Here is a 57527-nt window from a genome sequence, read left to right as displayed (position 1 = left end):
GCACAATGTGCCGGGCATTTCCTTCCTCGGCGGCGAAGGCGGAACGCAAGGCGACAACATCAATATCCGCGGCTATTCAGCCCGCAACGATTTCTATCGCGACGGCATTCGCGATCCGGGCTGGTACACCCGCGACACCTTCTCTGTCGAAAGCGTCGAAGTCCTCAAAGGTCCGTCGTCGTTTCTGTTCGGCCGCGGCTCGACCGGCGGCGTCGTCAATATGACGAGCAAACTGGCGGAGTTTCGCGATTTCACGACCATTGAAACCTCAGGCTATACGTCGCCCGGCGTCCGTTCGACGGTGGACGTCAACCACACCTGGGGCGACGTCGCCGGCCGTGTCGTCTTCCTCGGCAATGCCACCGATGTTGCCGGCCGCGACTTCATCAGCACCAAGCGCGAGGGCGTCGCGCCGTCGTTGAAGATCAACATGTCACCCGACACGCGCGTGACGACAAGCTATATTTACCAGCATGATTACAATGTGCCTGACTATGGCATCCCGCTGCTGCCGGGCTCCTATTTCGGGACACCCTGGGGACAGCCTACTCCGGTTCCGCGCAACACATATTACGGGCAGCAGCATCCTGGCTTTGCCGATTATGAGGAGGTCAGTGTCCACATCGGCACGGTGAAATTCGAGCACGACTTCAACAAGGATTGGCAGATCACCAACGAAACCCGCTATTCCGACGTCGATCGTCACGTGCGCGTGCGCGGCACGCAGATCAACTATACGACAGGGACGTCAATCGCGACCAATATCTATAATGCGCCGACCGGCGGAGCACTCGTGCCCACGCCCCTCCCTGGCTCAAATCTCTATGGTCTCTACGTCAACAACGCCAACTTCTTCCAGAACCACACTCAGAATTCGCTGATCACCAACCAAAGCGACCTCGTCGGCCACTTCAATACGCTCGGGTTCCAGCATACGGCCAATGCCGGCCTCGAACTCGACCAGGAAACGCGCGATCAGTTCAGGACGACCATCGGCGCCACATCCGACCGCGTCAATGTCGGCGATCCGAATCCCTATACGATCTTGCCTGGGACGATTCCGGGCACCAGTTCCGATCAATATGATCTCGGAAGAACAGTCGGTATCTATGCCGGCGACCAAGTAAAGTTCAATAAATACTTCGAGATCATGGCCGGCCTGCGCTACGACGATTTGCGGGTCTGGCAGAACTATGGAAACGTGAACACCTGGACAGGCGGCTTTACAGGCCTCATCAATGCAGGAACGCCTTATAACGTCGTTAATAAGGTGCATTACGTGAGCTGGCGCACCGGCGCTATTTTCCACCCGGTGGAAAACAGCAGCATTTACTTCATGTATGGAACTTCGTTCGACCCAACGAGCGAATTCCTCACCATCAGCGGCGGCACGCAAAACAACGCGCCGACCACCAACGAAACCTATGAGGTCGGCGGCAAATATGACCTGAACGACGGCAGGCTCAGCCTCACCGGCGCTTTGTTCAAGATCACCCAGCAGAACGCGGTCGAAGCGATCGACCAGGCCAACGGCATTTACGCGCAGGTTGGAACGACCCGTGTCCAGGGCGGCGAATTGGGCATCGCCGGCAAAGTCACCGAGCAATGGAGCCTTTTCGGCGGCTATACTTATATGGACGGTCGCGTCATCGGCAGTGCAATCAACCCGGCGACCGGCGTCGCTGTTAGCCATCCGGGTAATAAGTTGCAGGACGTGCCGCGCGATACGATCACCATGTCGACGACCTATGCCATCTGGCCCAATTTCACGGTTGGGAGCAGCGTCTATTACACAAGCGATCGCTATACGAATACGACCAATAACGGGCGCGTGCCGGGCTATTGGCGCTGGGACACGATGGCGAGCTACAAGTTCACGCAGAATTTCTCGATGCAACTCAACATCCAGAACATGCTGGATACGAAGAACTTCGAGACACTGTCTGGATTTGGCGCGGCGCAGCCCGGAACCGGCCGGGCCGCGATCATCACGGCCAAATATACGTTCTGATCCGAGCAGTCGATCAGTGCGGCGGATGAAGGCAAGCCCTCGCCTTCATCCGCCGCTTTTTTTGAAAGCTCATCGCATCAATGCGCCATGAGGACCGGCAGATCGGCCTCGGCCAGGATCTCGCTCGTCACGCTGCCGAAGATCAGCTCCCGCAACCGGCTCTGCGTATAGCCGCCCTTGATGAGAAGATCGGCGCCGAGCATTTTCGCTTTTTCGAGGAGCGCGGCGCCGGGCGCTTTCGCCGTATCGCCCATCATCACGGTCCGCGCCGGTACGCCGTGACGCCGCAGGCTCCGCGTGAGATCGTCGGCAGTCGGACCTAACAGGCGCGAATGCGGGACATTGAAAACCGGCACGTCCCGCGCGCGAGTGAGAAGCGGCATGGCAAAGGCGACGCTGCGCGCCGTCTCGGAACTGCCGTTCCAGGCGATTGCGATGCAATCGCCGAGTGTCTGCGGCACAAGCGGCGGCACGATCAGGACCGGCCGGCCGCTTTCGAAAAGCGCCGATTCGAAGGTCTGCCGCCGCGGCGCATTCACGCTATTGTCCGGCTTTCCGACCGCGATCAGGTCGAAGACGCGGCCATATTCGCCGAGGCCCTTATCGGTTACGAGCACCGGCCCCATCCAGCCGAAGCTGCAGACGGCTCCCGGCTCGCCCTGCCGCCCCACGCCTTGCGCCTCCATGAAGGTTTCGAATTTCCGCCGCGCGTCGTCGAGAAGCTCACGGCGCGTCTTTTCATCGAAAATCATGCCGCTAAAGGAGAAATCCGACGCGGCGAGCTCGGTGAAATCCGGTCCCAGCGCGGCGCCTTCCATATAGGAGCCGAATTTACGCGCGAGCATCAAGGCGCAGCTCATGACCGCATCCATCGAGCTATGGTCTTCAACCGGGATCAGGATTGCTTTCATGCAGCACCTCGGCTGAAGCCATCATGCCTTAATTCGGTTCTTTGCAAAGGCCCTTTGGACGCGGCAGGGCCGTAACGCCCATTCGAATCTCGAAAACCCCGGGAAATATGATAGAGAGCGGCATGGACCTCATAGCCGCCCCCGCCCTTTCGACACTCGCTCCGCCGCTTCAGGCGGCGGGCGGACCGTCGCTCGTGGGCGCAACGCGGGCGGACCTCGCCGAGGCGCTGACCGGCATTGGCGTACCGGCGCGCGAAATCCGCATGCGCACCGCGCAGCTTTGGCATTGGATCTATTTCCGCGGCGCCACCTCGTTCGACGAGATGGCAAACGTCAGCAAGTATTTGCGGGCCAAGCTTGCCGAGCATTTCAGCCTGGCGCGGCCGGAAGTCGCCGCCGAGCAGATATCGGCCGACGGCACGCGCAAATGGCTCATTCGCTTTGCCCCGCGCGACGGCGAAGCCAAAGGCGCGGAAGTCGAATGCGTCTATATTCCGGAGAGCGACCGCGGCACGCTTTGCGTCTCGAGCCAGGTCGGCTGCACCTTGACCTGCAGCTTTTGCCATACAGGCACGCAACATCTCGTCCGAAACCTCACGACGCAGGAAATCGTCGCGCAAGCCGTCGTCGCACGCGACCGGATCGGCGATTTTCCCGGGCTTAAGGCACCCGAGAACGGGCTTTTGCCCGCCGAGGGTTCGCGCTTCGTGTCGAACATCGTTTTCATGGGCATGGGCGAGCCGCTTTATAATTTCGATCATGTGCGCGACGCGGTTTCAGTGCTTGCCGACGGCGAGGGTCTTTCTCTCTCCAAGCGCCGTATCACCGTCTCGACGGCGGGCGTCGTGCCGCAGATCGGACCACTTGGCAGCGAGGCAGGCGCGATGCTTGCCATCTCGCTGCATGCCGTGCGCGACGAGTTGCGCGACACGCTCGTTCCGCTCAACCGGAAATATCCGCTGAAAGTGCTGCTCGACGCCTGCAAAAACTATCCCGGCGCCTCGAACGCGCGGCGCATCACATTCGAATATGTGATGCTGAAAGGCATCAACGATTCGCCCGCCGAGGCGCGCGAATTGGTGCGGCTCTTGAAGGGCATTCCGGCCAAGATCAATCTGATCCCATTCAATCCCTGGCCCGGCGCGCCTTACGAATGTTCGGATTGGGAACGCATAGAGAAATTTTCCGACATCGTCTTCAACGCCGGCTATGCGAGCCCTGTGCGCACGCCGCGCGGCCGCGATATTCTGGCCGCTTGCGGCCAATTGAAGAGCGAGACGGAAAAGCTGCGCGCGCGGGCAAGATTGGCGTCGGATTAGGACGGACACTAACCCTCTCCCTGTGGGAGAGGGTGCCGCCGGAGGCGGCGGGTGAGGGGTTACGATCGCGCATTGAGGGAGTGTAACCCCTCATCCGGTCGGCTGCGCCAACCACCTTCTCCCTCAGGGAGAAGGAGCGTGCACCACCCTTAAACCTCTTCTCGCGCGCGCAGACCCATGATCGCCAGCGCCGTGAGCGCCGCCGAGATCACCGCGTTCCATCCCGCCAGCGACAGACCCAGGATGCGGATCGCGACCGCATCGCAGCGCACGACTTTGACCGTCTGCAATTGTTTCAAGAAATCGTCGACAGAGCCCGCTTGCGTCAGCGAGCCGGTGCAATCCGACGGCCCCTGCCAGAAGCCCCATTCGACGCCGGAATGATAGGCGCCGAAGAGAGCCGAGAATCCGAAGATCAGAGCGAGCCCGATGAAATCCGGCAAAAGCAGCGTCTCTTGCTTTCGGAACGCCGCGTAACTCGTGATCGCCGCGAGCGGGATGCCGATATAATAGGGAATGCGCTGCTTGAGACAGAGTTCGCACGGCGCATAACCGAATGCCTGAAAGATCCAGGCGCCCCCCAAGGTCGCGGCGGCGACGACGAGGATCAGAAGCGCGATCTGCAATTGGGTCAGGCGGAAAGAAGCAGGCATAGGCCGCTTTTTAAAGCATCTAGACTGAAGCCGTCGAACACTTTTTTGGGATCGGCCACAGGCGCACTCGTGACCGCGTCAGATGAAATGCGCCGCAAGGAAAAAGCCTGCGATGACGATGACGATAAAGCCGATCATCAAAAGCGCGAAATATTTCTCGAGCAGGCCTCTGATGTTATCGCCGAAACGGTTGAGCACCACCGCGGCGATGAAAAACCGCGTGCCGCGCGTGACAAGCGACAAGAAGATGAAAAGCGGCAGGCTATAGGCCAGAAGTCCGCTCGTGATTGTCACGATTTTATAGGGAATCGGCGTCAGGCCCTTAAACAGGATGAAGGCCCAGCCCCAATGCGCGTAAACCGCGCGCAGCTCCTCGACCCTTGCGCCATAGCCATAGAGATTGATCAGCCATTTCCCGACCGTCTCGAAGAGCAGCGCACCGATCGCATAGCCTAAAATACCGCCCGCTACCGAGGCGAGCGTACAGATCGAAGCATAGACCCACGCCTGCTTCGGCTTCGCGATCGTCATCATCGCAAGCAAAGGATCGGGCGGAATCGGGAAAAACGAGCTTTCGGCGAAAGCCACCGCGCCCAGCGCCCAAGGCGCATGCCGGCTTTCAGCGAGCGACAAGGTCCATTGATACAGCGATTTGAACATATCGTCCTTCAGGACTGCGCCAAAAAACGAATCACGCCAATGTGTTGCGAGACATGACCCTTATTCAATATGTCCGCAAGTTTTTGGACAAAGATGCTTTTCCTTTGAAAGGCGGGGCCTATCTGGCATAGGAGGGGGGCGGGACGATGAAGTTTTATGCGGTTTTTGCGATGGGATTTCTGTTTTCAGGCGCCGCGGCAGGCGAAAACGCACTATGGCACGACACTTTTTTGGCCAGGATCGAGGCGCTCGCGCTCATCGAGACCTTGAATGCCGATCTGCTCGCCGCGCGCAGCGCCACTTTGACGCTGGATCAATGGTGCGCCACGCATCACATGGCGAATGACGCGAAAATTCACGCCCAACGGGTGGAGGGGCCTGAAAAGCCGCTATCGCGCGAGCAGCGCGCGAGGCTGCGCCTCGGCGACGACGAGCCGGTCAAATATAGGCGCGTTGCTTTGGCCTGCGGCGATCATATTTTGTCGGAGGCCGACAATTGGTATGTGCCGGCACGCCTCACGCCGGAGATGAATCGTCTCTTGGAGACGACCGACACACCATTCGGCCGCGTCGTGCAGCCGCTCCAGCCGACGCGCGAAAACTTCTCATCCATCCTGTTGTGGCATCCGTTGGAACAGGGCTGGGAAACCGCGAGCCACAAGCCCGACCATCCGAATAAGCCCCTCGAGATTCCCGAACATTTATTCGAGCACCGCGCATTGCTCTACAATGTCGACCACGAGCCTTTCTCGGAAGTCGACGAGACTTATACGCGCGCGATCTTGGATTTCGTGGTGAAGGAGTGAAGCAGTCCAACGCTCCAAAATGATCGTCCCGAGAACTGCGTAACCTTCATACTCAATGGTTGGGTGCGACTCCTTCTCCCTCAGGGAGAAGGTGGCCCGCGAAGCGGGTCGGATGAGGGGCTACAATCTTGAGAACCTACAGAGATCGTAACCCCTCACCCGGTTTGCTCCGCAAACCACCCTCTCCCCCTGGGAGAGGGTTTAACGCGCTTTATTGTCCGGCCCTATTCCTTGCCGACAGCAATGGGCCTCGGCAGATCGTGCAAGCTCGCGACATCGACGTAGCCTCGCCCGATCCGCGCGCCGGATATGAATCGATAGGGCGCATCGGGCTCGCCGAGATCGCTCAAAACGGTCGTCGCCGCGCTGAAATCGTCATGGCTCGCATAAAAGCTCGGCGTCGCGATAACGGCGAGCCCCGCGCCGCGGGCCGACAATACGCCGTTTTCGGAATCCTCGACGGCAACGCAAACCGAAGGCGGAAGCCCGAGACGCTCGCAGGCATGACGATAAATATCGGGCGCGGGCTTTTTGCGCGGCACGACATCGCCGGCTGCGACGACCGAAAACAAGTGCCGCGCGTCGCTGCCGAAGAAAGCTTTGAGCAGAGCTTCGACATTGCAAAGTGTCGTTGTCGTCGCGACACCCAGGCGCAAACCTTTTTCATGCGCCTGCCGCACGAGCCTTTTGACGCCGGGCCTCGCCGAGACTTCGCCCTTCACGACGGATTTTGCGTAACGCTCCGTCTTATCGGCATGGAGCGCTGAAAGTTTTGCGAGCGCGGTCGCGCCGCCCGGCGGCGCATAGGCTTCGACATAGTGACGGATGCGCTCCTTGCCGCCAGCCACTTTCAGCAATATCCGGTAGAGATCCGCGTTCCAGTTCCAGTCGAGCGCGAAGGCTTGAAAGGTCTCGTTGAAGGCGCGGCGATGCCATTCCTCCGTCTCGGCCAAAGTGCCGTCGACGTCGAAGATGAGCGCCTCAGGCTGCATCGCGGTGGAGCACGGCTTCGGCCGCCGACCTTATGGCCGATATATTGCCTGCATATTTTTCCGGGCCGCCCGAAAAGACCGCCGATCCCGCGACCAGCGTATCGGCGCCGGCCGCGACCACCTGCGCCGCCGTCTGCGGATTAATGCCGCCATCGACCTCGATGCGGATCGGGCGCGCGCCGATCAGGCCCTTCACCTGCGCGACCTTTTCGATGGCCTGCGGGATGAAAGCCTGCCCGCCGAAGCCAGGATTGACCGACATGACCAGCACGAGATCGACGAGATCGAGCACATTCTCGATGGCGGAGACCGGCGTTGCCGGATTGAGCACGACGCCCGCCTTCTTGCCGAGCCCGCGCACCGTCTGCAAGGAGCGATGCAAATGCGGACCGGCCTCGACCTGGACGGAAATGAGATCGGCGCCCGCCGCCGCGAAATCGGCGAGGAAGAGATCGACGGGCGCGATCATCAGATGCACATCGAAGAACGCTTTGGTGTGCGGGCGAAGCGCCTTCACGACGCCTGGGCCGATCGTGATATTCGGCACGAAATGCCCGTCCATCACGTCGATATGAATCGAATCGGCACCGGCCTCGGTGATCGCGCGGACCTCTTCGCCGAGCTTGGCGAAATCGGCCGATAGGATCGAAGGTGCGATCATCAGCGCTGCCATTTTCTCCTTCTCCCCGTCGTCTCAGTTCATTACACGATCAGAAGACTGTCATTGCGCGCCAACGGGTCCGGCCAAGGCCGGCCCGATGACAGGCTCCGCGAAGCGATCCAGAGACAACTCGCTCAAGCGGTGGCATGGATTGCTTCGTCGCTCCACTCCTCGCAATGACGACCCCATTGATTGACGCTCGACCCTAGGACGCGTTGATTTGCACGGCCTTGAACACCCGGCTCGCCAAAATATCTGGCGCATCGATTGTCATCAGATCGTCGAGCGATACCGGGCCGCCCGTTTCGAAATGCCGGTTGGCGTGCCGGAGCCTTGCGCGGTCGAGCGCATTGCGGATCGACCGCGCATTGGAAAAATGCGGCAATTGCCGGCGAAGCGCAATATAGTCGCGAAAGGCTACCGCGCCCGCCGGACTGAACTTGTAATTTTGCGCCGCGAGCATGGTCGTCGCGATCGACATCAATTCCTCATCCGAATAATCGGGGAAATCGATGTGATGCGCGATGCGCGAGCGGAAGCCCGGATTGGAGCGGAAAAACTGCTCCATGCGGTCAGCATAGCCGGCGAGAATGACGACGAGATCCTCGCGCTGATTTTCCATCACCTGCAGCAGGATCTCGATCGCTTCCTGCCCATAGTCGCGCTCGTTTTCCTGGCGGTAGAGATAATAGGCCTCGTCGATGAACAAGACGCCGCCCATGGCCTTCTTCAAGATCTCTTTCGTCTTCGGCGCTGTATGGCCGATATATTGGCCGACGAGATCGTCTCTGGTCACCGAGACGAGATGGCCTTTGCGAATGTAGCCGAGCTTATGGAGAATCTCGGCCATGCGCGTCGCGACCGTCGTCTTGCCGGTGCCCGGATTGCCGGTGAAGCTCATATGCAGCGTCGGCGTTTCCGACGAGAGGCCGAGACGCTTGCGCACGCGATCGACGAGCAGCAGCGCGGCGATCTGGCGGATGCGCGTCTTGACAGGGACGAGGCCGACGAGCTCGCGATCAAGCTGATCGAGGACTTCGCCGACTTTGGTGTCATCGAGTTCACGGCGCAGGTCGATGCCGGTCGTCTCGATCACCTCCGGTGGAGAATCATCAACCTGGGTCATTCAAGCCTCGATTTCCAAAACCTCTGTAAGCGCCTCCTTCTCCCCTTGCGGGAGAAGGTGCCGAGCGAATGCGAGGCGGATGAGGGGTTGTTGCGACTTTTAACCCCTCACCCGGCTTGCTCCGCAAGCCACCCTCTCCCGCAAGGGGAGAGGGTTACGCGTACATCACCCCGAATAGCGTTCGCCTTCCGGCCGGTCAGCCGCATAGGGCTCGGTCGTATATTGAATGTTGCGGCCGGGGCCCTCGGTGCGGATCAGGCGGAAGCCCGGTTCATCCTTTGGACGATTGACGAGGAAGGAAAGCCGCACGCTTTCCCATCCATGCGACGAATCGAACCCCGAAATGCGGATATAATGCCTGTCCCCATGCGCCTTGCGGCAGGCATTGAGTTCGAGCATCACCGCCGCGGCATCCTTGATGTCGAACATCGGAAAGCCGAACATGTCCCAGAACGTATTTCGCGGATGCGCATCATCCGTATATTCGATGTTCACGGCCCAGCCCTTATCGATGCAATATTGCACCTGGGTCCGGATCTGGTCGTCGGTCAGATCCGGCAGGAACGAGAAGCAGCCTTGAGTTACACGCATAATGGTTGCTCCTATTCCGCTGCGGTCGCCGTCGGCACATAGTCCGGCGTATCGGTCGAGGCATAGTTAAAGGACACGTCTTTCCACGTATCGAGCGCCTGTTTCAAAGGCAGGCAATGTTTGGCGGCGTCTTCGAGGATCTGCGGCCCTTCGGCCATGGTGTCGCGGCCGGCGTTGCGCGCGAAGATCATGGCCTCAAGCGCCACGCGATTGGCAGTCGCACCCGCCGCGATCCCCATCGGATGACCGATGGTACCGCCGCCGAATTGCATCACGCAGTCCTCACCCAGAAGATCGAGAAGCTGATGCATCTGGCCGGCGTGAATGCCGCCGGACGCCACCGGCATCAGCTTGTTCAGCGACGCCCAATGCTGATCGAAGAACACGCCATGTTCGAGGCAGGTCGGGTTATAGTCCTCGCGGCAGATATCATAGTAGCCGCGCGTCGTATTGGGATCGCCTTCGAGCTTGCCGACGACCGTACCCGCATGAATGTGATCGACGCCTGCGAGGCGCATCCATTTGGCGATGACGCGGAACGACACGCCATGCGTCTTCTGCCGCGTATAGGTCGAATGGCCGGCACGATGCAGATGCAGAATCATGTCGTTGCGGCGCGCCCATTTGGCCATGGACTGGATTGCCGTATAGCCGATCACGAGATCGATCATGACGATGCAGGAGCCGAGCTCTTTGGCGAATTCGGCGCGCTCATACATGTCTTCCATGGTCGCCGCGGTGATGTTGAGATAGGTGCCCTTGATCTCGCCCGTCGCCGCCTGCGCCTTGTTCACCGCCTCCATGCAATAGAGGAAGCGCTCGCGCCAATGCATGAAGGGCTGCGAGTTGATGTTCTCGTCATCCTTGGTGAAGTCGAGGCCGCCCTTCAGCGCCTCATAGACGACGCGGCCATAGTTGCGGCCTGAAAGACCGAGCTTCGGTTTCACCGTCGCGCCAAGCAGAGGCCGGCCGAATTTATCGAGCCGCTCGCGCTCGACGACAATGCCGGTCGCCGGACCCTGGAATGTTTTCACATAGGCAACCGGCAGGCGCATGTCTTCGAGCCGCAGCGCCTTCAGGGGCTTGAAGCCGAAGACATTGCCGATGATGGAGGCCGAAAGATTGGCGATCGAGCCCGGCTCGAAGAGGTCGAGATCATAGGCTATGAAAGCGAAATAGGAGCCGGGCGCATTCGGCACCGGATCGACACGAAAACATTTCGCGCGATATTTTTCGCACGCCGTCAGGCGATCGGTCCAGACGACCGTCCAGGTCGCGGTCGAAGATTCGCCCGCGACGGCGGCTGAGGCTTCGATCGGATCGACGCCGTCCTGAGGAGTGACGCGGAAGACAGCGATGAGGTCCGTGTCTTTCGGCTCGTAATCGGGCTCCCAATAGCCCATCGAGCGGTATTCCATGACGCCAGCGGAATAGCGGCTCCGCTTTCCGGCGTCGCCACTCACGTCCTTGACACTACCCATGGCATCCATCTCCTTCGGTATTTATTCCGCGGCGCTGCGCGCCTCGGTACGGCCCGTCTCGACGACGGGATCGAGCGCGCCACTCGCATAACGCTTGGCCATGGCCGACATCGGCAGGACCTTGATCTTCGAGGCATTGCCCGCCGTGCCGAACTGCTCGAAGCGCTGCTTGCAAAGCGCCCGCATGGCGTCCATCGCGGGTTTCAGGAATTTGCGCGGATCGAACTCGCTGCGGTTTTCCTTGGCGATGCGGCGGAATTCGCCGGTCATCGCGAGGCGGCAATCCGTATCGATATTGACCTTGCGCACGCCGTACTTGATGCCGCGTACGATCTCTTCCACCGGCACGCCGAAGGTCTGGCGCATATCGCCGCCCGCCGCGTTGAACGCGTCCTGCAGCTCTTGCGGCACGGACGAGGAGCCGTGCATGACGAGATGCGTATTCGGCAGCTTGGAATGGATCGCCTCGACGACCTTCATCGAGAGAATGTCGCCATCCGGCTTGCGGGTGAATTTATAGGCGCCATGCGACGTGCCCATCGCGATCGCCAGCGCATCGACTTTGGTCTTCGTGACGAAATCGACGGCCTGATCGGGATCGGTCAGCAATTGATCGAGCGAAAGCTTGCCTTCGGCGCCATGGCCGTCTTCCTGCTCGCCCGAGCCATGTTCGAGCGAACCCAGAACGCCGAGCTCGCCTTCGACAGAGGCGCCGACCATATGCGCGAATTCGGAGACGCGCCGGGTGATGTCGACATTGTATTGATAGGTCGCGGGCGTCTTGGCGTCGGCTTCAAGCGAACCGTCCATCATCACCGAGGTGAAACCATGTTGAATCGCCGTGAGGCAGGTCGCTTCGCTATTGCCGTGATCCTGATGCACGCAGATCGGGATGTCCGGATACATCTCGACCAGGGCTTCCATCATTTTCGACAGCATGATGTCGTTGGCATAGGCGCGCGCGCCGCGGCTTGCCTGGATGATGACCGGCGCATCGACGGAAGCAGCGGCTTCGACGATCGCCAAGCCCTGCTCCATATTGTTGATGTTGAACGAGGGAACGCCGTAATCATGCTCGGCCGCGTGGTCGAGAAGCTGACGCAAAGTGATGCGTGCCATGATGTTTCTCCGTCTTATTCGATGCTGGAAGGCTGATATCCGCTTTCCAACCCTATTGTTAAAACCTAGGCATGACGGCCGAGGCAGGATTTCGCGTCGGCTATGACGGCATCCACAGTAATCCCGAAATGCTTGTAGAGATCGGCCGCCGGCGCACTCGCGCCGAAAGAATGCATGCCGACAAAAGGATCTTCGGGCCGCAGGATAAGGTCCCAGCTCTGCCGGATCGCCGCCTCTATGCCGATGCGCGGCGCCGTGCCGAGGATGGTTGCGCGGTAATCGGCTGGCTGCTGCGCGAACAATTCGAAGCATGGCACGGACACGACCGCCGCCTCTATGCCTTCGCCTGCGAGCCTGTCGGCCGCCTGCATCGCAAGACCCACTTCGGAACCCGTCGCGATCAGCGTGATGTCGCGCGGCTTCGCGGTCTCGCGCAGCAGATAGCCGCCTTTGGCGGAAAGATTCTCTTTCGTATGCGTCTTGCGCGAGATCGGCAGGTTTTGCCGCGATAGCGCCAGAGCCGAAGGCCCGGTTCTGTGCTGCAAGGCCAATTCCCAGACTTCCGCCGTCTCGACCGCATCGCCCGGCCGGAACACGAGAAGATTGGGGATCGCGCGCAAGGCCGCGAGATGTTCGACCGGCTGATGCGTCGGGCCGTCCTCGCCGAGTCCGATCGAATCATGCGTCAGCACATAGACGGCGCGCACGCCCATCAAAGCCGCGAGGCGGATCGCCGGACGGGCATAATCGGCGAAAACGAGAAAGGTGCCGCCATAGGGGATGAAGCCGCCATGCAGCGCGAGACCGTTCATCGCGGCCGCCATGCCGAATTCGCGGATGCCGTAATGAATATAGGTGCCGCCGTAATCCTGCGCGGTCACGCTTACCGTGCCCGCGGCATGGGTCAAGTTCGAATGCGTGAGATCGGCCGAACCGCCGATGAGATTGGGCTGCACCTTGGCGAGCTGATCGAGAATCTTTTGCGACGACGAGCGGCTTGCCTGCGCCGCGCCGCCCTCAGACGCAGCCTTCTTGAAAGCTTCGATCGCGTCTGCGACGGCGGGCAGAAGATTGCCGGAGAGATCGGCGCTATAGCGTTCAGCGACATCTTTCGGCAGAGCCGCGTGGCGCTTGTCCCAAGCCTCGCGTGCCGCAACGTTGCGGTGCCCGGCCTCGGCCCAGGCCGCAGCGATATGCTCCGGAATTTCGAAAGCCGGCGCCGTCCAGCCGAGCGCCTTTTTGGCACCCGCCAATTCCTCAGCACCCAATGCGGCGCCATGAACGCCCGCCGTGCCGGCCTTGGTCGGCGCACCGAAACCGATCGTCGTCTTGCAGGCGATCATCACCGGCCTGTCGGATTTCTGTGCCGCCTCGATAGCCTTGGCGATGGCTTCGGGATCATGCCCGTCTATATGCGAAGCCGCCCATCCCGCCGCCTCGAAACGCTTGACCTGATCGACCGAGTCGGCGAGCTCCACCTTGCCGTCGATCGTGATCCCATTATCGTCCCAGAAGAGGATGAGCTTATTCAGCTTGAGATGGCCCGCGAGCGCGATGGCCTCTTGGCTGACGCCTTCCATCAGACAGCCGTCGCCCGCCATCACATAAGTATAGTGATCGCAGATATCGCCGAAGCGTGCGGCCAACATGCGTTCGGCGAGCGCCATGCCGACGGACGTGGCCACTCCTTGACCGAGCGGGCCCGTCGTCGTCTCGACGCCGACGGTGTGGCCATATTCGGGATGGCCCGGCGTCTTAGAGCCGAGCTGGCGGAAATTCTTAATGTCCTCGATCGTGAGCCCATAGCCGGTCAGATAGAGAACCGAATAGAGCAGCATCGAGCCGTGACCGGCCGAGAGCACGAAGCGGTCGCGGTCCGGCCATTGCGGCGCGGTCGGATCGAACTTCAAAAAGCGCGTGAAGAGCACCGTCGCGACATCGGCCATGCCCATCGGCATGCCGGGATGGCCGGAATTGGCTTTCTCAACAGCATCCATCGCCAACGCGCGAATGGCGTTCGCCATCTCGTCATGCGTCGCGGGGCTCGTGATTTTCGGCACCATATTCATGTGCGCACTCCTCAGCTTAGCCGTCGGCTCCGTTCAACCATTTGCAGGATGAACGGGGTGAGAATCAGTTGCATTGCAAGATCGAGCTTGCCGCCCGGAACGACGATCGAATTGGCGCGCGACATGAAACTGTCGTGAAGCATCGACCGGAGATACGAGAAATCGATGCCGCGCGGCGTGCGAAACCTGATGATCACCATGGATTCATCAGGCGTCGGAATCCATTTGGCCGTAAACGGATTTGACGTGTCGACAGTCGGCACACGCTGGAAGTTGATATCGGTCTCGGTGAATTGCGGGCAGATGTAATGCACATAATCCGGCATACGGCGCAGAATTGTGTCCATCACGTCTTCCGTGGAATAGCCGCGCGCATCCTTGTCGCGATGGATCTTTTGAATCCATTCGAGGTTGAGGACCGGAACGACACCGATCTTCAAATCCGGATATTGCGCGATATTGATGTTGTCGGTCACGATGGCACCATGCAGGCCCTCGTAGAAGAGGAGATCGGTCTTCTCCGGCAGCGGCTCCCAGGGCGTGAAGGTGCCGGGCGCCGCTGAGAAAAGCTCAGCTTCATCCAGGTCGTGCACATAGTGCCTGGTCTTGGCTTGGCCGCTTTCCGCATAATTGCGGAAGACGCCTTCAAGTTCCTCCAGCAGATTGGCGTTTGGGCCGAAATGGCTGAAGTGACGGTTTCCCTGCGCCTCTTCCTCCGCCATGACCTTTTTCATGGCGCCGCGGTCAAACCGGTGAAACGCGTCGCCCTCGATGAAAGCGGCGGCCACTTTCTCGCGCCGCAGAATCTGCTCGAACGTCCGCTTGACGGAGGTCGTGCCTGCGCCCGATGAACCCGTAACCGATATGATCGGATGTCTGGCTGACATTAGGACCCTTTTTCGTTCAACCGCGCATCAGGCCGCGCTGCGCAAAGAGTGGCGCGCGTTCGGGAGAAAAGTGCGGATCGGCATAGAACCGCGAAACGAGATCGACGAGCCAAACCGAGCCGAAGATCAGTGGCGAGCGAACATGGATGCTGGCCGGCAGAATATCGAGAATCCGGCGATGCCCGTCGGTTGCAGCGCCACCCGCGTTCTCGGCGACGAGTGCCATCGGATTGGCCTCATAGCAAAGGCGCAAGCGGCCGTCGGCATAGCCTTCGCGATGATCGCCCGGATAAAGGAACAGGCCGCCGCGCAAGAGGATGCGATAGGCTTCGGCCACCAGCGACGCGATCCAGCGCATATTGTAATTGCGACCGAAAGGACCATCGGCGCCCTTCACGCAATCGTCGATGAAAATCTTCACCGACGGGTCCCAATGCCGGTAATTCGAGGCATTGATCGCATATTCGGTCGCGTCCTCCTTGATCTGCACATCGGCCGAAGTGCGGATGAATGCGCCGACGCGACGGTCGAAAGTGAAGATCTGGGTTTTTCCGGCAATCGCCAGAACGAGCGAGGTTTGCGGACCGTAGACCGCGAAGCCCGCCGCAAGCTGCACGCGGCCCGGCTGAAGGAAATGCGCTGTCGGTTCGCCGGCGCCGGGCAGCACCGGCAGGATCGAAAAAATCGTCCCGATCGAGACATTCGCATCGATGTTGGACGAACCGTCGAGCGGATCGATCGCCACCACGATGGGCGCCCCCTCATTCAGAACCAAGGGCTCGTTCAATTCCTCCGACACCACGACGGCGACAGGCGCGCGGCGCAAGGCCGCGATGAATTTCTCGTCGGCGATGAGGTCCAATTGCTTTTGGACGTCGCCGTCCGTGTTCTTGTGATCCGTTGCCGCGCCTATGCTTCCATAGAGCCGGCCGAGCGCGATCAGCTCCGCCATTTCGGCCGCCGCGGCGCCAATTTCGGCAATCGCGGCGCAAGCAGCCGTAAGGCCCTTGTCCCGGTCGGTGATTTGGCTAAGAAAGGACTGTAATTCAACGGCTTGAGTTGAGGACGTCATTTCCACCCTGACCATTTGGCTTTACCGCCAAGACCATCTCGGCGTTCGTTGGGGAAAAGGAAAGTGAAATATATTGAGATATTGCTCAAGAAAATTTAGCTTCAACGGATGCGGCGGCTGACACTCAAACAATTAATGACCATCCGAGCGGTGGCCCAGGCGGGCACCATCGCCATGGCAGCAGAAACGCTGAATGTCACCGCGGCTGCCTTGACCTCGCGCATAAAGCATCTCGAAGAGGATGCCCAGACCCTCCTGTTCGACCGGATCGGCGGCCGATTGCGCCTGACCGATGCCGGCCAGGAAGTGGTCAATGCCGCGACGCGCATCAATCTCGTCCTGAACGACCTCGATAATACGCTCACCGCGATCCGCGACAAGAAGGCCGGACGGGTGACGGTCGGCGTCGTCTCCACGGCGAAATATTTCGCGCCGCGCCTGATCGCCGCGTTTTCAAAGCAGAATCCCCGCATCGAAGTCTCGATCTCGGTCGGCAATAGAGCGGAAATCATCGAATCGCTCCGCGATTATTCGATCGACCTTGCCATGATGGGTCGGCCGCTGCTCGATTTCGAGGTGTCGTCCGAATATTTCGGCCAGCATCCGCAAGTGGTGATCGCGGCGCCCGACCATCCACTGGCGGCGCGGAAAGCGATCGACAAGGCGGAACTCTCAAGCGAAAGCTTCATCGTGCGGGAGCCCGGCTCGGGCACGCGCGGCATCTTCGATTATTTTTTGGGCGGAATCGTCGTGCGTCAGCCGCGCATCGGCATCGAAATCGGCTCGAACGAGACGATCAAACAGGCCGTCATGGCGGGTCTGGGTCTGGCGCTGATCTCCGCCCATACGATCGAGGCGGAAGTGGCGGCGGGGCGGCTCGTGGTCTTGGACGTGGTCGGCCTGCCCATCATGCGCGAATGGTTCGTCGTCCATCGCGCCGATCACATTCTGAGCCCGATCGGCCAGGCGATGTGGGATTTCATCGTGCAGGAAGGCAAGAGCTTCCTGCCGAAGGTGGTGTGACGGGAATGCCCGGCGCTAGGCCGGGCATGATGCGTCGTAGGGCGTCTATTACGTCCGCCAGGGATGCGCGGGGATGTCGCTGACGCCGACGACGGCAAGACCGGCGGATGCGACCGCATGGTCGTTTTCGACCGTCGAACCGCTGACGCCGATGGCGCCTTCCATCACGCCGTCCTTATCGACGATCGGCAGACCGCCCGGAAAGGTGATGAGCCCTTCGTTCGAATGTTCAATGCCGAAGAGCGGCTTGCCGGGCTGGGACAATTTGCCGATCTCACCCGTCGGCATGCCGAAGAAGAGCGCCGTCTTCGCCTTCTTGATCGAGACGTCGATCGAGCCGACCCAGGCATCGTCCATGCGGTAGAAGGCTTTCAGATTACCGCCGGAATCGACGACCGCGATACACATCTGGGTGCCAAGTTCGATGGCCTTCTTGCGCGCCGCTTCGATCGCCCGTTCCGCGTTTTCAATTGTGACATGCATGTTTGCGTTCTTTCATGTGAAGACACTGCAATTAAGAGACCTTCCGAAGAAGCTTCTCCTTGACGATTATGTAGGGAGTAAAACGGCTAGGACCAGGGGTGGGGCAGCGGCGCGACATCGCGTCGGGCCGCTCTCAATGCGCCGTGGCATAAAGGTCGAGCCGGTCGCGCAAGACCTTCTTTTCGGCGTCATCGATGAAGCTGGCATCGATGCCGTTTCGGGCCAGCGTGACGAGATGGTGCGGTTCGAGCCCAAGCGCCGCCGTCACCGCCTTGTAATTCTCGTTCACATAGCCGCCGAAATAGGCCGGGTCGTCGGAATTGACCCCGGCCTTGAGGCCAAGATCGAGCATTCTCCTTAAAGGGTGCTCGCGCATGTCCTTGACCCCGCAGAGCTTCAAATTGCTCAGCGGGCAAACCGTGAGGCCCATGCCCGAGGCCACCAGTCTCTCGACCAGCTTCGGGTCCTCCAGAGACCGGTTGCCGTGATCGAGGCGCTCGATCTTCAAGAGATCGAGCGCCTCCCAGACATAGTCCGGCGGCCCTTCTTCCCCAGCATGAGCGACAACCCTGAACTCTGCATCCCGCGCGGCGGCGAAGACCCTCTCGAATTTCGAGGGCGGATGGCCGAGTTCGCTGCTGTCGAGCCCGACGCCCAGGATGTGCGCCTTATAGGGCAGCGCCTGATTCAGCGTTTTGAACGCATCGGCCTCGTCGAGATGCCGCAAAAAACACATGATGAGGCCCGAGCTGATGCCGAGCTTTTCCCGGCCATCGGCCAGTGCCTGAGTAATCCCGTTCAAGGGCGTCTCGAAAGCCAGGCCGCGCGACGTATGGCCTTGCGGATCGAAGAAAATCTCCGAGTGCATCACGTTTTGCGCATGGGCTTTTTCAAGATAGGCGAAGGTGAGATCGTAGAAATCGCGCTCCGACCTCAAAACGTTCATGCCCTGATAATAGATGTCGAGAAAATCCTGAAGATTCCCGAAATTATAGGCGCGTTGGATGTCATCGACCGATTGAAACGGCAGCTTGAGATTCTGTTCCACCGCCTTGTCCCAGAGCATCTGGGGCTCCAGCGTGCCTTCGATGTGGACGTGCAGCTCGACCTTCGGAAGACCGTCTATGAACGCATCGTGCGGTGTCATGGAGAGCCTCCAAAGATCGCATAAAGATGTCCGAAAATGCGATCGAATCCAGCCCTCGAATTTTAAGTCCGGTACCTTGCCGCGGCAAGCCTGCGCGGACTGTATCTTCAGCCGACTTGCCTACGCGCCGTCAATGCGTTCCAGGCCGCAAGAGAGTCCATATAGTCTCGCCAGTGCGCGATTTTCCGGTTTTCAATCTTGATGATTGAGCAGAACCGATTGTTATACTTCACGCCCGTCGCGAGGATGGTCCCATTGACTTCATATTCGATGACGACGACACCGCCGTCGTCGGTCTTGTGGGTAATCAACTTATCGGCGGATTGAAGCTCGATATTGTCGCAATAGCCCTTGAACTGCGCCATCAGGACGGCCCGCCCCTGGATAACGCGAGGCCAACCGGGAACGTCGTAGAGGACCTCGTAGACGACGTCGTCGGTGACGATGTCGAAGAAATGTTCGCCATCAACGAAGTCGCCTAGCGCGCCTCGAACCAGATCGAAGTAAGGGGCAGCCGGCGCGTAGGCGGCGTATTTCGGGCTCGGCATTCTGGCTCTCCATGCGCCTTGCAATGTTGCTCGCTAGAGCATGATCCCAAAAAGTTGCAGACTTTTTGGAAAAGATCATGCGTTTAGACAAATGCTTAGAGCGTGACCGTGATTCAATTTGAAGCGATCACGCTCTAAAGGCGCGCTCCATATAAATTGAAAGCCTGCCTCGAAGAAGAAGGCACTTTGACGTCAGTCGCCAACGCCGAAGCAAGTTCTGAAAGCTGCACCTCGCCGTGGACTTTGCTCAGGCTGAAACGCGCGATCCCGCTTCATCCCCCGCCGGTTCGGCCTGCACCGAACCGCAGAATTCGGCGAGGCTATCGGCGAGCCGCAACGCAGCCGTATTGGCGCCCGGCGCCGCGACAAGCGCCACCTCGGTCTTGTCGATCGGCGCGAACCCATCCTTTGCCGTCAGCACACGATGGTCGGGCTGAATGGCCATATCGGACAGGATGCTGAGGCCCAATCCGGCCGCGACCGCGGCCTGGATGCCCGTCAGATTCGAGCTCGAATAGGCCATATGCCAAGCGCGTCCGGCGGATTCCATCGCATGAATCGCCCGCGCGCGATAAATGCAGCCGGTCGAAAATCCAATAAGCGGAATGGAGGTGGCCGAGAGATCGACCGGATGGGATTTGCTCGTCACCCAATAGACGCGTTCCGGCCAAACGGCGAGGCCGCCCTTTTCGCCAGCATCGCGTTTCAGCAAGGCGAGGTCCAAGTCGCCGCGTTCGAGATCGCGCCGGAGATAGAGGCTCTGATCGGCGCGCACGTCGAGCCGCAGGCCCGGCCGCGAGCGGGCGCAGCTTGCCAGCAATTGCGTGAGCCTATAGGCAGCGAAATCCTCCGGTATGCCGAGCCGCACCGCACCGTCCTGAACAGGCCGGGTCAGCACATCGCGCGCCTCATCGACGAGGGACAGAATCCGCCGCGCATAAGAGAGCAGACGTTCGCCATCTTCCGTCGGCGTGACTTGCTTGCCGATCCGATGGAACAGGGGACGCCTCAAATCCTCTTCGAGCCGTTTGATCTGCTGGCTGACCGTGGATTGAGTCCGATGCACGCGCTCGCCGGCCCGGGTGAAGCCGCCGGCATCCACCACCGAGACGAAGCTGCGCAGGAGGTCGAGATCAAACATGCCAATTCATTCATTTTATAACTGATAATGATTTTATCATTTAATTTTCAAATGAAAAGGGGCTGCGCCAAATAGAGGGCCAGAGGAGAGGCCCCCATGCCCGAAACCCCCATGTCCCTTGCGCCAGCCGAACGCGTGTCCCGCGGCACATTCAACCTGTTGCCGGTCTATATCGGCACCTTTTGCGTGCTGTGGAGCTTTGCCTTCGTGGCCGGCAAGGTGGGCGTTATGGATTGCCCGCCGCTTCTGCTGCTCGCCGGGCGGTTCCTGACGGCCGGACTTCTCATCCTCGGGTTCACGGCTGTGCGCGGTGAGGCTTGGTCATTGTCATGGCGCGATATCGGCGTGTTCGCGATCCTTGGCCTCGCCAATAACGCCCTCTATCTCGGCTTTGCCTATATCGGGCTTCAATCCGTGTCGGCAGGTCTCGGCGGTTTGATCGTCAGCGCCAATCCGGTCTTCACCGCGCTCTTGGCAGCGCTATTCCTCGGCGAAGCGCTGACGTGGCGCAAGCTTGCCGGCCTTTTTCTCGGCGTGGTCGGCGTTGCTTTCATCGTCGCCCACCGTCTTTCGGCGGGCACCGATAGTCTGCACGGCATTTTGTTCACGCTCGTCTCGCTGGCCTCGATCGTAACCGGGACGATTTTGTTCAAACGTCTCGCGCCGAAGGGCAATTTATGGATCGGCAACGGCATTCAAAATCTGGCGGCCGGCATCCTGCTCGCGCCCGTCGCACTGAGCGTGTCGAGCCTTGGCGACATCGTGCCGAGCGCACGGCTCATCGGCGCCTTCGCCTTCCTCGTGCTGGGCGGATCGATATTGGCATTTCTCTTATGGTTCCATCTTCTCAGGGTGTGCGGAGCGACGGCTGCGAGTTCGTTTCACTTTTTGATGCCGCCGCTGGCAATGCTGTTTGCGTGGCTCGTCCTCGGGGAGCAGGTCGTCGCCCAAGATTTTCTCGGCATTCTGCCGGTCGTCCTGGGCATCTATCTGGTAACCCGGCCGGGCAGCAAAACGAACCCGCCGCAGCAAACCGAGGCCAGGATCTAGCCTCTACCAGGCCGGGCCGCCCATCTTGTGGCGCAGATGCACGTAGTCATAGAGATCGCTCAGCATGAAATGCCGGATCTCCGGGTCGCGCACATGCACGACGGTCGCCTCGTCGCCCGCGAGATAGCGCTGCGCGGTGGCGCGGAATTCCTGCGGCATCGAGAGATTGAAATTGGACGGCTGAACCAGAAGCCTGCAGATCTGGTCGAACAGCAGCCGGTAGCGATCGTCTTCCGGCTCCGTATAGACCGGCCCGAAGTCCTTTTTATACTGCCCGAAAAGGTCGAGATAATCCTGCGCGTCGGGCTTATCCACTTTGCTGCCATCCCAGAAGGTCCAATAACTGTCGTTCATGGCATTCAATGATCCGGCCAGAGCAGTTAAGTCCATTAAGCAGACAAGGCGCTTGGTTGAAAAGGCTTCGATGACGCCAACCACACGGTCATTGCGAGCCATAGGGCGTTGCATCGCTGGCGATCTATCGCAACAGCGAGATCGCAGTGCGACGCCCATTGCAGGCAACGGGCTATGTCGAAGCAATCCAGAGGCCAGGGTTGGGAGCCGTGATTCTGGATTGCTTCGCGGCGCTCGCAATGACGGCCAAACGTGTGGCCTGCTCTAACCCGAAACGAGCGTGAGCTTCTTGTCGAGCACGCGGATGACGTTTTTCAGCTCATGCCCGCGCTTCAAGACGACGCCCGACGCCGCGACGACGGAAAAGGCGCCTTGCTTGCGCGCCAGACGCGGGTTTTTGAAGATGCGGTAGAGCGGATATTCGCAGGCGCGGCGGAAGATCGAGAAGACCGCCTCCTGCGCGTTAAAATCGATGGCGTAATCGCGCCATTCGCCTTCCGCGACCTTGCGGCCATAGAGATTGAGGATCTCGCGCAGCTCTAGGCGGTCGAAAGAGACGATTTCGGGGGCGGGTTTCTGGCGGGCCGCCGCCTGCATGGAATAAATTCCCCGCTCGGCGCGACCCGCGGCCCGATTATCCTCATCCAACTCCAAATCGCTCATGCGCCCGCCATCCGCTGGAACCCAGCCTTGATGATCGCGCGAAGCGGGCCCCGCGGCAAGCTTTCAGTAACGGTTTTACGACGGCCTAGCATGATCCCGAAACAAACTCTTAAAGCGCGGCCGGAGCCCTTCCGATGCCGGAATTCCAATAACGACAACGTGATATTTGCCGCTAAAACGGGCGGCTTTTACAAATAGCTCCGCGAGCTCAATCCCTTGCCCGTGCCCGAGCCATCGCCATACCGGCTAAGGCACGGGCAAATCATAGTTTTGCCGTTTTGCAGCCCAGCGCCTGCCGCAGAGAAAGTCGAACCTGCAAATGTCAACGCGCGGCTCGGTAGATGCGCCCCGGATTCGTCAGCCCCCCAGCCCCCCGGGACCTTTGATTCGAGCGAGTAAAGTTTAGACGCGATGGCATAGGAGCCGGTTCGAAGCATCGCTTCGGCCGGCTCTTCTCGTTTCGGCCGCCGTTTTCCGTGGGCGATTCCCGACTCCTTGGCGAGCCTTCTTGAATCTTTCGCTGAGTGCGGCGATATGAGCGCCAACAGCTAGAGCGCCGGACTTTCAGTTGCGTCATGGCCGGGCTTGACCCGGCCATCCAGGCGCTCGGGTAGTGAGTCGTGCCTGGATGCGCGGATCAAGTCCGCGCATGACGCGCCAAATGTTTCTACCTGAACGTCACCTGTTCTAGGCTTAGGACTTTTTGGCGCGCGGCGCGGCGCAAGAGCCACTATAGAAGTCCGGTTCAAGGGTGACAGGGGAGCAATATGTCTGAGGTCGAAGCTCAATCGCATGCGTTTCAGGCGGATGTCGCCAGACTTCTCTATTTAATGGTTCATTCGGTCTATTCGGACCGCGATATTTTCCTGCGCGAACTTCTCTCAAACGCAGCCGATGCCTGCGAGAAATTGCGCTACGAGGCCCTGTCCAATCCCGCGCTCATGGCGGGGGAAGCGCCATTCAGCGTCAAGATCACCATCGACAAGGAGGCTGGAAAGCTCAGCGTCGAGGACAATGGGATCGGCATGTCCGCCGAGGAACTATCTGATTCGCTTGGCACGATCGCCCGCTCGGGCACCCGCGCCTTTCTCGACAAGCTCAATGCCGAAAGCGCCGAGGGCCAGCCCGTCGGGGCCGAATTGATCGGCCAGTTCGGCATCGGCTTTTATGCCGCCTTCATGGTGGCAGAGCATGTCGATGTCGAATCGCGCCGCGCCGGTTCCGATGAGGCTCACGTCTGGAGTTCGGACGGCAAGGGCACGTTTTCCATCGCGCCGCTGGCGCTCGACCAGGCACCGTCGCGGGGCACGCGGGTGATCCTGACGCTCAACGAGGGATCGAAGGACTATCTCGAAGACTACCGCATCGAGCGGATCGTACGCGAACATTCAAGCGCGCTTGCCATTCAAATCGAGCTGATCGCTTCGCCCGGCGCCGAGCCGAAGGTCCTGAGCGAGGGCGGCGCGCTTTGGGAAAAGCCCAAAAGCAACATCACGCAAGAGCAATATGAGGAGCTCTATCACAGCATCTCGGGCCAATTCGATGAGCCGGCGCTGACGCTGCATTGGCGCGCGGAGGGGCGCTACGAATATACGGTGCTCGCCTTCGTGCCGGGCAGCCAGCCTTTCGACCTCTTCGATCCCGCCCGCAAAGGCCATTCGAAACTCTATGTGCGCCATGTTCTGATCGCACCCGACGCCGATATCATGCCGAGATGGCTGCGCTTCGTCAGCCTCGTCGTCGATACGGCCGATCTGCCGCTCAATCTCTCACGCGAAATGATCCAGGAAAGCCCGCTTTTCGCGGCGATCAAGAAGGGCGTCACCAATCGCGTCCTGCAGGAATTGACCAAATTGGCCGAAACCGACGCGGCCGCCTTCGACAAGATCTGGGAGCATTTCAGCAGCGTCCTGAAGGAAGGTCTTTACGAAGACCCCGAGCGTCGCGACACGCTGTTCAAGCTCGCACGCTTTCCGACCTCCGCTTTTCCCGAGGGCAAGCGCACGCTCGCCGATTATGTCGCGGGCCTGAAGGAAAACCAGACCGCCATCTATTATCTTCTCGGCGATGATCTGAAGCGGCTTGCATCGAGCCCGCAACTTGAAGGATTCCGCGCCCGCGGCATCGAGGTTTTGCTGTTGCCCGATCCGGTCGATGCCTTTTGGGTCGGCACCGCCGCGGGCTTCGACGGCAAGCCGTTTAAATCCGTGTCGCAAGGCGTCGCCGACATCAAGAGCATTCCGTTGAAGGAAGGCGCGCCGCTGCCTGCGAGCGAGGCGACTTCCGCCGGACTTGCGAGCCTCTTTGCTCTGATGAAGCAGGAACTCGCCGATGTCGTCGAGGACGTGCGGGCGTCCGACCGCCTGTCGGAAAGTCCCGCCTGCCTCATCGCATCCGAAACCGGTCTCGACCGGCGGCTCGAGCAGATGCTGGCGCAACATGGCCATGCGAACGGCATTTCGAAACCTGTCCTCGAAGTCAATCCATCGCATCCATTGCTGACCGCGCTCGCGGCCCATGTCGGCGGTCAAGACAAACAGGCTTTCGCCGATATCGTCTGGCTGCTTTTCGACGAAGCCCGGCTGATGGAAGGCGAGAAGCCGGCCGATGCGCCGAAATTCGCCGACCGCCTGACGCGTATTCTCGTGAAGGCGGCAGGCCAACCCGCGGCGTGAGCGCGCCGCTCGCCCTCGATGGGAATATGAGCCGGGCAAAAGCCCAACGCGCTTTGGTCGAGGCCTTTACCGAGGCAGGCCTCGACAGCGCGGCGCTTGATGCCCGCGTGCTCATTTGCGCCGCGCTCGGCATCGATCATGCCGGGCTTTTGCGCGACCCGGATCTGCCGCTGGGCGAACCCGCCTCCCGCCTTGCGGCTTTTGCCGGCCGGCGACTCGCGCGCGAGCCCGTGTCGCGCATTTTGGCGCAACGCGAGTTTTTCGGCGAAACCTATGCCGTGGATCCGGCCGTCCTCGATCCGAGGCCCGACACCGAAACACTGGTCGAAGCGGTTCTCGCGGCACTTGGGCCCCGCGCAAATGAAGCTTTGCGGCTTCTCGATCTCGGCACGGGGTCGGGTGCTATTCTTGGCGCGCTGCTCGGCCGGCTTCCGCAGGCCATCGGTTTTGGCGTGGATCTCTCGCCAGCGGCTTGTGCCGTCGCGCGGCGAAATCTCAGCGCCTTGGGTCTGTCCAACCGCGCTTTCATCCTCGCCGGCCATTGGCTGGCGCCAATCTCCGGACGCTTCGATGTAATTGTCTCCAATCCACCCTATATAAGAGCTGGAGAGATTGCCGGGCTTGATCCCGAAGTCAGACTCTACGATCCGCATCTTGCGCTCGACGGCGGCCCGGATGGGCTTGCGGCCTATGGCGCCATAGCGTCGGCCGTCGCGCCGCATCTGGCGCCGCGCGGCATTCTGGCCTTCGAACTCGGGGCGGATCAGTTGAGCGGAGTCGAATCGATTCTGCGCTCCTATGGACTGGAACCAACTGGCAGGAGGCGCGATTTAGCTGGGCGGGAACGCGTCGTCTTGGCGGGTCTTGAAATCGGGGCCTGAAACTATAAAATCTTGCGCAATCCTCAGGATAGAATCCCTTGCAGCCAGCGTGAGCGTGACAATTTCGCCACAGGGCCGGAGCATCAAATATAATTCTGAACCACGCCCATGAAACCACTTGGCGTTTGTGCCGAAAACGATTAGGGTCCACGCCAAGAATTACCTTTCGCTGCTGATGTTATGGCACGGCAAGGTGTTGAGATCGTCTCCGTCTGATTTGCCAGGGCTCATGACGGATTGAGCGATTTCCATCTCCGCAAGACGATATGGCACAGCGTTGTCGAGGTGATTTTCCCGAACTCTGAGACCCCAAGGCAATCGAGGGTTAAGGACTAAGCCACGGCTGTTCGTGCGCGGAATTCTTGCTAGGCCGGAGAGCCATATCCGCAAGCGTCTTCGCATTCAGACGGTTCATCAATGGCTGGACCAACATGCCGGTAAGGCGATGTGGGGATTGCGGCTTATATTGCCACTCAAGGAACATCAATGAGACCAGGTCAGAACAAGCGTATGCGCGGCGGGCGTAGCAACAACCGCAAGGCGCCGAACCCATTGACGCGGTCCTACGAATCAAACGGTCCTGACGTCAAAATCCGTGGCACAGCCCATCACGTCGGCGAAAAATATCTTCAGCTCGCCCGCGATGCCCAATCTTCCGGCGATCCCGTGATGGCCGAAAGCTACCTCCAGCACGCCGAGCATTATTTCCGGCTGATCGCAGCGGCGCAGCAAGCTCAACAGCAAGCGGCCTTCGGCTATCAACGCCAGCCCGGCGAAGCCGAGACCGACGAAGACGATGATGACGACGATTTCGGCGGCCTGCCGGATCGTTTCGCGTCCCCGCCGGAACGCTTTGCCCCCGCGGCGGCGACGCAGCAACCCTACGCCCAGCAGCCGCCGACCAACGAGGCCCAGCCCTATCAGGAGCGGCCCTATTACAACAATAATGGCAACGGCAGCAGCCATAATAATGGCCGGCAAAATTACGAGCGGCCTGAACGTCAAGACCGCGCGCCGCGCCAAGACCGGAATTTTCAGGGTCAGGACCGTAATCAAGATCGCAATCAGGACCGCGGCTTCCAAGGCCAGGATCGCAATCAGGAGCGGACCTACCAAGACCGCAATCAAGAGCGCAGCTACCAGGACAGGCAGCCCTATCAGGAGCGGCAAGGTCAGAACCGCGATCAGGACTCGCGCGGCAATGGTTCGCGCGGACGGCGCGAATATCGCGAGCCGCGCCCCATGGTTCCTGACAATGAAGCGGGCTTGCCTGCCTTCATCACTGCGCCGGTCCGTCTGCAGCCCGAGGTCCATATGGAAGGCGCCGGCGACGAGGGCCTGCCGCGCACCATGATGCAGCCGGAAGTCGAACGGGAAGCCGATTCCTTTCTTCTGCGCCCGCGCCGCCGCCGCCGTAAGGCCGAGGGTCCGAGCGAGGATTTTCGCGGCGAAGCCACCAATGCGAGCGATCCTGTCGGCGAGTAATCTCACCGCCTCTAGGCTCCACATTCAAAAGCGGGACTTCGGTCCCGCTTTTTTGTTGCCGCCCTTTTGATGAGCCCACCGCTGCTGCTCAGCCAGGCCTCCAAATCCACGGCTTGCCGCGCGGGCGATTGCGCTCTATGTTCCCTATGCCCTGGGGTGCTGCTGAACGGCGGCTGAGATCACACCCATCGAACCTGAACCTGGATAATGCCAGCGCAGGGACCGGCCATTTGCGATGAGCGCAAATCCGTCTTCTCCATAGCGCCGGCCTCCTTCAAGAAAATCAAGCGGAGGACGCAGCGACATGAATATTCAGCCCAAACCCGAAACGCTCGTTCCGCAAAGCGTCACGACCGGCCCTCTGCCCGGCTCGCGCAAGATCTATCATCGCGCCGAAGGCCGCGACGATATTCTGGTGCCCTTCCGCGAGATCGCCCTCGATCCGTCGGCCAACGAACCTCCCGTGCGCGTCTATGATGCGTCTGGACCCTATTCGGAAGAAGATGCCCATATCGATCTCGCCGCCGGCCTGCCGCGCATTCGCGCGCCCTGGCTCGCGAAGCGCGGGGGCTTGGAAACTTACGTGGGCCGCGCCGTGAAGCCTGAGGACAATGGCTCGGTTTCAGCCGACAAGCTCGTGCCGCCCTGCCCGGCAGCGACCTCGCCGCGCCGCGGCACGCCGGGCCATCCCGTCACCCAATATGAATTCGCCAAGGCTGGCATCATCACCGAAGAGATGATCTTCGTCGCGCATCGTGAAAATCTCGGCCGCGAGCAGATGGTCGAAGGCGCGCAGACACGTCTCGCCGACGGCGAACATTTCGGCGCCTCGATTCCGGCTTTCGTCACGCCTGAATTCGTGCGCGACGAGATCGCCCGCGGCCGCGCGATCATCCCCGCCAATATCAATCACCCCGAGCTGGAGCCGATGATCATCGGCCGCAATTTCCTGGTGAAGGTGAATGCCAATATCGGCAATTCGGCCGTGACCTCCTCGGTCGCCGAAGAGGTCGAGAAGATGGTCTGGAGCATTAGATGGGGAGCAGATACCGTTATGGATCTCTCCACAGGCCGCAATATCCATAACATTCGCGACTGGATCCTGCGCAATGCGCCGGTGCCGATCGGCACCGTGCCGATCTATCAGGCACTCGAAAAGGTCGATGGCGACGCGACCAAGCTCTCATGGGAAGTCTTCCGCGACACGCTGATCGAACAGGCCGAACAGGGCGTCGATTATTTCACCATCCATGCGGGCGTGCGGTTGGCCTATGTGCCGCTGACCGCCAAGCGCACCACCGGCATCGTCTCGCGCGGCGGTTCGATCATGGCGCGCTGGTGCCTCGCGCATCATCGCGAAAGCTTCCTCTACGAGCATTTCGAAGATATTTGCGACATTATGCAAGCCTATGACGTGTCCTTCTCGCTCGGCGACGGATTGCGTCCGGGCTCGATCGCCGACGCCAATGACCGCGCGCAATTCGCCGAACTCGAAACGCTCGGCGAGCTCACCAAGATCGCCTGGAAAAAGGGCTGTCAGGTGATGATCGAAGGTCCCGGCCATGTGCCGATGCACAAGATCAAGATCAATATGGAAAAGCAGCTGAAGGAATGCGACGAGGCGCCCTTCTATACGCTCGGGCCGCTGACGACCGATATCGCGCCCGGCTACGATCACATCACGTCCGGCATTGGCGCCGCCATGATCGGCTGGTTCGGCTGCGCCATGCTCTGCTATGTGACGCCGAAGGAACATTTGGGCCTGCCCGACCGTGACGATGTGAAAGTCGGCGTCATCACCTATCGCATCGCGGCGCATGCGGGCGATCTCGCCAAGGGCCATCCGGCGGCGCAAATCAGGGACGATGCGGTCTCACGCGCGCGCTTCGACTTCCGCTGGCAGGATCAGTTCAATCTCGGCCTCGACCCGGAAACCGCGCAGCATTTCCACGACGAAACGCTGCCGAAGGACGCGCATAAGACCGCGCATTTCTGTTCGATGTGCGGACCGCAATTCTGCTCGATGCGGATTAGCCAGGATCTCCGCGACGAGGCCAAAGCCATGGAAGCCGATGAGGCGGAAAAAGGCATGGCGGAGAAGAGCGCGGAATTTTTGGAAAAGGGCGGCAAGCTTTACGTGTGAGGCCAATCACCCTCATCCTGAGGAGGTCGTGATAGCGACCGTCTCGAAGGACGAGGGTGATATGTACGTTGCCCATCCTTCGAGACGCGCTCCTAACGGAGCGCTCCTCAGGATGAGGGGTTGTTTTGTTTAAGTTCGCAAGTTCCCAAAACCCTCATGCTGAGGAGCACGTGCAGCGTGCGTCTCGAAGCATCGAGGGCTTTAGACCGTGTGCCTAACATCACACGATGCCATTCATCTCTTGGCGGCAAGCATGGCGAGCGGATCGCTTTCGTCAATGACGGCCCTTTGGGCCGCCGCCGAAGGAGGTCGCAAAGCGATCATTGACAAAAGCGCATCCGTCTCGCCGAAAATATCCGCCGTTGGATGAATGGCGAAATCTGATCGGGTTTGCTCGCCACACGCCGTCATGGCCGGGCTTGTCCCGGCCATCCACGAAACACAGCTGCATGATTGCAAGATGGCAGAGGGCCCATCACGTGGATGGCCGGGACAAGCCCGGCCATGACGCGGCGAGATTCGGGTTCAACATTAAGCTCAGCAGCGGCCTCAAGTCCGCGCATGACGTTTCTCCCGAAATGCGCTAATCCTCCGCCGTGAGCGACGCGAAACCCCTTTTCTCCTATCGCAAATATTGGGCGCACCGGTTCGGCACGGCGCCGTTCCTGCCGATGAGCCGTGCCGAAATGGACGCGCTCGGCTGGGACGCCTGCGACATCATCCTCGTCACCGGCGACGCTTATATCGATCATCCAAGCTTCGGCATGGCCTTGGTTGGCCGGCTGCTCGAGGCGCAAGGCTTTCGCGTCGGCATTATCGCGCAGCCGGATTGGCAAAGCGCCGAGCCGTTCAAGGCCTTGGGCCGGCCGGTGCTGTTCTTCGGCGTCACCGGCGGCAATATGGATTCCATGGTCAATCGCTATACGTCGGACCGGCGGCTGCGCCACGACGACAGCTATAGCCCCGAAGGCGAAGGCGGCAAACGGCCGGACCGGGCCACCATCGTCTATGCGCAGCGCTGCCGCGAGGCCTATCGCGATTGCGCAATCGTGCTCGGCGGCATCGAATCCTCGCTGCGCCGGATCGCGCATTACGATTATTGGTCAGACAAGGTCCGCCGCTCGATCCTGCTCGATGCCAAGGCCGATATCCTGCTCTACGGCAATGCCGAGCGCGCCGTCGTCGAGGTCGCGCATCGTTTTGCCAAGGCCAAAGGTGCCGTGCCCGCACAGCTCGATGATATACGCGGCGCGGTTCTCATGAAGGACGCGGTACCGGAGGGCTTTATCGAACTCAAGGCCGATGACCTCGACGACGAGGCGGAAGAGAGCCCACGGATCAACGGCGAGACGACCGTCATCCGCCTGCCGTCCTTCGAGCAGGTCGAACGCGATCCTGAAGCCTATGCCCGCGCCTCGCGCACGCTGCACCGTGAGAGCAACCCAGGCAATGCGCGGGCGCTGGTGCAACGGCATGGGACGCGCGAGCTTTGGCTGACGCCACCGCCGGTGCCGCTGACGACGCCGGAGATGGATGCCGTTTACGATCTGCCTTATGCGCGTGCGCCGCATCCGGCCTATGGCGAAGCGAAGATCCCCGCCTGGGAGATGATCAAATTCTCGGTCACCATCATGCGTGGATGTTTCGGCGGCTGCTCTTTCTGTTCGATCACCGAACATGAAGGCCGCATCATCCAGAGCCGTTCGCAGGACTCTATCGTCAAAGAGATCGCGGCGGTGCGCGACAAGACGAAGGGTTTCACCGGCATCATTTCCGATATAGGCGGGCCGACCGCCAATATGTATCGCATGGCCTGCAAAGACAAAGAGACCGAAGCGCTCTGCCGGCGTCCGGCCTGCGTCTATCCCGACATTTGCAAGAACCTCGATACGAGCCACGACAAGCTCATCGAGCTTTATCGCGCCGCGCGGCAAGTGCCGGGCGTCAAGAAGGTGATGGTCGCCTCAGGCGTGCGCTATGATCTCGCCATCAAGAGCCCGGCCTATATCCGCGAGCTCGTAGCCCATCACGTCGGCGGCTATCTGAAGATCGCGCCCGAACATACCGAGGAGGGGCCGCTCTCGAAGATGCTGAAGCCGGGCATCGGCACCTATGATCGCTTCAAGCAGATTTTCGAGCAGGCCGTGCAAGCGGCCGATAAGAAATATTTCCTCATTCCTTATTTCATCGCGGCACATCCGGGCACGACGGACGCGGATATGATGAACCTTGCTCTGTGGCTGAAGCGCAATAAATATCGCGCCGATCAGGTTCAGACATTCCTGCCGTCGCCGATGTCGCTTTCGGCGGCGATGTATCATTCCTCCGTCAATCCTTTGCGGCCGGTGCGGCGCGGCGCATCGGAACCGGTCGAAGTGGTCAAAGGCCTGCGGCAGCGCCGATTGCACAAGGCGTTCTTGCGCTATCATGACCCGGAAAATTGGCCGCTGCTGCGCGACGCTCTGAAACAGATGGGGCGCGCCGATCTCATCGGACCGGGCAAGCATCAGCTCATTCCCGCCTCGCAACCGGCAGGCACCGGGGCAAGCGGCGGTGAAGGGCGGCGCCTAGGCCGCAAACACAAAGCTCAGACGTTTTTGACAAAAGGCGTGATCTAGAGTCATCCGCCGCGCCTATCGTCCGCTCACCCGACTACCGCGAAATTTTTTGCGATCGAAGCTGAAAAGTTCGAGGAAATCTGCGCGCCCAAGAAAGCGGTGGAGGAGGCGAAGCTTCGCATCCCGGCCCGGGGACGCTACCATCCAGGCGCTGATGTCTGGCGATAGCGCCGGCTTCGCTCCAGACCGATTTCCCAACCTTACCAAGAATTAACGCGCCAACCTGCACGGCGCAGCTTTCCCCATCAAACTAATGCCCAGTTTAGAGCGCACCCGTCTTGAACATGAATGGTGGATGAACAACTTCATCACTGGTGCGATTTTCTGCTCAGAGGGCAAATGCTTAAATTTTACTTAAAACTGGTGCCCGCGGCCGCGCTGCTGGGCCTGTCTTTCCTTTTGTCCGGCTGCAATGAGCCCGGCCCCGCCGCCGCCTCGGAAGAGAAGAAAGCCCCCGAAGTCGGAATCGTCACGGTCCAGGAGCACGCGCGCACCATCACCCACGAATTGCCCGGCCGGATCGCCTCCATGCGCGTCGCCGATGTCCGGCCGCGCGTTTCGGGCATCCTGACCGAGCGCCTGTTTCATCAGGGCAGCGACGTCAAAGCCAACGAGGCGCTCTATCAGATCGATCGCAGGCCTTTCGAAATCGAGCTGCGGGCGAGCGAAGCCGCGCTCGCGAAAGCCGAGGCGAGTCTCGAACTCGCCAAACAACACGAGCAGCGCGTCGCGACGCTGGCAGCCCAGCGCATTGCCTCCAAGGCCGAACAGGAAAAAGCGGTCGCGACCATGCGCGAAGCCGAAGCCGATACCGCCGCCCGTAAGGCCGATGTCGACCGTGCGAAATTAAACCTCGATTATACGACGATCCGCGCACCGATCGGCGGACGCATCGGCGCCGCCATTGTCAGCGAAGGCGCACTTGTCGTTCAAAACGACACCTCCAGTCTCGCCAAGATCCAGCAGCTCGATCCGATCTATGCGGATTTCACGCAATCCGTCGGCGATCTCAACAAGATGCGTCACGCGCTTGAGCGAGGCGATCTCGAGCGGATCGCCGCGGATGTGGCCAAGGTGCGTCTCATCTTCGACGATGGAACCGCTTATTCGCTGCCCGGCAAACTTCTCTTTTCCGAGGCCAAGGTGGATGCCGAGACCGGCCAGGTGACTTTGCGCGGCGAATTCGCCAATCCGAAACGCGAGCTTCTGCCCGGCATGTATGTGCGCGTCCGCATCGAGCAGGGCATAGACAGCGATGCGATCGCGATCCCGCAGCAGGCCGTTCAACGCGACGCGGGCGGCACCGCGAAAGTCTTCGTCGTCGCGGCGGACGGCACGACGTCGCTGCGGCGGATTCGCACCGGTTCCATTCAGGATGGACAATGGCTGGTTCTCGACGGGCTCAAACCCGGCGAACGCGTCGTCGTCGATGGATTCCAGAAATTCACACCGGGCGACCGTGTCGATCCGAAGCCTTGGACCGAAGCGGATTCACGCCCGCAAGGCAACAAAGGCTAGGCGTCCGTTCTCCGCTCGATCCAACCCTCATCCTGAGGCGCTTGTACCCATTTCGGGCCTGCCCGAAATAGGCATTCGTAATGTTTCAAGTCGCTCAAGCACGACTTGAAATGCAAACGTCTCGAAAGATCGAGGGTTGGAAAGACCTTTTTGAATTAAGGCGACGAACTTTCAACGGCGTCATGGCCGGGCTTGACCCGGCCATCCAGGCATCACGGGACAGTGTTGTGCCTGGATGCGCGGATCAAGTCCGCGCATGACGCCCTTAGATGACACTAGGTCCCAGGCCTGGATACCAGAGGATTAAATGCCGAGCTTCTTTATCGACAGGCCAATTTTCGCGACCGTGATCGCGCTTCTGATCTCATTGATCGGCGCGATCGCCATTCCGCTTCTGCCGGTCGCGCAATACCCGATCATCGCACCGCCGTCGATCTCGATCAGCACGAGCTATCCGGGCGCGACCCCGCAAAATCTCTACAACAGCGTCACACGCCTGATCGAAGAAGAGCTGAACGGCGCCTCCGGTATTTTGAATTTCGAATCGACCAGCGACTCGCTCGGGCAAGTCGACATCACTGCGAATTTCAAGCCCGGCACCGATATCGGCCTGGCCTCGGTCGATGTGCAGAATCGGATCAAGCGGATCGAAGCGCGTTTGCCGCGCGCCGTGATTCAGCAAGGCATACTCGTCGAAGAAGCCTCGGCTGCCGTGCTGCAGATCGTGACCTTGCGTTCAACGGACGGCAGCCTCAACGAGGTCGGCCTCGGCGATTTCATGGTCCGCAACGTCCTCGGCGAGATCAGACGCATTCCCGGCGTCGGGCGGGCGACGCTTTTTTCGACCGAGCGGTCCCTGCGCATCTGGGTCGATCCCGGTAAACTCGTCGGCTATGGCCTCACCGCGGATGATGTGACGAAAGCCATTGAAGCGCAGAACGCGCAGGTCGCCTCCGGCAGCATCGGCGCCGAGCCGAGCACGGCAGAGCAGCGCGTCTCGGCGCTCGTCGTGGTCAAAGGGCAACTGGCCTCGCCCGAGGAATTCGGCCAGATCGTGTTGCGCGCCAATCCGGACGGTTCGACCGTGCGGGTGAGCGATGTCGCCCGCATCGAAATCGGCGGCATGGGCTATCAGTTCACAACGCGGCTCAACGGGCAGCCGACAGCGGGCCTCTCCGTGCTGCTCGCGCCCGGCGGCAATGCGCTGGCGACCGCAAATGCCGTGAAAGCCAAGATGCAGGAGCTTTCACGCTTCTTTCCCGACACTATTACCTATGAAATTCCCTATGACATCACGCCGGTCGTGGAAGCCTCGATCGAGAAGGTGCTTCACACCCTGCTCGAGGCCGTCGCCCTTGTCTTCGTCGTGATGTTCCTGTTCCTACAGAACATCCGCTACACGATCATTCCGACGATCGTGGTGCCTGTGGCTCTGCTCGGCACCTGCGCGACGCTTCTCCTCGTCGGCTATTCCATCAATATGCTGACCATGTTCGCCATGGTGCTCGCGATCGGCATACTCGTCGACGATGCGATCGTCGTCGTCGAAAATGTCGAGCGCATCATGGCCTCGGAAGGCCTGTCGCCGAAAGAGGCGACGCGCAAGGCCATGTCGCAGATCACCAGTGCCATCATCGGCATTACGGTCGTGCTGCTCGCCGTCTTCGTGCCCATGGCTTTCTTTCCCGGATCGGTCGGCATCATCTATCGCCAGTTCTCGGTGACGATGATCTCGGCCATCGGCTTCTCGGCGCTTATGGCTCTGACCCTGACGCCGGCACTCTGCGCAACCCTATTGAAGCCGGTGGAGGCCGGACATGCCCTCACGCGCCGCGGTGCTTTCGGCTGGTTCAATTACGGGCTCGACAAGATACGCGATCGCTATGTCGGGCTCGTCAGTTGGTCCTTGACCCGCGTTCCGCGTCTCATGCTGATTTATGCCATTCTGGTCGTGGGTCTCGGCTTCGCCTTCATGCGTCTGCCGGCGGGCTTTCTGCCGATCGACGATCAGGGCTTCATCACGACCGACGTACAGACGCCGTCTGACTCCGCCTTCAGCCGCACCGAGGCGGCGATCCAGAAGGTCGAGAAGTATCTGGCCGAACGGCCGGGAATCAAGGACGTCACCTTCCTCACCGGCTTCAGCTTCAACGGGCAAGGCCTCAATACGGCGCAAGCCTTCATCACGCTGAAGGATTGGAGCGAGCGCGGTTCGAAGGACTCGGCCGCGGCGATCGTTGACGATATCAATTCGACTTTGTCGGGCATTCGCGACGCCAAGATCTCGGCGCTGCAGCCGCCGCCGATCGACAATCTCGGCAATTCGAGCGGCTTCAGCTTCCGGCTGCAGGATCGCGGCCAGAAAGGCTATGACGCCTTGATACAGGCCGCCAATACGCTCGTCGCTACGGCGGAAGCCAGTCCGGTGCTTCAAAACGTCTATATCGAGGGCCTGCCCCAGGCGCCGCAAGTCGAACTCGTCATAGACCGCGAGAAGGCCTCGGCCTTCGGCGTGACCTTCGAAGCCATCAACAATACGATCTCGACCAATCTCGGCTCAGCCTATGTGAACGACTTTCCCAATCACGGCCGCATGCAGCGCGTGATCGTGCAAAGCGACGCTGGCAGCCGCATGAACGCGGACGATATCCTTGGCTATAATGTCAAGAATGCGCGCGGCCAGCTCGTGCCGTTTTCGTCCTTTGCGAGCATCGCCTGGTCGCAAGGCCCGACGCAGATGGTCGGCTTCAATTATTATCCCTCCGTCCGCATCAGCGGCGAGGCGGCGCCGGGCTACACCAGCGGCGATGCCATCGCCGAGATGGAACGCCTCACCGGCCGCTTGCCGCGCGGCTTCGGCTATGAATGGACCGGCCAATCGCTGCAGGAAAAACTCGCAGGTTCCATGGCGCCCTTCCTGCTCGGCCTGTCAGTCGTCGTCGTGTTCTTGTGCCTCGCAGCGCTCTACGAAAGCTGGACGATTCCGATCGCCGTCTTGCTTACCGTGCCGCTCGGCATCGCAGGCGCGGTCTTGGCGACCAGCCTGCGCGGCATGCCGAACGGAGTTTATTTCACTGTTGGGCTCATCACGATCATCGGTCTTGCCGCCAAGGACGCCATTCTCATCATCGAATTCGCCAAGGAGCTGCGCGCGCGGGGTTATTCCTTGACCGAAGCAACGATGACGGCGTGCCGGTTGCGCTTCCGCCCCATCGTGATGACGGGCCTCGCCTTCGTTTGCGGCGTTCTGCCTATGGTCATCGCCTCGGGCGCCGGCGGCAAGAGCCAGCAAGCGCTAGGTACCGGAGTCATGGGCGGCATGATGGCGGTCGTGATTTTGGGATTGCTGCTGATACCTGTTTTTTTCGTCACCGTGCAGAAGCTGTTTGGGCCGAGGTCGGAACGGCAGCAGGCGAAAGATACGCGCACGCCTGAGCAATACGGGCCACCGGCACCGGCCGAGACGGCCTCGGCCTAAGCCAAAAAGGTATGTTCGAACCCGTTAGGCTTCCAACACCCCTTCAAGCGCATAATGCTGCACGCTCTTGCGGTTGGCGATCAGTTCGTCGATCGAAGGTTCTCCCTTCATCGCGCGTGAGATCGCGAGCTTCGTCGCCTCGTAATTGGTGCGATAGAGATCGCGTCTGTCGAGATTTTCATCCGTGGCGCAGCGCGGATCGAGCCAGATCATGACGATCATGCAAAGCTCGTCGATCTGATCTTTCGGCAGAATGCCTTCGATGACGCAATCCAAAATGGCATCGCCCGTCGCCGCCTGCACGATACCGCCGAGAAGATCGACGAAATCGCCCGACTTCACCGTCATCTTGGTGGTCATCATGGTTGCCGGGCGCACCATCTGATTGCAGTCGCGCACGACGAACATGCGCGGATGACCGGCGACCTGTCCGGCCATGCCGGCGAAAGCATTGCCCACCGGCCCTTTGATGCTGCCGATCATCACTTCCGGCATGGCGTCGGTATATTGCCCTTCCGCCGCCAGAACCGTCGCCTCGCCGGTCCGCAACCAAATCTCACTCATGACTCATCCTTGCCTTTGCTTTCGACAAGGGCTTCTTAGAGCATTTTCAGCAAAAGTGGAGGCCGGTGTTGCGCCCGAAAATGCGAGCGAACAAAGACCAAGAGCGGCGTTTTGAAGCGTGTTTCGCGAGACGGCCGGTCAGACCATCATATAGGAGCGCAGTTCCGGGACGATGACGCTCGTCCATTCGGCCTCGAAGGCGCGATAGGATTGGACGAAGGGAAAGCCGCTGCGCGGAAAGAATTGGCGGCGTGTCAGGTCGATGACATCTTCGCCGATTCGCACGACGAAATGCGTCCAGAGCGATTGCGGCGCCAGTTGAATCCAGCGGTCGTCGGCATCCGGCGCATCTGTCTTGAGGCCGCTACAGCGCAGCATTTGCGCCGCGAAGCCGCCGCTTTGCAGATCGTCCATCAGCTTGAACGAGGTCTCATGGCAGAGATTATAGGAAAGTTCGCCGACCTTGGCCGCGCGACTCCGGATAATTCTTTTTTCGCTGGTGCCCATGCCCGAAACATAGGCAGAGCCAGGCGCACGAAAGCCCATAGGGGCGCTCCCTTGCAGTGAGGCGGGAGCGCTTAGGATCTCTCAGTTACCGGCGCCCAAGTCATCCGGCCGACAATGGTCCGATTCAAGCATATTTCGTGCCGTCTGGACATCAGATAATTTAGAGCGGGATAGCGCAGATAAGCCCGCGCAATCTGCGTAAACGTGATTGCGCTCGGAAGACCGATGCACAGTTTTCCTATCCCGCTCTAACGCGCAAATGTTCTATGGAAGCGCCATGACCAAAACCACCGCGCCCTATGGCACCTGGATTTCCCCTGTCACCACCAAACTCATGACCGAGGCCGCGATTGGGCTTTCGGTTCTGACCGTGGATCACGACGATCTTTACTGGCTGGAAAGCCGGGCGCATGAGGCCGGCCGCACCGCGCTCTGCAAGCGCTCAGCCGACGGCGGCATCAGCGACATCATGCCCATACCGGTCAGCGTCGGCTCGCGCGTGCATGAATATGGCGGCGGCGCCTATGCCGTGAAGGACGGCATCATCGTCTTCTCCGAACGCAAGGAAGGTTCGGTCTGGTTGATCGAGCCTGACACTGGGCCATCCAGCTTCGCAACGCCCGAGGGCTGCCGCTACGCCGATTTCGAATTCGACTTTCCGCGCCGCCGCGTGCTGGCGATCCGCGAAGATCACCGCGACCGGCCGCCGACCGATCCGAAAGCTGCGATCGTCGCGCTCTCGCTCGACGGCGAGGCGGAGACGATCCTGGTGGAAGGACCGGATTTTTTGAGTTCGCCGCGGCTTTCGCCGGATGGTCAGAAGCTCGCGTGGATTTCCTGGAATCATCCCGATATGCCGTGGGATGCGAGCGAGCTTCTTCTTGCCGATGTCTCCGCCGACGGCTCGATCGGGAAGGTCGAAAATCTCACCGGCCCCATTCGTCAATCGATCGTGCAACCGCGCTGGTCGGATGATGGCATTCTTCACTTTTCATCAGACCGCACCGGCTGGTGGAATCTTTATGCCCTGCGTAGCGGCGCGATCGAACCCATCGCGCCGATCGAAGCCGAGATCGGCGGTCCGCATTGGGTCTTCGGCCAGCGCTCCTATAGCTTCCTGCCGGACGGGCGGATCATCGCCATGGTCTCGCAAAACGGCATCCGCACGGCGGCGATCATAGACGGCGGCAAAATCGTCCCCCTCGACATCGGGCAGGTGCATGAAGCGCCTCTCGCGTTGGGCGAAGGCCTCGCCTATATCGCGACGCCACGCACGCAATCGCCTTTCGTCGCGGTGCTGCCGTCGCTTTCAGACGGCGCCCCGATCATCATACGCAGTGGCGCGCCTGCGGTTCTGCCTGAAGGCTCGATTTCGATCGGCGAGCCGATGGATTTTCCGACACGAGGCGCCATTGGTCATGCCTTTTGGTATCCGCCGAAAAACGAAGCCTATGAAGGTCAAGCCGGCAGCTTGCCGCCGCTCGTCGTGCTCTCGCATGGCGGCCCCACAAGCATGACGACGAATGGATTCAGCCTCGCCATTCAATGGTGGACGACGCGCGGCTTCGGCGTCGTCGATGTGAATTACGGCGGCTCGACGGGTTTCGGGCGCCCCTATCGCGAAGCTCTCAACGGCACCTGGGGCATCGTCGATGTCGAAGATTGCGCCGCGGCGGCGAAGGCGCTGGCCGATCGCGGTCTCGTCGATCGCGACCGCATCGTCATCAGAGGCGGCAGCGCCGGCGGCTTCACGACGCTCGCCGCTTTGACCTCGACCAATGTCTTCCGGGCCGGCGCCAGTCTTTATGGCGTCGCCGATCTGAAGCTGCTCGCAAGCGACACGCATAAATTCGAGTCGCGCTATCTCGATGGGCTGATCGGACCCTTGCCGCAAGCGGATGCGCTTTATATCGAGCGCTCACCGATTCATCACATCGACCGTCTCACCTGCCCCTTGATTTTCTTTCAAGGGCAGGACGACAAGACCGTGCCGCCGAACCAGGCTGAGACGATGGTCGAAGCCATCGCGGCACGTGGTCTGCCTGTTGCCTATTATTCCTTCGAAGGCGAAGGCCATGGCTTTCGTCAGGCCGAAACCTTGCGCCGCGTTTTGGATCTTGAACTCGGTTTCTATGGCCGCGTCTTCGGATTTACGACGCCGGGCTTGAGTGAAGAGGTCGTCATCCGCAATGAGATAAAAAAATGCTGATGCCTCTCAAGCGACGGTATTTCAATCTCTTCCTGCTTTCAGATTGAGCAATTCACCGGCGGCAACGCCACCACGAAAGCCAATCCGCAGTTGCCTCAGAGAAGGAAGCCGCCTATGGTCGTTAGCGCTATGGCTTCAAAGCTTGAGCACAGAGCGCTTTTGGAAAAGGATGACGGTTTATCGCCGTCAAGAAACGGCATTCCCCAAAATGCCGGGACCGAGGCATTGTCTCGCTCATAGCCGATGGCTGGGGCGCTACGATCGTCACTATCGATCTCGCCCTAATCTGCGCGCTCCAGTCGATTTGCAAACAGGGTGTCGTTGCGGCCGAGGCCAGACTCGCCCTTAAAACCTGAGCGAGATTCCCATGACTGATGTTTCCGCCACGCCCTTCGCTGCATTGGACGCGAGTGGCTCGCTGCTTAAACCCCAATTGAAAGCCGATACCGAAGTCGCTGGCCGTTTCGGCTATCGCGGCGACATTGCCTATGACGGTCCGGAGACCTTCATCAAGGAAGTCTTCGCGGTGTCCGAAACGGACAAGCCAGCCATTGCTTTCCTGGCCGGTTCGATCAAGGAGCTACAGACAATTCCGAAAATCGTCGAACATTTCGGCGCAGCGCTTGATGCCAACGGCAAATATATGCTCTACGTGGCCGATGCTCCGCGCGGCGCGCGCTGGTATATTCCGGTCAACGGCATTCCTTTCTTCATCGTCTTCATTGACGACACCTCGGTCTATAACGAGCTCATCGACATTTTCTACGTCGACAAAGTGAAGCTCAAAAAATACAGCACGACCCAGAAGCTCGATGCGCTCGCCGACGTCGGCGTCAAATTCGACAAGGTCGATGATTACGAAGCTATTACCTGGGAAGAGGCATTGAAGCGTCAGGCTGCCGGCTAAACGCCGCTTCGCTTCGATCGCTGCGATCATGTTCTAAAGTTGCATGGGGGCTGGCTTTTATGGCTGGTCCCCGTTTTGACTTTACGAAGGATCGATCCATGGCCCCTATCAGTCTTCTCGAACGCCGCCGCATCGAAGCGGAATTTACCAAAGGCATCTTGGACGCTCTCGCCGCCGAAATCGGCCGCGACCGTGCTATCGTCATCCTGACGAAAGCGATCGAAGCCATGGCAGAAAAGGCCGGCGCTGCTTTCGCAGCCGAGACATCGCAAGCCGACCCCCAAAGCCCCGCCGATCTTACAGCCTTCGCGCAGATTCTGCCGCGCTGGCAGGCGGGCGATGCTCTGGCCGTTACGCTGCACGCGCAAAACGCCGAAGAGCTTGATTTCGACGTCACCCATTGCGCCTTCGCCGACATGTATCGCGAGCTTGGTTTGGGCGAACTCGGCTTCGTCCTCTCCTGCAATCGCGACGGCGGTTTTTCCAAGGGCTTCAATCCGCAGATCGCACTGACGCGGACGCAGACGATCATGGGCGGCGCGAGCCATTGCGATTTCCGCTTCAGGCTTCCGCGACCACAATCTTGAGGACGGCTCCTCTCTCAAGTTCTTCAAGGGATGGTCTACGAAAGCCATTCAACCGGCACATTTAAAGCTTGCGCGAGTTTCGCGATCGTTTCGGGTGTTCCAGTGCGGCGTCCGCTTTCCAGATCAGACAGGTAGCCCTGGCTAATGCCTGTTTTAAAATTCAGATGCAGTTGCGTCTCTTCACGCCAATTGCGAATGGCTTTCAGCCGGGTCTCTCCCCGAAGAATCGCGGCGGTAACATCCGGAGGCAGCACAACACCGCCAGCAGCCAATTCGGCCTTTCGGGCATCATAGACGGCAACATCATCGGCATCTTCTGCCCCTTGAGCCGCACGCTCAAGGAGCGCCTCGTATTCCGCTCGGGGTAACACAACGAGTTCTTCGCCGCTGGGAGTACGAATGATCTGTGGTACGCTCATCGCTCAGCTCCTTTTGTAAGTCGTCGTAGCCCGGCGGCCGATGTAGATCGCCAAAATCGTAGTCGCATCCTCATCGAAAATAACCCGGTAACTGCCGACGCGGAGACGATAGCCGTCGCGGCCTTGCAGAGCTTTCACGTCGCCTTGACCCGTCATGGCATAGCGGTGAAGTGCAGTTTCCACCTGCTCGCGAGAATCTCGGGGAAGAACCTCGAGATCCTTTGCGGCGCTGAGCGTGAGGATGATTGTTTTCACGAGCGATAATATCGCTGTAATGAAGTATTCGTCAAGCGATAATATCGCCGAGCTAGATCGTTCCCTATCATATACTTGATCTCTCAAGGAACTCAGCCCAACGCCATGTCCTACGCCACCACCATCGCCGGCACCCGTTACGTCTTCGACGATCTGCGGACGCTTTTGGCGTACGCCTCGCCGGCCCGCGCTGGCGATCGCTTGGCGGGTCTCGCGGCATCGAGCGACGAAGAGCGCGTGGCCGCGCGCATGGCGCTCGCCGATGTACCGCTGAAAGATTTTCTGTCCGAAGCTCTGATCCCTTACGAGGAGGATGATGTCACGCGGCTTATCGTCGACAGCCATGACGCGTCGGCCTTCGCGACGATAGGCACGCTCACTGTCGGCGCATTCCGCGATTGGCTGCTGTCCGATGAAGCCACAACTGAGGCGCTCAAAGGGCTCGCGTCCGGCATCACGCCCGAGATGGCAGCGGCCGTCTCCAAGCTCATGCGCAATCAGGATCTGATCCTCGCCGCGCGGAAAATCTCGAACGTCACGAGGTTCCGCACGACAATCGGCTTGCCCGGCCGCTTGTCGGTGCGCTTGCAGCCAAACCATCCGAGCGACGACGTTGCGGGCATCGGCGCTGCCATCCTCGACGGGCTGATGTATGGCTGCGGCGATGCCTGTATCGGCATCAACCCCGCGACCGACAGTGCCGCGCGGGCGCTCCTATTGTTGGAGCGTGTCGATGAATTGCGTCAGCGCTTCGATATTCCGATCCAATCCTGCGTGCTCGCACATGTCACGACCACATTGCAGGTGATGGAAAAGAACGGCCCGGTCGACCTCGTCTTTCAATCAATCGCTGGCTCGCAAGCCGCCAATGATGCATTTGGTGTGAGCCTCGCCATGCTCGATGAAGCGCATGAAGCCGTCCGTGCAACCGGCCGCGCGAATCCCGGCGCCAATCTCATGTATTTCGAGACCGGCCAGGGCGCGGCGCTGTCCGCCGAGGCGCATCATGGCGTCGATCAGCAGACGATGGAGGCGCGCGCCTATGCGGTCGCGCGCCACCATCGCCCGCTTCTCGTCAATACGGTCGTCGGCTTCATCGGCCCGGAATATCTCTACGACGGCAAGGAAATCATTCGCGCCGGATTGGAAGATCATTTCTGCGGCAAGCTCATGGGCCTGCCGATGGGCGTCGATGTTTGCTACACCAATCACGCCGAAGCCGATCAAGACGACATGGACACGCTTCTGACCCTGCTCGGCGTCGCCGGCTGTACTTACATCATGGGCGTGCCCGGTGCCGACGACATCATGCTCGGCTATCAATCGACCTCCTATCACGACGCGCTTTATGCGCGCCGTGTGCTCGGTCTGCGGCCTGCGCCGGAATTCGAAGCCTGGCTCATGCGCATGGGGATCATGGACGACAAAGGCCGCGTGCGGCCGCGGCTCGAAGGCGGCGCAGCGAAACTATTGGGATCGTCATGAGCAATGAAGACCCTTTCGGTGACGCTTGGGCGCATTTGCGGCGCGCGACAACGGCGCGCATCGCGCTCGGCCGAACCGGCGATTCGCTGCCGACGCAACGTGTGCTCGAATTCGCACTCGCTCATGCGCGCGCCCGCGATGCCGTGCATGCGAGCCTCAATATCGAGCGCCTCATAATGGAACTTGGTGACCCTTCACCGATCGTCGTGAAAAGCCAAGCGGAAAACCGCGCGCAATATTTGCAGCGCCCGGATTTCGGGCGGCGTCTCGCGCCAGACAGTCGCGCTCGTCTTCATCCGGGGCCTTACGACGCCGCTTTGGTGCTGGCCGATGGGCTCTCGGCGCAGGCCTTGCAAACGCAGGGCGCAGCGCTCGCAAAATTGATTGCCGCATCGCCGGCGTGGCGCTTCGCACCACCCGTCATCGCGCAGCAGGGCCGCGTCGCACTCGGCGACGAGATCACCGAAGCGCTTGGAACATTGCTCGTCGTGGTGCTGATCGGCGAGCGGCCGGGCTTGTCCGCCAGCGACAGTCTCGGCGCCTATATCACTTATGCACCGAGGGCGGGCGTCAGCAAAGATTCAAACCGTAATTGCATCTCGAACATCAGGCCGGATGGTCTCTCGCTTGAAGACGCGGCAAAGCGCATCCTGGCCATGATCGGGCTCGCCCAAAAGCTGAAATGCACCGGCACGCTGTTGAAGGAAGACGACGCGCTGGCGCTCGACGGCGGATCGGCCTGAGGCTTATCTAACGGAACCTGTTGCGTTATAAATGATGGCACGTCACATTGGCGTGCGAACCCTCTCCCAGCGGGAGAGGGTGGTCAGCGGAGCTGACCGGGTGAGGGGTTACGACCTCCCGCCAAAGACCGTAACCCCTCATCCGGCCCGACTTCGTCGGGCCACCTTCTCCCACTGGGAGAAGGGTCGCTCACATCGATCGAAGAACCTAAAAGCGCGAGAGCGAAGATGGCGAAGGCTCCGAAACATCCCGGCCGCATCCTGCAAGATCAATATCTCTCCGATCTCGGCATGAACGGCAGCCAGCTCGCCGCCGCGCTTAAAGTATCGGGCGATCTGATCAGCACGATCTTGCGCGGCCAGGCGCCGGTCGATGCCGACCTTTCTATAAGGCTGGGACTTTATTTTTCGAAGGAGCCGAATTATTGGCTCAACCTTCAACAGGCTTTCGATCTCGCCAAGGCGCAAGCCGAGAACGATTATTCGGGGATCGAGAAACACCCCGGCATCGTCGCGTTTTTTCCGTGAGGACGAATCATCTGTCGTGCCGTCATGCTCGGACTTGATCCGCGCATCCAAGAATGCTTTCTAAAGTCGGCAGCTCAGCGTTTAACCCCGGCCGCCTGGATGCGCGGATCAAGTCCGCGCATGACGCTCCGAAAGATTGGTCCTATTGGGAATAGGTTTCAGCCGATTTACTGAAACGCGACGTTCAAAATCTCATAGCTCTTGCCGCCGCCGGGCGTATTCACTTCAACAGTGTCGCCGACCTTCTTGCCGATCAGCGCGCGGGCCGTCGGCGAGGTGATGGATACACGTCCCTTTTTCACATCGGCCTCGCTCTCGCCGACGATTTGATAGATCTTCTTTTCCTCGGTATCCTCGTCGATCAAGGTCACGGTCGCGCCGAACATAACGGTCGTGCCGGAAAGTTTCGTCACGTCGATGACTTCGGAGCGCGACAGCTTGTCCTCGAGCTCGGCGATGCGGCCCTCGTTCAAGGATTGCGCCTCCTTGGCGGAATGATATTCGGCGTTTTCGGATAGGTCGCCGTGAGAGCGCGCTTCGGCGATGGCCTGGATGATCCGGGGCCGCTCGACCTGCTGGCGCTGCTTCAATTCCTCTTCGAGGGCGCTATGGCCACCCGGCGTCATCGGAATCTTGTCCACCATCGAAATCTCTTTCACCGCTCTATTGATGGGCTTTTAGCCCCGTTTCAGCTTCCGCGCTCCGTCCTATTCGGATACCCCGGCATCCTGATCGGTCAAATGCCGCGAGCCGAGTCTTGCTGCGACCCGTTGGAGTGAACTCCAAACCTGCCGCCGCTGCGCGATTTTCGCAAGAAAATTCAGGTGAAATAGTCCTGAAGGGCGCGCACTTCGAGATCACCCGCCACATAGGCCCTTATCCCCTGCGAGGCGGCAATCGCTCCTGCCAGAGTGGTGTAGTAAGGCACCTTATGCAAGAGGGCAGCGCGGCGCAGCGAGCGCGAATCGGCCAGCGCCTGCGCCCCCTCCGTCGTGTTGAACACGAGCTGGATCCCGCCGTTTGTGATCGCATCCACGACATGCGGCCGCCCTTCGGAAACTTTGTTGATTTTTTGGGCAGGAACGCCCTCGCTTTCGAGGAAACGCGACGTGCCGCCTGTCGCCTTGATCTTGAATCCGAGCTCGACGAGAAGCCTGATCGTCTCGAGCATGCGCGGCTTATCCACATCCCGTACCGAGACGAAGACGGTCCCGGTCTTCGGGACCTTGGTGCCGCCGCCAAGCTGGCTCTTGGCAAATGCGATCGCAAAGGAGCGGTCGAGCCCGATGACCTCGCCGGTCGAGCGCATTTCCGGGCCGAGAACCGTATCGACGCCCGGGAACCGCGCGAAGGGAAACACGGCTTCCTTGACGCCGACATGATCGCCCTTCATCGGCTTCAGGCCAAAAGACGCGAGCTTCTCGCCGGCCATCAGCCGCGCCGCGATTTTGGCGATGGGCATGCCGATCACTTTGGCGACGAAGGGCACGGTGCGCGAGGCTCTGGGGTTGACCTCGAGCACATAGATCTCACCCTCTTTCAGCGCATATTGCACGTTCATGAGGCCGCCCACATTCAAGGCCAGAGCGAGCTTCCGGGTCTGCTCCTCAAGCCGCATGAGCATGTCGGCGGACAGCGAGCGCGGCGGCAGAGAGCACGCGCTGTCGCCCGAATGAATGCCGGCTTCTTCGATATGTTCCATGATGCCGCAGACGAAGACGTCCTCGCCATCGCACAGGGCATCGACATCGACCTCGACCGCATCCGATAAATAGCGGTCGAAGAGCAAAGGATTATTACCGAGCACCGTATTGATCTGCCCGGTCTTGTCGTTTGGATAGCGCGCCTTGACGTCGGAGGGCACGAGGCCCGGCAAGGTGCCGAGCAGATAATCATCGAGCGCCGCCTGATCGCGGATGATCGCCATCGCGCGGCCGCCGAGCACATAGGAAGGCCGCACGACAAGCGGCAGATCGAGTTCGGCTGCGATCAGCCGCGATTGCTCGACGGAATAGGCGATGCCGTTCTTCGGCTGTTTCAACCCGAGCTTGTCGAGAAGCCGTTTGAAACGGTCGCGGTCCTCGGCAAGATCGATCGAGTCGACGCTGGTGCCGAGAATGGCGATGCCTGCCTGTTCGAGACGATGCGCGAGCTTCAAGGGCGTCTGTCCGCCGAATTGCACGATCGCGCCCTTGAGCGTGCCGCTTTCTTGTTCCTTGGCGAGGATTTCGAGCACGTCTTCCGAGGTCAATGGCTCGAAATAGAGCCGGTCCGACGTATCGTAATCGGTCGAAACCGTTTCCGGATTGCAATTGATCATGATCGTCTCATAGCCTTGCTCGCGCAAAGCGTAAGAGGCATGACAGCAGCAATAATCGAACTCTATGCCCTGGCCGATACGATTGGGGCCGCCGCCCAGCACGACGATTTTTTCCCGCGCGGAGGGATATGCCTCGTTGGCCGCATGGCCGGCGAAGGGCGTCTCATAGGTCGAATACATATAGGCGGTGGGCGAAGCGAATTCCGCCGCGCATGTGTCGATGCGCTTGAAAACCGGATGCACGTCGAGCCTTTTGCGCTCGGCCGCGACATCGGCCTCGTTCAGATGCGCCAAGCCCGCAAGCCGCGCGTCGGAGAACCCCGCAGCCTTCAACAGACGCAGATTGGCTGCGTCTTTCGGCAGGCCATATTTCCGCACCTTGTCTTCGAGATCGACGATCTCCTGCAGGCGCTCGATGTACCAGCGATCGATCTTGCAGGCTTCGTAGATTTCGTCCTGGCTCAGCTTATAGCGCAGCGCCTGCGCGACGGTGAGGAGGCGGTCGGGCGTCGGGCGGCCGAGCGCGGCGCGCACGGCATTCTTGTCGTCGCCTGCGCCGACATTTTCGATCTCGATCTCGTCGAGGCCGTTGAGGCCGATTTCGAGCGAACGCAGCGCCTTTTGCAGACTTTCAGCGAAAGTCCGGCCGATCGCCATGACCTCGCCGACGGATTTCATCGCCGTCGTCAGAATAGGCTCGGCGCCGGGAAATTTTTCGAAGGCGAAACGCGGGATTTTCGTGACGACGTAATCGATCGAAGGTTCGAAGGAAGCCGGCGTCGCGCCGCCCGTGATGTCGTTTGCGATCTCGTCCAGCGTGTAGCCGACGGCGAGTTTCGCCGCGACCTTGGCGATCGGAAATCCCGTCGCCTTGGAAGCGAGAGCCGAGGATCGCGACACACGCGGATTCATCTCGATCACGATCATCCGGCCGTTCTCGGGATTGACCGCGAATTGCACATTGGAGCCGCCGGTCTCGACGCCGATCTCGCGCAATACCGCGAGCGAGGCATCGCGCATCACCTGATATTCCTTGTCGGTGAGCGTCAGCGCGGGCGCGACCGTGATCGAATCGCCCGTATGCACGCCCATCGGATCGATATTTTCGATCGAGCAGATGATGATGCAATTATCCGCCTTGTCGCGGACAACCTCCATTTCATATTCTTTCCAGCCGAGCACGCTTTCCTCGACCAGAACCTCGCTCGTCGGCGAGGCGTCTATGCCGCGCTCGATGATCTCGATGAATTCGGTCTTGGTATAGGCGATGCCGCCCCCGGTTCCGCCCATGGTGAAGGATGGGCGGATGATCGCCGGCAGGCCGATATCGTCCAGGATGTCGAGCGCTTGCGTGAGCGTCTTGATCTGGTGCGAACGCGGCGTCGAAAGGCCGATGCGCGTCATGGCCTCGCGAAACCGCTCGCGGTCTTCGGCCATGTCGATTGCGTCCGCCGTCGCACCGATCATCTCGACGCCGAAATCGTCGAGCACGCCCATTTTTTTCAGCGAAAGCGCGCAATTCAACGCAGTCTGTCCGCCCATGGTCGGCAGCAGCGCGAAGCCGCCCGGCACGGCATAGCGTTCCTTGGCGATGATCTTGGCGACAACGTCCGGCGTGATCGGCTCGACATAGGTGCGGTCCGCCATATCCGGGTCGGTCATGATCGTCGCCGGATTGGAATTGACGAGGACGATGCGATAGCCTTCCGCGCGCAAGGCCTTGCAGGCCTGCGTTCCCGAATAGTCAAATTCGCAGGCCTGTCCGATGATGATCGGACCGGCGCCGATGATCATGATGGTCGCGATATCGGTGCGTTTCGGCATGGTCTCCGTATAATCTTCGCAGTGGCTTTGCGCATGGGCCGCCTTCCGAGAGGGCCGCCTTACGGCCACCTCAGGTAAGGGCCAAGTTTAAGATGCTCTTGTGCTGAGGAGTGCGTCCCGAAATATCGGCATAAGCGCGCTGTTCCAGCAATACCGTTCAAGAAAGATCGATGGCGTAACGTTTCAAGTCTTCAAGCGCACAATATTCGAGCGCACCTTCATGCGTGGCGCGCAGGACGACGCGCGGCATCTTGCCCGCCATGAAGGCTTGCTGCCAGCGCGCCGCGACGAGGCACCAGCGGTCGCCAGGCTTCAGGCCGGGAAACCCATATTGCGGCAGCGGCGTCGAAAGATCATTGCCTGCCTTTTTCGAGAAGGCGAGAAATTCCTCCGTCGTCACGACGCAGACCGTGTGGCTGCCGGTGTCCTCCAACGACGTATCGCAACAACCGTTGCGGTAATATCCGGTCAAGGGATCGAAGGAGCAGCTTTCCAGCGGTTCGCCGAGCACATTACGCGAGGGCCGGCGTCCGCTCCCGCCGGTATCATCCCTTAACATTCAATCCCCGCTTAAGCTTAAGATCGACAGAGGCACCCGCCCCGCCAGGGCTACAGGCCAACCGGCAGAACATACCCCGTATCAATAAGTTAAAGATATCCGCTCCGGAAAGCCGATCGCCCTTCCGAGGAACATGCTCAGGCCAGAAAACCAGATTTAGCGGGGCGCGACAACCCCGCTGTCATTTTAGAGCAAAATGCGCCGGCCTTCATTTCTTCCTGTGACTGTGACCGTAAAAACACAGACAGATGAAAGGCCCTCTGCTACAGAATAGGGGCTGACGACGCAGAAACCGGTCGGGGGATAACGGTTTCATTTCCGCGGACGCGGGCGAATGGGTGGCAAGAGCCCGGTTCCATAGATTTGGAACCGGGCTTTCTTGCATCTAAAACCCATATTCCACTCTGGCATGATCAATCGCGCTGCGAATATTTGTTTAAGCGCATGATCCTTATCCAAAAAGTCTGCAACTTTTCGGGATCATGCTCTAGGCAGCGATTTTTTCACAAAATTCATGCGACCGGCTGAGCAGGCGTTCGGCCTGCTCAGATAATTCCTGCGTCGCCGACAGCATGGCTTCCGCGACGCGCTGCGTCTCTCCCGTCGACAGACAGACATCGTAGATGACGTCGGACACATGCTTGGCATTCAGGACGACCGAATGGACGCAGCCCGTAATATTGCGTGTCGCCTGTTCTCTTTCGCCATGCGCGGACTCGAGCACGCTGGCCATTTCGCCGATCTGGCCGATCCCGTCGACCGTGACGTCGATGGCATTGACCACCTGATCGGTCGCGCCTTTCACGGCCGCGAGCTGCCGCGCGATATCCGCCGCCGCATGCGAGGTCGCGTGGGCAAGATGCTTCACCTCGGCCGCCACAACGGCAAATCCCCGTCCGAGTTCACCGCAACGCGCCGCTTCGATCGTCGCGTTCAAGGCGAGAAGATTGATCTTATAGGCGACGTCGGAGATGAAGTCGGCGATCTTGCTGATCGCGTCGACGGCGCCGACGAGCTCATGCGCGCTTTGCGATGTCGAGCGGCCATCCGTGACGGCTTTGATCGCGATATGCGTCGCGTCCAGCAATTGTTCGTTCATGGTGCCGACGGTTCCGGACAATTGCGTCGAGGAATGCGAAAGCGAACCGACCGTCTCGATCGTTTCGGCTGACACCTTCACCACGGTCTGCGCCTGGAGATCGGTTTCGATCGCCCGGTCACGCATGAAAGTCGCGCTTCTTTGCAATTCACTGCTGGCGCCGGAAACGATCATGATCGCTTCCATCACATCCTTGCGGAAAATTTCGGCGACACGGCGCCGTTCCAAAATCAAAGCCCGGTCGGCCTCCGCCCTCGCCGCCACGTGATCTTCTTCAAGCTTGCGTGTGAACAAGGCAGTGTCGCGAAACACGGTGAGCGCTTGGCTCATGACGCAGATTTCCTCGGCATAGCCGCGGTCAGAAATTTGAACGTCGAGATGCCCGTCGACTATGGCCCGGGTCGTATCGGCCAGCCTTCGAAGCGGGCCGGCAATGCCGAAGGCCGCCCAAAGAATCGTGCACACAAAGATCGTCACATAGCCCGCGGCGATCACCTCGACCGTGGACAGCAATTCCACCGACTGCACATGCTGGGTGAATTCTACATAGTCCTGCGCCGCGCTCCCGAGCGCGTTGGAGAGATGATTGAGGCTCGCATCGAGATCGTCGCGCAACGGGCTGAAGCGATATTCGAGCTGGAAGTCGCGCGGTTCCGTCTCCGCTGTCTGCGCGGAGCTGACGAAATGCCGCACGAAGGCGAGCATCTTTTCAAATCGGGCTTCGATACCGGATAGATCATGCGCCGTCTGAGGATCGTCAGTGGCGACGTTCTGGAGCCAATGCCGGAAGCGCCGCTCTTCCTGGACGATCGTCTCCCTGATGTCTTTCAACTGCTCGGCATCGGCGGTCTGCGCGCGATAGGCAAGCGCCGCGAAAGCCGCCGCCGAACCTTTGGCCTCGGCAAGAGCCAGACGCGATGGAAATTGCTGCTCTATGATCCGCGCATTGGCCTTTTGCAGATCATTGATCTTCATCCAAATCACAGCCGCGCCGAACCCCGACAACAAAGCGAAGGCAATCGCGAGCAAAGCGAATTGATGGATGAGTTTGAAATGAGCGAGAAAGCGGCGCACGAGTTTATGAACCAGCGAATATCGCTCGTTTTACGAAGCTTAAGCTTAAAATTGAGTTAGAAAGCGAGTCATCGAAGCGTCACACAAGCGCGGCGTTTGAGCGCGCACCGAGTTGCATTTCCAGATTCTGCAATCGCGTTTCGCATGGATCACATTCAATTGAGCGACGCGCAAAAGCGCTGGATCTTGGTGCAGGCGTCTTCAAGCACAGAGGTCGAGGTCGCATAGGAAATGCGGAAATTCGGGCCGAGACCGAAGGCGGATCCCTGCACGACGGCGACTCCTTCCATCTCGAGCAGCGCCGAGACGAAATCTTCGTCGCTCGCGATTACCTTTCCGTCCGGCGTCTTCTTGCCGATCGCTTCGGCGCAAGACGGATAGACATAGAAGGCGCCTTCCGGCGACGGGCATTTCAAATACTTTGCTTGATTGAGCATCGAGACGACGAGATCGCGCCGGCTCTCGAATATTTTGCGGCGCTCCGCGATGAAATCCTGCGGGCCCGTCAAAGCTTCGACGGATGCCCATTGCGCGATCGAACAGGCGCCCGAGGTTTGCTGACCTTGCAGCATGTCCATCGCCTTGATGAGAACATCGGGCCCCGCCGCATAGCCGATGCGCCAGCCGGTCATGGCATAGGATTTCGAAACGCCGTTCATCGTCAGTGTGCGATCGATCAAAGCGGGCTCGACTTGCGCCGGCGTGGTGAAGGTGAAATCGCCATAGGTCAGATGTTCGTAAATATCGTCCGTCAGCACCCAGACATGCGGGTGGCGCAAAAGCACATCGGTCAGTGCTTTCAATTGAGCCCGCGTATAGGCGGCGCCGGACGGATTCGACGGCGAATTCAATAAAAGCCATTTCGTCTTCGGCGTGATGGCGCGGTCGAGGTCTTCCGCCTGCAGCTTGAATTCATGTTCCATCTTCGTTGGAACGATGACCGGCACGCCGCCTGCAATGGCAACCATATCCGGATAGCTGACCCAATAGGGCGCCGGAATGATGACTTCGTCGCCCGGATTGACCGTCGCCAGAAAGGCGTTGAACAGAATATGCTTGCCGCCGGTACCGACGATCGTCTGCGACGGCTTGTAGTCGAGCCCGTTCTCGCGTTTGAATTTTTGCGCGATCGCTTCGCGCAAAGGCTGGATACCGGCAACCGGCGTATATTTCGTGTCACCCCGCTCGATCGCCGCGATCGCCGCCTTCTTGATATTGTCGGGCGTATCGAAATCCGGCTCGCCGACCGAGAGCGAAATGATGTCGCGCCCGGCGGCTCTGAGGTCGCGCGCCTTCTGCGTCACCACGATCGTCGCGGAGGGTTTCACGCGCAGCAAGGCATCGGCGATAAAGGCCATCGAAAAGAACTCCGGTTGAGGGGGTGGCAAGATTTAGCGCCTGAAGCCGGGCCGCGCTAGTCAAGCGATCGCGAGCATTCCCAAAGAAAGACCGCGAGTTTCCGCTACCGGCAAGGCGAAATTAAGAGACTGCGCTCTATTGCTGTCTCGCGCGACCGCTGCGGGATGTCTCATGACCCTGAGCCTGAAATCCGGCCTTTGGCTGACAGAAGCAAGGCTTCGGATCTATCCGATCCTTCTGCTGGCAATGTTTGGCTGCGCAATCGTCCTTCTGGTCGCGACCACACGGGACGGACACGACCGCTTCGGCCGCCCGCTCGGCCCGGATTTCAGCGAGATCTGGGCGGCGGGCCAGGAGGTCCGCGAAGGCCAGGCGGCGAGCGCCTATGACACCAAGGCTCATACGGCAAAACAGGCGGAGCTCTTCGGCCCCTCGCCCGATTTTTATCTTTGGTCCTATCCGCCTTATTTTCTCGGCGTCGCCGGGCTGCTTGCGTGCTTGCCTTACTTGCTGGCGCTTCTGGTCTGGCAGGCCACGACCCTGTCGCTCTATCTGGCTGCGGTCTGGGCGATCTTGAAACCAGCCGGGATTGCCTGGCGGCAAGCCGTCATCCCGGCGCTCGCCTTTCCAGCCGTCTTCGTCAATTTGACGCATGGCCATAATGGCTTCCTCACGGCGGCGCTTCTCGCAGGCGGGCTTCTCAACCTGAGAGCCCGGCCCTGGCTCGCCGGCATTCTGTTTGCCGGGCTCGCCTATAAGCCGCAATTCGCCATGCTAGTCCCGATCGCTTTGCTGGCCGGCGGTTATTGGCGGTGCATCGCGTCTGGCGTTGCAACCCTGGCGGTCCTGACATTCGCGACCTGGGCCGCGTTTGGTCCCGAGGTCTGGTCGAGCTTCTTCGCAAGCCTCACCCTCACCAAGACGATCGTTCTCGAACAAGGCGGCGTCGGCTTCGAAAAAATGCAGAGCCTGTTCGCGGCGGCGAGGCTTCTCGGCGCTTCGGTGGGAGAAGCCTATCTCCTCCAGGCTCTCCTGCTCCTCGCTCTGATCGCGGCGCTGGCCTGGCTTTGGCATTCCGCCGCCGACGACCGGCTGAAGGGGGCGGCCTTGCTGAGCGGCACCTTGCTCGCGCCGCCCTATGTCCTCGATTACGACATGGTCCTGCTTGGGCCTGCCTTGGCGTTCGCCGTTTCTTACGGATGCGAAAAAGGCTTTCGTCCCTTCGAGAAGACGCTCTTTGCCTGCGTCTGGATCTCGCCCTTGCTCGCCCGGCCTTTGGCGACCGCCGCGCATGTTCCGATCGGCACTTTTGTGATGGCTTTGTTTTTCTTCGCGATCCTACGCCGGGCCTGGTGCGGTGCAGCGCCAGCAGCCGAGCCGGCTCTGACCGCTCACCACACGAACCCATGTTGAACAGTTAAAATTCACCGTCTCTGGAACCTTTCCATCCACCTCTTCGTTATTTGTGCGATCACCTTTGAGTTGGCTCAATGGCGTCGGAGAGGCGCAGAGTTAATGCTTTGTGCGGTACGGCACAGGCAACGCGAAGGCCAAAACGTAACGTTTGAACATTGAGAGCGTTAGAGCATTAAGGCTCTGGGAGTAGCCGATATGTCGATTGCAGACCATTTCGATCACACGCCGGATGCGGGGTTCATTAGAACCTATGACAGCCAGACGGCACGTCGCCAGTTTCAAGTCTCGGTGGTTTTGATCGTCGTTCTGGCGCTGGCAGCCTTTGCCTTGGGCATGCTCGTGCGCTTCGACGAACCAGCCGCCTCGATCGCTCCGTCTTCTCCCGCGAAGGCGAGCCAGGTTCATTTCGCCGGTATCATGCCCAGAGCGCATCCCCTCTAAGGCGGATGCCCCTTAAGAGTTTCGCGTCCCCACTGGCCCCCCGGGGACGCGCTATGAGGACCGTGTGCAAACGCGGTCCTCTTTTTTTATTTAAATTGTGAGTCCTCGCAGGGGCTTGAGGCTCGCAGTGTCGGGAAAGACGCGGTCCTTCAAGGCCGCGTCCGAGAGGCCGAACTGCTCCGCGAGCAGGCCCTTCAACACGGCGCGAAGATCGGCCGTCGGCTTGAGGTCGCGTTTTTCGTAAAGCTGTTCGGTGCGAAGTCCCGGCCAATCGGCGATCACCCGTCCGCCCTTGATGGCGCCCCCCGCCAGGAAGGCGACCGTCCCCGTGCCGTGATCAGTGCCAACCGTTCCATTGACCTTGGCGGTGCGCCCGAATTCCGTGATGGCGACGATGGTGGTCTCGTTCCATTTCGGCCCGAGCGCCTTTTCGAATTCCTCAAAAGCGCCGTCGAGACCGGAGAGCAATTGCGCCAGCCGCCCGGTGGCGCCGCCTTCATTGGCATGGGTGTCCCAGCCGTCGAAGGCGAGTGCCGCGATTCGCGGCCCATCCTCGGCGGCCATGAGCTTGGCCGCGCCTTGGGCTGCCTGCCGCATGCCGGCGACGGAATCCGCGCCGCCGCGCGGCTTATTATCCCCGCCCATCTCGCGGGACGCGATCTTGTCTAAGTCGAGCCCCTCGGCCATGACCTTCGCCAGAGCCGGGTCAGCATGGCTGTAAAGATCCATGACGCGCAGCGCGAGATCGTCTCCGGCGGCGGGCAGCACCTGCGGCGCCCAGCCGACGACGGAGGCATTGCCACGCAAAACAAGCGGCGTCGCCGGGCCGACGCCAAGCCCACCCTTTTGCGCGATGCGCTCGCCCTTGGGCAGCGCCTCCAGCGCCCGGTTGAGCCAGCCGGACTGCACGAAGCCCGGTCCCGGCATGCCGCTCTCCAAAACATCCTGCCCGTCGAAATGCGATCTGTCGCGATAGCCGGTCGAAACCGCATGGATGACGGCTGCCTGTTTCGCGGCATAGAGCCGCGCAAAAACCGGCATGGACGGATTGAGCGCGAAGAAGGAATCGAGCGGCAGGGCCGGATGATCGCCGGATAGAGACAATGCGATCTGGCCATGCAGACCCGCGTAATCCGGATCGCCGATAGGTGCCACAGCCGACAATCCATCGAGGGCGCCGCGCAGGATGATGACAACGAAACGCGGATCGCGCGACGAACCCCACCAGGCTTGAGCCTGTTTCGGCATATAGGCCCAGGCGAAGAGCGCGCCCGAACTTGAAAGCAGCAGGCGGCGCGACGGATGCGCAAGCGTCATAAGCTCATCTCCTCTGCATCTCGGGCGACATTAAAAGCAGCGCCAGGCCCTGCTGCCGCGATTCCGCGTGCGCGACCGCGACCCGCGTTTCCGCCGAAGCCGCCCCGCTGCACAGCGCATCGAGGAGATCGGACGGATTGGGCGGATCCTTCATCTTCGCCGCATATTGCGCGACAAGATCGAGGCGAAGCTTCATGCCTTCCGGGCTCGCCCAGGCGGCCAGGGTGTCGGCAAACCCATTGGGGCCGGGCGGCGTCCATAGAGGCATGCCCATCACATTCAACGGACCCAAGATCTGACCGGCATCTTCCGGCACATGATCGGTCGCGCGATGCACCGCGATCAAAAA

The 57527-nt window shown here is 60.2% G+C and carries 49 protein-coding genes and 1 riboswitch (2 of these 50 only partly in view); of the genes, 20 read left to right on the top strand and 29 right to left on the bottom strand.

Features of this window, described 5'->3' with window-relative positions:
- On the top strand, nt 1-2011 hold the 3' portion of the coding sequence (locus A3OQ_RS0104375) for a TonB-dependent receptor (RefSeq protein ID WP_020174142.1). The gene continues 269 nt to the left of window position 1, outside the view; only the last 2011 of its 2280 coding nucleotides appear in the window; its start codon lies beyond the left edge, outside the window; its stop codon occupies nt 2009-2011.
- Nucleotides 2012-2088: 77 nt separating this feature from the next.
- On the opposite strand, the gene A3OQ_RS0104370 is transcribed toward A3OQ_RS0104375, so the two are convergent.
- Nucleotides 2089-2922: a universal stress protein gene (locus tag A3OQ_RS0104370; RefSeq protein ID WP_026595483.1), complete on the bottom strand. Its 834-nt coding sequence runs from the start codon at nt 2920-2922 to the stop codon at nt 2089-2091.
- 122 nt (nt 2923-3044) lie between these two features.
- On the opposite strand from A3OQ_RS0104370, the gene rlmN reads away from it, so the two are divergent.
- Complete coding sequence (gene rlmN, locus A3OQ_RS0104365; protein WP_020174140.1) at nt 3045-4241, top strand: dual-specificity RNA methyltransferase RlmN; 1197 nt, start codon at nt 3045-3047, stop codon at nt 4239-4241.
- A gap of 149 nt (nt 4242-4390) precedes the next feature.
- Here the strand turns inward: rlmN and A3OQ_RS0104360 are convergent, their stop codons facing one another.
- Both A3OQ_RS0104360 and A3OQ_RS0104355 read right to left on the bottom strand, forming a co-directional pair.
- Complete coding sequence (locus tag A3OQ_RS0104360) at nt 4391-4894, bottom strand: disulfide bond formation protein B (RefSeq protein WP_020174139.1); 504 nt, start codon at nt 4892-4894, stop codon at nt 4391-4393.
- Between the two features lie 78 nt (nt 4895-4972).
- Nucleotides 4973-5554, bottom strand: coding sequence for a YqaA family protein (locus A3OQ_RS0104355; RefSeq protein ID WP_020174138.1), 582 nt, complete (start codon nt 5552-5554; stop codon nt 4973-4975).
- Nucleotides 5555-5700: 146 nt separating this feature from the next.
- Here A3OQ_RS0104355 and A3OQ_RS0104350 point away from each other — a divergent pair, with 146 nt between their 5' ends.
- Nucleotides 5701-6360 (top strand): hypothetical protein, encoded by a 660-nt coding sequence (locus A3OQ_RS0104350; RefSeq protein ID WP_020174136.1) that lies wholly within the window; start codon nt 5701-5703, stop codon nt 6358-6360.
- Between the two features lie 224 nt (nt 6361-6584).
- Here A3OQ_RS0104350 and A3OQ_RS0104345 read toward each other — a convergent pair whose 3' ends face one another.
- From A3OQ_RS0104345 to A3OQ_RS0104305, 9 genes are all read right to left on the bottom strand, one after another.
- A complete protein-coding gene (locus A3OQ_RS0104345) occupies nt 6585-7352 on the bottom strand; it encodes an HAD-IA family hydrolase (RefSeq protein WP_020174135.1) in 768 nt (255 codons plus the stop codon).
- Entirely contained in the window at nt 7342-8025 is a 684-nt protein-coding gene (gene rpe, locus A3OQ_RS0104340; protein WP_020174134.1) for a ribulose-phosphate 3-epimerase, read from the bottom strand. Before rpe ends, A3OQ_RS0104345 begins: the two co-directional genes overlap by 11 nt.
- Nucleotides 8026-8218: 193 nt before the next feature.
- Complete coding sequence (cbbX, locus tag A3OQ_RS0104335) at nt 8219-9139, bottom strand: CbbX protein (protein ID WP_020174133.1); 921 nt, start codon at nt 9137-9139, stop codon at nt 8219-8221.
- Between the two features lie 165 nt (nt 9140-9304).
- Nucleotides 9305-9730, bottom strand: coding sequence for a ribulose bisphosphate carboxylase small subunit (locus tag A3OQ_RS0104330; protein ID WP_020174132.1), 426 nt, complete (start codon nt 9728-9730; stop codon nt 9305-9307).
- Between the two features lie 11 nt (nt 9731-9741).
- On the bottom strand, nt 9742-11211 hold the full coding sequence (locus A3OQ_RS0104325; protein WP_040580562.1) for a form I ribulose bisphosphate carboxylase large subunit: 1470 nt from the start codon (nt 11209-11211) through the stop codon (nt 9742-9744).
- Between the two features lie 21 nt (nt 11212-11232).
- Nucleotides 11233-12330 (bottom strand): class II fructose-bisphosphate aldolase, encoded by a 1098-nt coding sequence (gene fba / locus A3OQ_RS0104320; protein WP_020174130.1) that lies wholly within the window; start codon nt 12328-12330, stop codon nt 11233-11235.
- A 65-nt stretch (nt 12331-12395) separates the two neighbouring features.
- Nucleotides 12396-14399: a transketolase gene (gene tkt / locus A3OQ_RS0104315; protein ID WP_020174129.1), complete on the bottom strand. Its 2004-nt coding sequence runs from the start codon at nt 14397-14399 to the stop codon at nt 12396-12398.
- An 11-nt stretch (nt 14400-14410) separates the two neighbouring features.
- Nucleotides 14411-15286: a phosphoribulokinase gene (locus tag A3OQ_RS0104310; protein ID WP_020174128.1), complete on the bottom strand. Its 876-nt coding sequence runs from the start codon at nt 15284-15286 to the stop codon at nt 14411-14413.
- A gap of 16 nt (nt 15287-15302) precedes the next feature.
- Complete coding sequence (locus A3OQ_RS0104305; RefSeq protein WP_020174127.1) at nt 15303-16358, bottom strand: class 1 fructose-bisphosphatase; 1056 nt, start codon at nt 16356-16358, stop codon at nt 15303-15305.
- Between the two features lie 135 nt (nt 16359-16493).
- Here A3OQ_RS0104305 and A3OQ_RS0104300 point away from each other — a divergent pair, with 135 nt between their 5' ends.
- The gene (locus tag A3OQ_RS0104300; protein WP_020174126.1) at nt 16494-17381 is read left to right on the top strand and encodes a LysR family transcriptional regulator; all 888 of its coding nucleotides are present in this window, start codon (nt 16494-16496) and stop codon (nt 17379-17381) included.
- A 48-nt stretch (nt 17382-17429) separates the two neighbouring features.
- Here the strand turns inward: A3OQ_RS0104300 and A3OQ_RS0104295 are convergent, their stop codons facing one another.
- From A3OQ_RS0104295 to A3OQ_RS0104280, 4 genes are all read right to left on the bottom strand, one after another.
- Nucleotides 17430-17864 carry a GlcG/HbpS family heme-binding protein gene (locus A3OQ_RS0104295; RefSeq protein WP_020174125.1) on the bottom strand — a complete coding sequence of 145 codons (435 nt, stop codon included), beginning with the start codon at nt 17862-17864 and terminating at the stop codon, nt 17430-17432.
- Between the two features lie 133 nt (nt 17865-17997).
- Nucleotides 17998-19011 carry an adenosine deaminase gene (locus tag A3OQ_RS0104290; RefSeq protein WP_020174124.1) on the bottom strand — a complete coding sequence of 338 codons (1014 nt, stop codon included), beginning with the start codon at nt 19009-19011 and terminating at the stop codon, nt 17998-18000.
- A gap of 107 nt (nt 19012-19118) precedes the next feature.
- Nucleotides 19119-19559 carry a nuclear transport factor 2 family protein gene (locus A3OQ_RS0104285; protein WP_020174123.1) on the bottom strand — a complete coding sequence of 147 codons (441 nt, stop codon included), beginning with the start codon at nt 19557-19559 and terminating at the stop codon, nt 19119-19121.
- A 247-nt stretch (nt 19560-19806) separates the two neighbouring features.
- A complete protein-coding gene (locus tag A3OQ_RS0104280) occupies nt 19807-20700 on the bottom strand; it encodes a LysR substrate-binding domain-containing protein (RefSeq protein WP_020174122.1) in 894 nt (297 codons plus the stop codon).
- A gap of 111 nt (nt 20701-20811) precedes the next feature.
- Between A3OQ_RS0104280 and A3OQ_RS0104275 the strand changes: the two genes are divergently transcribed.
- Nucleotides 20812-21750 carry a DMT family transporter gene (locus A3OQ_RS0104275; protein ID WP_020174121.1) on the top strand — a complete coding sequence of 313 codons (939 nt, stop codon included), beginning with the start codon at nt 20812-20814 and terminating at the stop codon, nt 21748-21750.
- A gap of 3 nt (nt 21751-21753) precedes the next feature.
- On the opposite strand, the gene A3OQ_RS0104270 is transcribed toward A3OQ_RS0104275, so the two are convergent.
- Entirely contained in the window at nt 21754-22104 is a 351-nt protein-coding gene (locus A3OQ_RS0104270; RefSeq protein ID WP_051116078.1) for a hypothetical protein, read from the bottom strand.
- A gap of 264 nt (nt 22105-22368) precedes the next feature.
- Complete coding sequence (locus tag A3OQ_RS0104265; RefSeq protein ID WP_051116077.1) at nt 22369-22701, bottom strand: DUF2794 domain-containing protein; 333 nt, start codon at nt 22699-22701, stop codon at nt 22369-22371.
- 833 nt (nt 22702-23534) lie between these two features.
- Here A3OQ_RS0104265 and htpG point away from each other — a divergent pair.
- From htpG to A3OQ_RS0104220, 7 genes are all read left to right on the top strand, one after another.
- A complete protein-coding gene (htpG, locus tag A3OQ_RS0104260; RefSeq protein ID WP_020174118.1) occupies nt 23535-25442 on the top strand; it encodes a molecular chaperone HtpG in 1908 nt (635 codons plus the stop codon).
- Nucleotides 25443-25468: 26 nt separating this feature from the next.
- The gene (gene prmC / locus A3OQ_RS0104255) at nt 25469-26323 is read left to right on the top strand and encodes a peptide chain release factor N(5)-glutamine methyltransferase (RefSeq protein WP_152428314.1); all 855 of its coding nucleotides are present in this window, start codon (nt 25469-25471) and stop codon (nt 26321-26323) included.
- A 486-nt stretch (nt 26324-26809) separates the two neighbouring features.
- The gene (locus tag A3OQ_RS0104250) at nt 26810-27808 is read left to right on the top strand and encodes a DUF4167 domain-containing protein (protein ID WP_026595478.1); all 999 of its coding nucleotides are present in this window, start codon (nt 26810-26812) and stop codon (nt 27806-27808) included.
- Nucleotides 27809-27950: 142 nt separating this feature from the next.
- Nucleotides 27951-28048, top strand: a riboswitch (TPP riboswitch).
- Between the two features lie 64 nt (nt 28049-28112).
- Nucleotides 28113-29951: a phosphomethylpyrimidine synthase ThiC gene (gene thiC / locus A3OQ_RS0104245; protein WP_020174115.1), complete on the top strand. Its 1839-nt coding sequence runs from the start codon at nt 28113-28115 to the stop codon at nt 29949-29951.
- A 671-nt stretch (nt 29952-30622) separates the two neighbouring features.
- A complete protein-coding gene (locus A3OQ_RS0104230; protein ID WP_083931653.1) occupies nt 30623-32569 on the top strand; it encodes a YgiQ family radical SAM protein in 1947 nt (648 codons plus the stop codon).
- A 339-nt stretch (nt 32570-32908) separates the two neighbouring features.
- Complete coding sequence (locus A3OQ_RS0104225; RefSeq protein WP_020174111.1) at nt 32909-34087, top strand: efflux RND transporter periplasmic adaptor subunit; 1179 nt, start codon at nt 32909-32911, stop codon at nt 34085-34087.
- Between the two features lie 307 nt (nt 34088-34394).
- Nucleotides 34395-37565: a multidrug efflux RND transporter permease subunit gene (locus A3OQ_RS0104220; protein WP_020174110.1), complete on the top strand. Its 3171-nt coding sequence runs from the start codon at nt 34395-34397 to the stop codon at nt 37563-37565.
- Nucleotides 37566-37589: 24 nt separating this feature from the next.
- Here A3OQ_RS0104220 and fae read toward each other — a convergent pair whose 3' ends face one another.
- Together fae and A3OQ_RS0104210 are read right to left on the bottom strand one after the other, a co-directional pair.
- Nucleotides 37590-38129, bottom strand: coding sequence for a formaldehyde-activating enzyme (gene fae / locus A3OQ_RS0104215; RefSeq protein WP_020174109.1), 540 nt, complete (start codon nt 38127-38129; stop codon nt 37590-37592).
- A 138-nt stretch (nt 38130-38267) separates the two neighbouring features.
- Nucleotides 38268-38675: a hypothetical protein gene (locus A3OQ_RS0104210; RefSeq protein ID WP_020174108.1), complete on the bottom strand. Its 408-nt coding sequence runs from the start codon at nt 38673-38675 to the stop codon at nt 38268-38270.
- Between the two features lie 238 nt (nt 38676-38913).
- Here A3OQ_RS0104210 and A3OQ_RS0104205 point away from each other — a divergent pair, with 238 nt between their 5' ends.
- The 3 genes from A3OQ_RS0104205 to A3OQ_RS0104195 all read left to right on the top strand — a co-directional run bounded on the left by A3OQ_RS0104205 (nt 38914) and on the right by A3OQ_RS0104195 (nt 42339).
- A complete protein-coding gene (locus A3OQ_RS0104205; RefSeq protein WP_152428313.1) occupies nt 38914-40845 on the top strand; it encodes a S9 family peptidase in 1932 nt (643 codons plus the stop codon).
- 367 nt (nt 40846-41212) lie between these two features.
- Nucleotides 41213-41752, top strand: a complete 540-nt coding sequence (locus A3OQ_RS0104200; protein WP_020174106.1) for a hypothetical protein — start codon at nt 41213-41215, stop codon at nt 41750-41752.
- A gap of 98 nt (nt 41753-41850) precedes the next feature.
- Complete coding sequence (locus A3OQ_RS0104195) at nt 41851-42339, top strand: L-2-amino-thiazoline-4-carboxylic acid hydrolase (protein WP_020174105.1); 489 nt, start codon at nt 41851-41853, stop codon at nt 42337-42339.
- A 35-nt stretch (nt 42340-42374) separates the two neighbouring features.
- Here A3OQ_RS0104195 and A3OQ_RS23940 read toward each other — a convergent pair whose 3' ends face one another.
- Entirely contained in the window at nt 42375-42758 is a 384-nt protein-coding gene (locus A3OQ_RS23940) for a helix-turn-helix domain-containing protein (protein ID WP_026595476.1), read from the bottom strand.
- A gap of 3 nt (nt 42759-42761) precedes the next feature.
- Nucleotides 42762-42941 (bottom strand): type II toxin-antitoxin system RelE family toxin, encoded by a 180-nt coding sequence (locus A3OQ_RS0104185; protein WP_244427091.1) that lies wholly within the window; start codon nt 42939-42941, stop codon nt 42762-42764.
- 177 nt (nt 42942-43118) lie between these two features.
- Here A3OQ_RS0104185 and A3OQ_RS0104180 point away from each other — a divergent pair, with 177 nt between their 5' ends.
- From A3OQ_RS0104180 to A3OQ_RS0104170, 3 genes are all read left to right on the top strand, one after another.
- Nucleotides 43119-44498: an ethanolamine ammonia-lyase subunit EutB gene (locus tag A3OQ_RS0104180; RefSeq protein WP_020174102.1), complete on the top strand. Its 1380-nt coding sequence runs from the start codon at nt 43119-43121 to the stop codon at nt 44496-44498.
- Nucleotides 44495-45241 carry an ethanolamine ammonia-lyase subunit EutC gene (eutC, locus tag A3OQ_RS0104175; protein WP_020174101.1) on the top strand — a complete coding sequence of 249 codons (747 nt, stop codon included), beginning with the start codon at nt 44495-44497 and terminating at the stop codon, nt 45239-45241. Before A3OQ_RS0104180 ends, eutC begins: the two co-directional genes overlap by 4 nt.
- Nucleotides 45242-45469: 228 nt before the next feature.
- Nucleotides 45470-45769, top strand: coding sequence for a HigA family addiction module antitoxin (locus A3OQ_RS0104170; RefSeq protein ID WP_020174100.1), 300 nt, complete (start codon nt 45470-45472; stop codon nt 45767-45769).
- A 167-nt stretch (nt 45770-45936) separates the two neighbouring features.
- Here the strand turns inward: A3OQ_RS0104170 and greA are convergent, their stop codons facing one another.
- The 5 genes from greA to A3OQ_RS0104145 all read right to left on the bottom strand — a co-directional run bounded on the left by greA (nt 45937) and on the right by A3OQ_RS0104145 (nt 54003).
- Entirely contained in the window at nt 45937-46413 is a 477-nt protein-coding gene (greA, locus tag A3OQ_RS0104165) for a transcription elongation factor GreA (RefSeq protein WP_020174099.1), read from the bottom strand.
- 176 nt (nt 46414-46589) lie between these two features.
- The gene (carB, locus tag A3OQ_RS0104160) at nt 46590-49913 is read right to left on the bottom strand and encodes a carbamoyl-phosphate synthase large subunit (protein WP_020174098.1); all 3324 of its coding nucleotides are present in this window, start codon (nt 49911-49913) and stop codon (nt 46590-46592) included.
- A 157-nt stretch (nt 49914-50070) separates the two neighbouring features.
- A complete protein-coding gene (locus tag A3OQ_RS0104155; RefSeq protein WP_026595474.1) occupies nt 50071-50472 on the bottom strand; it encodes a DUF2237 family protein in 402 nt (133 codons plus the stop codon).
- A 487-nt stretch (nt 50473-50959) separates the two neighbouring features.
- A complete protein-coding gene (locus A3OQ_RS0104150; RefSeq protein WP_020174096.1) occupies nt 50960-52645 on the bottom strand; it encodes a methyl-accepting chemotaxis protein in 1686 nt (561 codons plus the stop codon).
- A gap of 155 nt (nt 52646-52800) precedes the next feature.
- Nucleotides 52801-54003 (bottom strand): pyridoxal phosphate-dependent aminotransferase, encoded by a 1203-nt coding sequence (locus tag A3OQ_RS0104145; protein ID WP_020174095.1) that lies wholly within the window; start codon nt 54001-54003, stop codon nt 52801-52803.
- A 172-nt stretch (nt 54004-54175) separates the two neighbouring features.
- Here A3OQ_RS0104145 and A3OQ_RS0104140 point away from each other — a divergent pair, with 172 nt between their 5' ends.
- Both A3OQ_RS0104140 and A3OQ_RS0104135 read left to right on the top strand, forming a co-directional pair.
- A complete protein-coding gene (locus A3OQ_RS0104140) occupies nt 54176-55417 on the top strand; it encodes a glycosyltransferase family 87 protein (protein WP_020174094.1) in 1242 nt (413 codons plus the stop codon).
- A gap of 198 nt (nt 55418-55615) precedes the next feature.
- Nucleotides 55616-55861, top strand: coding sequence for a hypothetical protein (locus A3OQ_RS0104135; protein WP_020174093.1), 246 nt, complete (start codon nt 55616-55618; stop codon nt 55859-55861).
- Nucleotides 55862-55951: 90 nt separating this feature from the next.
- Here A3OQ_RS0104135 and A3OQ_RS0104130 read toward each other — a convergent pair whose 3' ends face one another.
- Both A3OQ_RS0104130 and A3OQ_RS0104125 read right to left on the bottom strand, forming a co-directional pair.
- Nucleotides 55952-57178, bottom strand: a complete 1227-nt coding sequence (locus tag A3OQ_RS0104130; protein ID WP_020174092.1) for a DUF1501 domain-containing protein — start codon at nt 57176-57178, stop codon at nt 55952-55954.
- 4 nt (nt 57179-57182) lie between these two features.
- Nucleotides 57183-57527, bottom strand: partial view of a DUF1800 domain-containing protein gene (locus A3OQ_RS0104125; RefSeq protein ID WP_020174091.1) — the end only. Its footprint extends 1188 nt past the window's final position; only the last 345 of its 1533 coding nucleotides appear in the window; the start codon falls outside the window, past its right edge; the stop codon is at nt 57183-57185.

Source organism: Methyloferula stellata AR4 (assembly GCF_000385335.1).
Lineage (GTDB): Bacteria > Pseudomonadota > Alphaproteobacteria > Rhizobiales > Beijerinckiaceae > Methyloferula > Methyloferula stellata.
This window is presented reverse-complemented; position numbering and strand designations above follow the sequence as displayed.

What these genes read in the sequence shown, in the direction of transcription:
- A3OQ_RS0104370 (WP_026595483.1), bottom strand. Translation starts at nt 2,922, where the DNA reads ATGAAAGCAATCCTGATCCCGGTTGAAGACCATAGCTCGATGGATGCG.
- rlmN (WP_020174140.1), top strand. Translation starts at nt 3,045, where the DNA reads ATGGACCTCATAGCCGCCCCCGCCCTTTCGACACTCGCTCCGCCGCTT.
- A3OQ_RS0104360 (WP_020174139.1), bottom strand. Translation starts at nt 4,894, where the DNA reads ATGCCTGCTTCTTTCCGCCTGACCCAATTGCAGATCGCGCTTCTGATC.
- A3OQ_RS0104355 (WP_020174138.1), bottom strand. Translation starts at nt 5,554, where the DNA reads ATGTTCAAATCGCTGTATCAATGGACCTTGTCGCTCGCTGAAAGCCGG.
- A3OQ_RS0104350 (WP_020174136.1), top strand. Translation starts at nt 5,701, where the DNA reads ATGAAGTTTTATGCGGTTTTTGCGATGGGATTTCTGTTTTCAGGCGCC.
- A3OQ_RS0104345 (WP_020174135.1), bottom strand. Translation starts at nt 7,352, where the DNA reads ATGCAGCCTGAGGCGCTCATCTTCGACGTCGACGGCACTTTGGCCGAG.
- rpe (WP_020174134.1), bottom strand. Translation starts at nt 8,025, where the DNA reads ATGGCAGCGCTGATGATCGCACCTTCGATCCTATCGGCCGATTTCGCC.
- cbbX (WP_020174133.1), bottom strand. Translation starts at nt 9,139, where the DNA reads ATGACCCAGGTTGATGATTCTCCACCGGAGGTGATCGAGACGACCGGC.
- A3OQ_RS0104330 (WP_020174132.1), bottom strand. Translation starts at nt 9,730, where the DNA reads ATGCGTGTAACTCAAGGCTGCTTCTCGTTCCTGCCGGATCTGACCGAC.
- A3OQ_RS0104325 (WP_040580562.1), bottom strand. Translation starts at nt 11,211, where the DNA reads ATGGGTAGTGTCAAGGACGTGAGTGGCGACGCCGGAAAGCGGAGCCGC.
- fba (WP_020174130.1), bottom strand. Translation starts at nt 12,330, where the DNA reads ATGGCACGCATCACTTTGCGTCAGCTTCTCGACCACGCGGCCGAGCAT.
- tkt (WP_020174129.1), bottom strand. Translation starts at nt 14,399, where the DNA reads ATGAATATGGTGCCGAAAATCACGAGCCCCGCGACGCATGACGAGATG.
- A3OQ_RS0104310 (WP_020174128.1), bottom strand. Translation starts at nt 15,286, where the DNA reads ATGTCAGCCAGACATCCGATCATATCGGTTACGGGTTCATCGGGCGCA.
- A3OQ_RS0104305 (WP_020174127.1), bottom strand. Translation starts at nt 16,358, where the DNA reads ATGACGTCCTCAACTCAAGCCGTTGAATTACAGTCCTTTCTTAGCCAA.
- A3OQ_RS0104300 (WP_020174126.1), top strand. Translation starts at nt 16,494, where the DNA reads ATGACCATCCGAGCGGTGGCCCAGGCGGGCACCATCGCCATGGCAGCA.
- A3OQ_RS0104295 (WP_020174125.1), bottom strand. Translation starts at nt 17,864, where the DNA reads ATGCATGTCACAATTGAAAACGCGGAACGGGCGATCGAAGCGGCGCGC.
- A3OQ_RS0104290 (WP_020174124.1), bottom strand. Translation starts at nt 19,011, where the DNA reads ATGACACCGCACGATGCGTTCATAGACGGTCTTCCGAAGGTCGAGCTG.
- A3OQ_RS0104285 (WP_020174123.1), bottom strand. Translation starts at nt 19,559, where the DNA reads ATGCCGAGCCCGAAATACGCCGCCTACGCGCCGGCTGCCCCTTACTTC.
- A3OQ_RS0104280 (WP_020174122.1), bottom strand. Translation starts at nt 20,700, where the DNA reads ATGTTTGATCTCGACCTCCTGCGCAGCTTCGTCTCGGTGGTGGATGCC.
- A3OQ_RS0104275 (WP_020174121.1), top strand. Translation starts at nt 20,812, where the DNA reads ATGTCCCTTGCGCCAGCCGAACGCGTGTCCCGCGGCACATTCAACCTG.
- A3OQ_RS0104270 (WP_051116078.1), bottom strand. Translation starts at nt 22,104, where the DNA reads ATGAACGACAGTTATTGGACCTTCTGGGATGGCAGCAAAGTGGATAAG.
- A3OQ_RS0104265 (WP_051116077.1), bottom strand. Translation starts at nt 22,701, where the DNA reads ATGCAGGCGGCGGCCCGCCAGAAACCCGCCCCCGAAATCGTCTCTTTC.
- htpG (WP_020174118.1), top strand. Translation starts at nt 23,535, where the DNA reads ATGTCTGAGGTCGAAGCTCAATCGCATGCGTTTCAGGCGGATGTCGCC.
- prmC (WP_152428314.1), top strand. Translation starts at nt 25,469, where the DNA reads ATGAGCCGGGCAAAAGCCCAACGCGCTTTGGTCGAGGCCTTTACCGAG.
- A3OQ_RS0104250 (WP_026595478.1), top strand. Translation starts at nt 26,810, where the DNA reads ATGAGACCAGGTCAGAACAAGCGTATGCGCGGCGGGCGTAGCAACAAC.
- thiC (WP_020174115.1), top strand. Translation starts at nt 28,113, where the DNA reads ATGAATATTCAGCCCAAACCCGAAACGCTCGTTCCGCAAAGCGTCACG.
- A3OQ_RS0104230 (WP_083931653.1), top strand. Translation starts at nt 30,623, where the DNA reads ATGAGCCGTGCCGAAATGGACGCGCTCGGCTGGGACGCCTGCGACATC.
- A3OQ_RS0104225 (WP_020174111.1), top strand. Translation starts at nt 32,909, where the DNA reads ATGCTTAAATTTTACTTAAAACTGGTGCCCGCGGCCGCGCTGCTGGGC.
- A3OQ_RS0104220 (WP_020174110.1), top strand. Translation starts at nt 34,395, where the DNA reads ATGCCGAGCTTCTTTATCGACAGGCCAATTTTCGCGACCGTGATCGCG.
- fae (WP_020174109.1), bottom strand. Translation starts at nt 38,129, where the DNA reads ATGAGTGAGATTTGGTTGCGGACCGGCGAGGCGACGGTTCTGGCGGCG.
- A3OQ_RS0104210 (WP_020174108.1), bottom strand. Translation starts at nt 38,675, where the DNA reads ATGGGCTTTCGTGCGCCTGGCTCTGCCTATGTTTCGGGCATGGGCACC.
- A3OQ_RS0104205 (WP_152428313.1), top strand. Translation starts at nt 38,914, where the DNA reads ATGACCAAAACCACCGCGCCCTATGGCACCTGGATTTCCCCTGTCACC.
- A3OQ_RS0104200 (WP_020174106.1), top strand. Translation starts at nt 41,213, where the DNA reads ATGACTGATGTTTCCGCCACGCCCTTCGCTGCATTGGACGCGAGTGGC.
- A3OQ_RS0104195 (WP_020174105.1), top strand. Translation starts at nt 41,851, where the DNA reads ATGGCCCCTATCAGTCTTCTCGAACGCCGCCGCATCGAAGCGGAATTT.
- A3OQ_RS23940 (WP_026595476.1), bottom strand. Translation starts at nt 42,758, where the DNA reads ATGAGCGTACCACAGATCATTCGTACTCCCAGCGGCGAAGAACTCGTT.
- A3OQ_RS0104180 (WP_020174102.1), top strand. Translation starts at nt 43,119, where the DNA reads ATGTCCTACGCCACCACCATCGCCGGCACCCGTTACGTCTTCGACGAT.
- eutC (WP_020174101.1), top strand. Translation starts at nt 44,495, where the DNA reads ATGAGCAATGAAGACCCTTTCGGTGACGCTTGGGCGCATTTGCGGCGC.
- A3OQ_RS0104170 (WP_020174100.1), top strand. Translation starts at nt 45,470, where the DNA reads ATGGCGAAGGCTCCGAAACATCCCGGCCGCATCCTGCAAGATCAATAT.
- greA (WP_020174099.1), bottom strand. Translation starts at nt 46,413, where the DNA reads ATGGTGGACAAGATTCCGATGACGCCGGGTGGCCATAGCGCCCTCGAA.
- carB (WP_020174098.1), bottom strand. Translation starts at nt 49,913, where the DNA reads ATGCCGAAACGCACCGATATCGCGACCATCATGATCATCGGCGCCGGT.
- A3OQ_RS0104155 (WP_026595474.1), bottom strand. Translation starts at nt 50,472, where the DNA reads ATGTTAAGGGATGATACCGGCGGGAGCGGACGCCGGCCCTCGCGTAAT.
- A3OQ_RS0104145 (WP_020174095.1), bottom strand. Translation starts at nt 54,003, where the DNA reads ATGGCCTTTATCGCCGATGCCTTGCTGCGCGTGAAACCCTCCGCGACG.
- A3OQ_RS0104140 (WP_020174094.1), top strand. Translation starts at nt 54,176, where the DNA reads ATGACCCTGAGCCTGAAATCCGGCCTTTGGCTGACAGAAGCAAGGCTT.
- A3OQ_RS0104135 (WP_020174093.1), top strand. Translation starts at nt 55,616, where the DNA reads ATGTCGATTGCAGACCATTTCGATCACACGCCGGATGCGGGGTTCATT.
- A3OQ_RS0104130 (WP_020174092.1), bottom strand. Translation starts at nt 57,178, where the DNA reads ATGACGCTTGCGCATCCGTCGCGCCGCCTGCTGCTTTCAAGTTCGGGC.